This is a genomic window from Algicola sagamiensis DSM 14643, assembly GCF_000374485.1.
GTDB classification, from domain to species: Bacteria; Pseudomonadota; Gammaproteobacteria; order Enterobacterales; family Alteromonadaceae; genus Algicola; species Algicola sagamiensis.
The window spans coordinates 649537-706715 of record NZ_KB894491.1 but is presented as its reverse complement, the minus strand read 5'-3'; the positions used below and the strand labels follow the sequence as shown (position 1 = coordinate 706715).

The window sequence follows — 57179 nt, the reverse complement described above, 5'->3', positions numbered from 1 at the left end:
GTGGATAGATCGAATTCGAGTAACCGTATTAATGATCGCAATCATCATCACTTCAACCGCCAAATTTCATTTAATCCTCTGTTTAATAACAGCACTTTGTTTTAAATTGATAGAAATCATATCCAAATTTTTGATATTCAAACGAGTAAGCTTCTTTATTCAAAAGAAGTAAATAAGATTGATTGGAATATAGAACATGATATTCAACACTATGTAAGGGTTGATTCCGCGCTATATATAAAATTGAAGTGTGGCGCGATTTATAAAATAGCCCCGAATGCTCAAGGGCAATATCAAGAGCAGGCTTTTGCAATTCATCAGCCAACAGCTGGTTATCATTCCGTCAGAGGTATTGCCTTCAATGAGCGATATTTCATTTCAAAGAATGCAGGGGAAATCATTGTATTTGATCACGAAGGTAATAGAGTTTCGAGATTTGTAACAAGTGAAAGTTCGCAAAATATCTATTTTGACTCTATGAGTCAAACCTTATGGCTTGACTATGAAATTCTTCAATTATCCTCTGAAGGGATCTTATCCCGTATTGATGGAAAGGGAACTGACATTGATCAGGAAGCTCGTGCTAAAATTTTAAGCTCAGATGCGAACATGAATCCTTGGACTGGTGACATTTATACTGACAATGGGGTTTATAAAAGAATTAAAAATGATAATGAAGGCGAATTACCAAGCTATCAAAAGCTTGCTGTGCCTGAATATTACTCGGTCAGTCTACATGGCCTTATTTTTACTAAAAAGAATGTTTTCTCATACGACCCTTCTAATAAAACTTTATCTAAATTAGATCCGAATACTAATGATTTTGAGTGGAATAGAAAAAATATCGATTTACCCGCTGAATTAATGGTTCTTGGAAATCAACTTTGGGGTTGGCAAGTAAGCCAGCACCAGTTTTTTGGTTTTGATTTAGACTCGAATGATTGGGATAAAGATGGGGTAAGGAATCAGTATGATCGTTTTCCCTTTGACCCAAGTCGGTATATGAGCAGTACCCGAAATGACACTTATCAAGTATCTGCTAGTTACGGGAATGATGATGATAATGATGGCATTATCAATAGCGAAGACCTATATCCAAAGCACAAAGATAGACAGCCGATACATTCATCTCCCTCAGAATATTCACCTAGGCAGCAAAAGTCATTGATACATAATGGAGTTTTCTATCGGATAGGTTCTGAACATCATGGTAGATTTAGTCATAAGATAGACCGCTTTGATTTAAAAGAAAAAGCAGCGCTACCATCTTGGGAACTAGATACAGTCCCATACTCATTGCAGATAGTTGACGACGAACTTTATGTATCCGTCGGCGATCGCATTGTAAAACGATCATTGTTGAAAGATGATTCGTCTTTTGAATTTGTTTATGCCCCCCCAATGGTCATCATTATTCAAAGCCAATTCAGTACTTTGAGATATTTGATAATTTGATGCTTGTGGATGGCTATACAGTTAACTTAGGAAGCTGGCATACGATTCAAGTCGTCTCTGACAAACACTTATATCAACCGGAAACTGGGAGAACGTTATTTTTTGATAGGTATCCGATTAAAGGAACAAAAATTAACTGTGACGGTACTGTCTTTGACTACAACAATCGAGACAATAACGCCAAAGAGATTTCTCTAGAAGAACAATATTCTGATTATTCTTATCATGATCAATACTTTCAAATAGTGGTAAAAGAAAATCGAGAAAACTTTACAACGTGTATTTCAGGGAGAGAGTGGTACCATCATGATCATCAACGACCTCGTTTTCATTGGAATTCAGGTCAAGATCAGCTAGAAACTATATTGAGTAGTGATTATGTTTTATATCCAGATCCTCGTCAACAGCGTGCGGCACGATTGATTTTAGAAGACTTAGAGTCTTTCTTTGTTAGTCCTGATCGTAATTACCTCATATCCAAATCTGGTATTGTCTATCGTGCAGACGACTTTTCTACGAGAGCATTTTTGGGAGATGACATTGAGAATATCATTTTTGGAAAAGACTACTTTTTAGCTCAGTTCAAAGGTGCTCCTCGTTACCAGTTATTCAACTCTAATTTTGAGCAAGTTCAGGGTGGCTTTTGTAGTTCAGATGGGCATTGTATGTCTGAGGTGGACGCTAGGGATGTTAGCACTGCATTTGATCATGGAAAAGTTGTACAAGTTCGTCAATATGGGGATCAGGTTGAGGTTTTTGAATTTGAATTAAAAGAAGTAGCTCAACCCATAGATTACTACGTGAGAGAATCGGAAGAAAACCCTGCGGATGATGAATACAAAAGGCAGACTCTTCAAATACAGAATGATCAAGGTAATGCTTTGTATTTTCGAAATCATGAACAATACGGTATTGAAGGAATTAACTTCTGGAATAGTACATCGAATAAGCAAACGAGTATCTATTTTGACTATCCCGTTTATTATTCTGAGCGCCAACAAGCGATATATACTGTATTGAAATCTGGCGTGTTGGTTCGCTTTACGATGGAGTCGCTTCGTAGTGGAAACTACCATGAGGTCTTAGTTCCATTTGGACAAATCGATTCAAACTCATTTACAAAAGAGTCAGTGACTTATGAGGAAGAGAAAATTCTGATTCGTTTGAAAGATAGACAGATTCAGTATGATCTGTTCTCTGGAAAAACATCAATTTTAAAACGATAAACTCTTTATCTACTCAAACCCCGGCTAGCCGGGGTTTTTCTTTGCATCAGTCAGCTCACTATTGCTTCTTTTTATTTCGATTTGCCATGAAGATGAAGAAATAATAAATTCCCACATGGCCGAGAATAAAAATGATGGATATGAGGATTGCTTCGACAACATACGGCATCTAGAAACCTTTTTATCCGAGAATGATAATATGAACACGCTACTTCTATTGTAGCTCAATCTACACGAGCTTCCGAATCTCCTTGCGGGATCAACCCATCCATATAAGTATCCATGAGCTGTTTGTAGCGACCGTTTTTTGGAGTTGCTTGATGCCCTTGTTAAAAATCTTGACTAGCATTGGGCTTTCATCTCTTCGTTTACTGAAAACCATATGAGCAGTTGTTGAGTACCAAGGTTTTGGGTGGTGTGTGACTTTTGCCCGGTCTGCTCTAGGGAGAAATGTGTTGATGATGTACTGGCCCACGTGGATATTGGCGATAATGATTTCGACCCGTTTATTGACGAGTCTTGGAAAGTTCTGTTGGTCATCAGGGACGCGGGAGACATGGAAGAATTTGCCAGTCTCCAGCAAATGAAAAGCATCTCCGTAGAAGTAACCGATACACGCCCCAACCGTTTTATTTTTGAGGTCTTCAACGGTATTCCAATACAGCGGTGTTTCCTTTAAATAGAAATAATGATCCGTATTGGTGATCACGGCATCCGTATAATGCACTTTTTCTGCGCGCTCACTATTGTAGGACCAAGTTGCAGAAGCATGGACTGATCCTCTAACAGCGGATTGAAATGCTCTGGCCCAGGGAAGAAATTCAAATTCGACTTTTATGTTCTGGAGTGCGTAGGCTTCTTTGATGACTTGCATGGCTAAGCCTTTTTCTGGGAGTGCTTCTCCAGAAAACGTTGCCCATTCACCTGTTGCAATGCTCACAGTTTGTTCTGCATGGACAACAGTTGCAGTGGAAGCGAGAAAATAGAGTAGGGGGAAGATGGGGACGACTCTCAACATAAGTCTATTACAATGCTTTGCAGATTAGAAAGAGCATGGTTGAGGTTGACTCATTTATCAACTATATCTTGCGGGTTTTCAACCTGCCAAATTTGTGGTGATGAAAAAGCATAGCGCCAAAGTAAGAAGTAATAGAAAATAATCATGAAGAATATGCAAAATAGATAAAGATATTCAATCGGGTTTTCTACATAATAGCCTGTACTGGTATCAAAAATATCATGCACATGGTCGAGGAAGTCGAAGATAAAGATAATTCGCCAGAAGTATTGGTGCAAACATCGAATTCCGAAGGTATAAAAGTAAACGCCAACAAGTCCGATATATTGAAGAAAATCTGTGAAAAACTGAGAGGATGTATATTTCCCGGCCATAAAGTCAGCAATATCCACGTTTAGACTTATGACCGTTAAAGGAACGAGAAAGAAAAGCAGCCATAAACGTGCAGGCTGGCGATCTTTGACTTCAAAAATCTTCATCTGGCTATCAGTTTTGTGATGACCTTGAACTGATTTTAGATGATAGGTTTTCAGTCCCTATTTTTTAATTTTCGATAAAAAGTCACATGAGAATGATGTATTTTGGGCCAACTCGTCCAAAAAAGGAGCGAACGATGATTTCCTTCGAAAAAACTGTTGACATAGAACGGTCCTCTGCATAGAATGCGCTCCGCAATTCAGCGAAGCTTACATGTAAGAAATCGATGAAATTGCGGGGCTATAGCTCAGCTGGGAGAGCGCTTGCATGGCATGCAAGAGGTCACCGGTTCGATCCCGGTTAGCTCCACCAGGTTAATTTTGTAGTAAGAATTATATCAGCGTCCCCTTCGTCTAGAGGCCTAGGACTCCGCCCTTTCACGGCGGCAACAGGGGTTCGAATCCCCTAGGGGACGCCACTTCTTACCATTGCATAGGCCATGCAAGTTAAATCAACCTACAATCATTTGTCCTTGTCCCCTTCGTCTAGAGGCCTAGGACTCCGCCCTTTCACGGCGGCAACAGGGGTTCGAATCCCCTAGGGGACGCCATACTTTATGTGGGTATCCGACAAATGATTAAAATGCAAAACAACGCGCTGCGTCCCCTTCGTCTAGAGGCCTAGGACTCCGCCCTTTCACGGCGGCAACAGGGGTTCGAATCCCCTAGGGGACGCCACTTCTTCTTCGAAGACGCGTTATACTTTAGTTTTGCATGATGATGACGTATACAGCGTCCCCTTCGTCTAGAGGCCTAGGACTCCGCCCTTTCACGGCGGCAACAGGGGTTCGAATCCCCTAGGGGACGCCACTTCTCTTGTAGAAGTACATAATCATCAAGATATATCGAGACGCATTATCAGCGTCCCCTTCGTCTAGAGGCCTAGGACTCCGCCCTTTCACGGCGGCAACAGGGGTTCGAATCCCCTAGGGGACGCCACTTCTCTTGAAGAAGTATGTGTCATCAAGATATATCAAAGACGCCTTATCAGCGTCCCCTTCGTCTAGAGGCCTAGGACTCCGCCCTTTCACGGCGGCAACAGGGGTTCGAATCCCCTAGGGGACGCCATTTCTTTTTCTAGAATTGTGTGTCATCAAGCGATTCAAAATATCATTCTCTTCTCAATAAAATTTCCTTCACACTAGTCAGTGAATTTCTTTTTTATCTTCTGCATTTTTTAAATTTATCCATCGGGCTTTGGCTGGGAATGATTGCGTATTGCTGTATCGTTGAAAGCAGAATAACTCAGACCATGAGCTGAAAATCATGGCCTGAATAATTTTTTGCAAGGGTTATTGGAATACTTGCTTCAACTGACTCTGGCGGCGGAACTTCGTTTTTCCATGCTTTGCAAACACGACTCGCAAGGTATGCGTATCAAATTCATAACTATTCGTCACCCCTGCACCATGGTAGCCAGTGACTTGGATTTGTGAATAGCCTTTTTTCTTCAACACATCTGCCATTTGTCGTGCGAGCGGATGCGTTTTCCTTTTCGATCCGATTATGAGGTTTGGGAGGATCCGTTGCTTCCACTTCGTATTGCCTTTCATGGAATGTGCAAGTGTGCTGGCTTTAAAGGTTGTGATTTGACAGGTATCTGCACTCCAACAGGAGGTGATCCGAATATCTTGAAAATCTTTTGATAGACCGCCACTTTCAAATGTTCTCACTAAGTCTTCAGTGCTTTTTGCACCAAAAGGTTTGGTCGACACGCGGTTTTCGCCAGGGGCACCATGGCCTTGAACATACAGTTTACTGCGTTCATCTAAACGGCTCAGTATCTTTGTCTTTTTGTTATCCAAGATATGCGCGAGTGTCCAGTCGTATGACTGGACAATTCGATAATGTTTGATGAATGCTTGCGTGTTTTCAAAAGAGCTATCTGTCAGGATCTGCTGAATCTCAAGATCAGTGAATGTGGCACCATTACTAGGTTGAATGCCTTTAAAGTCGGCGGTATATTGCAGGTATTCTGTTGCAGCAAAGTGGATTTGGTTTTGCTCTAGCCTGGACCACTTTTGAAAGCTCTCCAGCATTTTGTCACGATAGGCGCTGCTTTCTACAATGACTTCGTAAGGGGATTTTCCTCTTAAAATACGAGAAGCATTATCGCTGACAAGCATATTCACAATATCTTCAGTCGCAAATGGTGCAAAGTAATAACCTGCTTTAGCTGATGTAGCTGTCTCAAGGGCTGAATTTGTCAGCCGCCAATGGTCACCGTTTGTGAATTGATACTTCCAGTTTTGATTCATCGTTTCAACAGCATACCCTGGATAGAAGGTGGCTTCTGTCAACGACTCAGAACCATCACGAATCAATGAAATATAACGCCCATCTTCTAATTGAAGTGCAAATTGATTTTGAACAGGACGGCCTTGGGGATCCAGATATTGGAATAACTTTTCAGAGCCATCAACGGCTTCTCCCACATGTTGTGACGGAGAATGAACTTGATATTTATGTATCAACCTCTGGGTGATATGTTGAGCGCGGATCCGTACACTTTGAATCTTTTGCGCAGCTTGAGTTATTTCATCCGATTGCTTGCCAATACCACGCAAAACGACACTCAGGTTTTCTCCATGTCGCTTTAATAAAGCTACACCAACTTTATTGGCTCCTTTTTGAAGGAGGTGGCCACTCCCAATAGCCAAGTCAATATTGGAAGCATCCCTAATCAACTTCACTATGGATTTTGCGGCGCCTTTTCCGATGGCTTGCGTTGCTTTAGAAAGACCAACGAGTCCCTTTTTGACGGCTCCTTTGCGAAGTGCACTGACCGTGCCCCAAATGATTTTGGATGCAGCCCCAGCACCTTTTGCTGCTGGACCAGCACTTGGAACGATAGATATAGCATCACCAACAAGGTTAGTAAAAATCGCCATTTGGTCTGCGTAGGCATCATTGCTAGCATTGATGATCGATTCAACCGTCCCATAGCCAGGGATCATGCCAAGGACAACGCTTTCAACAATTTGTGTTGTTGTTAAGTCTTGATAAGTGCTTTTACTTTTTACAAATTGCTGTTTGAGGTAAAGCCGATACAAAGTCGCAGAGGTGTCACGCGAGGAGGCATTACAAATCAATTCATCCATATCATATCGGGCACCTTCGATTTCTGGGTGATGGGGAAGTTTGCATGGACCAAGAACTAATGTATCCGCATACTTTTGATATTCAGCGTTGTCGGGGTTTAAACTGAGCGCTGTGCCATCCCACAATGAGACAGATTTAGTTTGTACATTGACTTTAAACGCAACGCCATTATTGGTGAGTTCACCCGGTTCAAACCCAATGTAAGTTGGTTTATCCATATCCCAGATGATCTGTCTTAGAGAATAGAAACGCTGAACCGTGTCCCATCGATAGTATTTTTTCTGATCGTAATCGTTTAATGCTGATTCACCCAAGGTTTCGAAAATATTGAGTCGAATGGTTCTTAAGTCATTTTCAGTGATTTTGTCAGCGAGTGTGTTGTATGCATTGCTCCATAAATCGTTGAGTTTAATTTCCCCTTTGTCGTTGGTGTATTGGTTTTGGCTCACATTAAGAATACGAAAGATCGATTTTGGTTTTGGAAACAGGTTGGTGATTGGCAAAAGTATCTTAAAAAAGATGGATGGTTTCTTTTCAATTTCAAGTTGCTTGCCTTTTACTGTTGCTTGACCTGCTTCTAAAAACTGATTGAGAAGGCTCTTGCGAGCTTGTTCTGTTTTTAACTGCTGCAAAACGCCTAGATTTTGCAGGATCTCCTTCGCTAGGTCTTTTCGTGATGGAATGAGTAGTTGTCCTTCTGCGTTATATAACGCGGAGATTTCGGATTGTGTATACCAATCAGCCAAGTCACGATGGAGCGTGTAGAATGTTGTACGATATGATGCTTGCTCAATTTGAGATTGTATTTTTTCCTGCATCAATGCAAAGAGAGTCGCCGCTTGCTCCTTTGGAGAGGGAGATGTCGCTTTTTTCTCTTCATGGTTTTTTTGCAAATCGTGGAAAGTTGCCAAGTAAACCTCAGGTGTATATTGGGATAAATCCGTATCTGTGGATAGTAAGAACCGTTTTGCGATGGTTGCCTGGGCATGATAAATCGAGCCATAGAGAAAGTTATTATCTAATCCGAGTTCATTAAATGCCAACTGGGTGGCATAGACAGTGATATCATTCGCCTGTCCGAATATCTGACGCGCCATCTCTTGTCGGCTCATCCCTGATGCATTGGTTAAATAGGTAAAACCATGGGCGGTTTGCCGTTGAATGGATTGCCCGTCAGAAAAGAGTGCTTCTGCAACTGAGTTTTCAAGTGCATCAGGAAAGTGTATTTCTATCAATAACCATGCGGCAAGCTTTAAAGGCGTGATCAACTGTTTTGAGCCATCATCGAATTCAATCGTTACGGGTTGGAGCTTATCGTAGTCATACAAAAGTGATCCACCGTCCATTGCTGAGCGGTTTGGTGTGAGCTGTGCAATGTGTGTTTGTAACGCAATACTTGCCTGAATATGTGCATGACTACCATAGGGGTAGTGGGTATCAAGCCCAATACCGAGAAAGGCTGCTTCGAGCATTGCTTCTGCAAATTCTATGGGAAATTCTTGGTAATAAAGTTCAGCGATTTCGCGGAGAGTTTTCCCAATCACGGGCTTTTCCTGTTGCTCAGTGAGCAATCCAACTGTAGGACGATAGCCAAGACGCTCGAGGACAATTTGATCCGTCAGTGTTTCACTTGGGATGAATGTTCCATTTTCATACAATGTGCCGAGTAATTGGCCGGTTTTTGGGTCGTTTTCTTGGTAAAGGATGGTTGATTCTGCGGTGGCTACTCGACAAATCGTGAGTAGAATAAAATAAATGACAATCCAGAGTGTTATTCTTTTTATCTTCGCAGTTGTGCTTTTGATATGAGTTGTGTAGGCCAACATTTTATTTCTCTATTTTATTTAAGGCATAGAGCTATACATAGTCCTCGCACTTAAGTTCCAGGATTTACAATAGATTTACGCAAACCCATGTCATCTGGGTTCATTTTGAGCAAAGAAACGAATATTGAGTCGACAGGTAAAAGGGGATCTGATAGCTTTTGTCGCTGTAGTGGTTCCTTATCAATTGTAACCATTCGGGGTCAACATACCCACCAACTACAATCAATTTTTCTTCATTAAATCAGTACGGAAGTTTATGAGTCATCCAATATTTCTCGCTCTTGCCTGTATTGTTGCCTGGAGCTTTCTTGCGGTTGTTGCCAAGTTGGCACAATCAAATCTTGATCACTTTCAATTTCTATTTTGGTCAAATGTTTTGTCGTCCATCGTTGTAGGTATTTGCTACTTTCTTTTTACTCCCAAAACGTCTGAACGAGTAAAACCCACATTCGCACAGTTAGGTTTTACAGCTTTGCTCGGGTTTCTCGGTTGCTTCCTATATTACTTGTTGCTGTATTACGGCTATGCAACAGCCTCAGGGGTTGAAGTCTTGATCGTGCAATATTCTTGGCCAGCACTGATTGCATTATTTGCAGTGATGTTACTTGGCGAGCGGATGTGCAAAAGAAAAGGTCTGAGCGTCTTTCTTGGGTTTCTTGCCATGCTTGTTGTGGTTACGAAAGGAGATTGGTCTCAGTTTTCACTAGATAATCAGCAGCCGTTACTTGTAGTTTTAATCGGTGCAGCTTCATTTGCGTTGTTTTCTGTGCTCTCAAAGAAAGAAACGCTGCCACCAATGCAAAGTACAACGTTGTACTTTGTTTGGGCCAGCATCTATTCATTCATAGCGATGTGTATATGGAGTGAATTTGTGTTGCCGGATACCAGATCTTTATTTGTATTGTGTGTGAATGGTGCGCTGATTAACGGGCTATCCTACATTCTATGGATCATCGCGCTCAGTAAAACAGATGCGTCTCGATTAGCGCCTTTGGTTTATTTAAGTCCAGTACTTGCTGTGATTTGGCTCGTCCTGTTTTTGGACGAACCGTTTTACTCCATTTATATTGTTGGCATTAGCCTTTCCATTGCTTCTGGTTTATTGACGATTGGTATTCGGGAGCAGCCAAAAGTTACATCGCAAAGAGCTTCTCAATCTCTTTCTTCATAAACTTTTGGATCACGGGTTGTGCTTTTTTATTCGGATGAATGCCGTCCTGTTGCATCAGGTCGGCATTTTGTGCAACCCCATCCATAAAAAATGGAATGAGTGGAACAGAAAATTCTTTTGCCAGTGCTGGATATATGTCTTCAAATAGTCGAAGGTAGCGATTACCATAATTTCTTGGAAGGCGAATTTGAACAAGGGCAGCTTTGACTTTCTCTTTTCTGAGCATGAGCAGAATATTGCGTAGATTTTTTCTTGGAATAGATGGATTAAATCCACGTAAGCCATCATTGCCGCCAAGTTCAATCAGCACCCAGTCAGGTTTATGTGTTGAGATAATCCCTTGGAGTCTGAGAAGACCGCCACGTGTTGTTTCACCACTGACACTGGCATTAATAATTTTGTAAGGCTTATTGTCAAGCGCAAAAGATTGCTGCAACAGATGCGGCCAACTTTCCTTTTCCAATAAGCCATATCCGGCACTTAAGCTGTCGCCTAAGATGACAATGGTCTGTGCGGATGAACGCTCTTTTGCAAAAGCAGTCTGACTCAGAGCTACGATAAAGATAAGAAATAGGGGCAAAAATACGCGTATGAAGGAATTAGCAATCATTGAAGTGTGTAACCTCTCAAAAAATGTCGTTGTGAACGATGAAACGCTTTCAATACTTAATAACATCAACCTGAATGTCAAGCGAGGGGAGACAATCGCGATTGTTGGTGCGTCCGGTTCTGGTAAATCAACCTTGTTAGGGATTATGGCTGGGTTGGATAAACCTTCAGAAGGGGATGTCAAGCTTGGTGGTGTTGGTTTGAAAAACCTCAATGAGGAACAACGGGCCAATTTGAGAAAAGACATGATTGGTTTCATTTTTCAGTCATTCCTCCTTGTGCCGAGTTTAACTGCGCTAGAAAACGTGATGTTACCTGCAGAGCTGAAAGGCGAAAAAAATGCCAAGCAATTGGCGCAGCAGTGGTTAGAAAAAGTCGGACTTGCCAATCGTGCAGATCATTACCCGAATCAGCTCTCAGGGGGAGAACAACAACGGGTTGCCATTGCAAGAGCATTTATCACACATCCAGAAGTCTTGTTTGCTGATGAACCTTCTGCAAATTTGGATACCCACACTGGCCATATTATTGAATCCCTTTTATTTGAACTCAATCGAGAAAATGGAACCACGTTGATTCTGGTCACCCATGATGAGGAGCTGGCAGAAAAATGCGATCGCATGATCACTTTACATGGTGGGGAAATCATTGCACCGGAGGCCCGGCATGCTGATGTTGTTTAATATCGCTTTACGTCTGTTTTTAAGGGAGCTGCGACGAGGGGAGCTGACGATTATCGCAGGGGCTGTTTTTCTCGCTGTCTTTTCTGTGTATACGTTAAGCTCCGTTGCAGATCGGATCTCAGGTGCTTTAGAAGTACGCAGTGCATCCTTTTTAGCCGCAGATCGTTTGCTCTTTAGTGCACATCCACTCGATAAGAAATGGCTGAAGGAAGCGGAGAAACAAGGCTTAGCGCATGCTGAAGTTTTATATTTTCGTTCCATGGTTTTCTCAAATGGGGGGTTGCAGCTGGCCCGGGTCAAAGCGGTTTCTGAGAAATACCCCCTTCGTGGTGAATTAATCATTTCTGACCAAACAGGGAGCCGACAAGCGAATGCTCCTGAGCCTGGCACGATTTGGGTGGAACCAAGATTATTATCCCTCCTACAAATCAAGTTAGGTGATAAGATTGAAATTGGTGATGCCCAACTTCAAGTCTCAGCGATATTGGAAAAAGAGCCAGATGGTTCATTGTCTGTGTTTGCCAGTGCGCCCCGAGTGATCATGCGTGATTTGGATGTGGCGAAAACAAATGTGATCCAACCAGGGAGTCGCTTAAGTTATAACTTCTTATTTGCTGGGGAGACGTCCCAATTATTGTCTTTTGGAAAGTGGTTAAAACCACAGCTGAAAGAAAATCAACAATGGCGTTCTGTCAAAGATAGCGAGAGCTTTTTATCTGAGTCTGTTTTGCGTGCGGAGCGATTTTTGATTTTATCGGGTCTACTGGGGATTGTGCTTGCTGCGACTGCTGTGGCTGTTGCTGCACAACGTTATTGCAAACGCCATGGAAGTACCGTTGCGATAATTAAAACCTTGGGTGCGAATGTGCAGCAGGTTCGATTCATATTCCTCATGCATTTACTCTTCGTTTCTGTATTTTCTATCTCACTTGGGGTGATATGTGGTTGGTTTCTTCAAGGTTGGGTTGGAGAATTGATCCAGAACTTCTTGGTTGTTGAATTACCAGAAGTGGACTGGAAGCCAACCTTATTGGCACTGATGACAGGGATCATCTGTGCGTTATTGTTCTCATTGCGCCCTTTATTACAGCTATTTCAAATTCAGCCAATTCTAGTGCTGCGCAAATCAGAAGATGAAACGGGACAGATTGATGTGATTCATGTGAGTGTATCGTTGATCACGATTTTTCTGCTGATGCTGATTTATTCTGGTGATTTACTGTTTACGCTCGCAGTGTATGGCGCTGGGCTTGTGCTTGTTGCGCTATTGGGGGGAATGAGCTGGGTTTTATTCAAACTAGGCAAAAGCCAAACATTTTCCACAGCATCTCCTTGGCATCTCGCCTTGGCATCAATTCGGCGCCGTGCAAAGTCATCGGCACTTCAGTTTATTAGTTTTGCGATGGCGATCAATCTTGTGCTCGTCATATTCGTTCTACAATACCGCTTAATTGCTGATTGGCAAGCACAATTACCAGAACAAGCACCGAATTACTTCCTCGCCAATGTCGCAGAAGAAGAAAAATCATCGGTGAAAGCATGGATTGAGTCACAAGGATATGAAAGTCCACCATTTTATCCTGTTGTTCGCGGCCGATTAACCGGCATTAATGGCCAAAAAGTCGTGGATGAACCCACCAAAGAAAAGCGAGAGCAGAAAAAGCGGGAAGGTGCCAGAGTTGGGGTGGGGCGGGAACTGAATCTGACTTGGTCGGATACCATGATCCCCCACAATGAAGTTATCGAAGGCCAGTGGTGGCAGCCTGGTTTGACCCACCAGGTATCTGTTGAAAAAAATGTGGCGAAACGTTTGGACGTTCAGCTTGGGGATCGTTTAGAGTTCTTGATCGGGGATCAACGAATCGAAGCGGAAATATCGAACATTCGCTTTGTCGACTGGAACCGAATGCAGCCGAATTTTTACATGGTCTTAAGCCCTGATTTGCTCAAAGACTTTGCGGCGACCTACCTGACTTCATTCCATTTATCGGCAGAAAAGAAGTCAGTGCTTACTTATCTCTATACTGAATATCCGTCAGTAACTTTGATTGATGTAGACCAATTAGTCCATGAACTGAGACAGGTGATTGATCATGTCTCGATTGCAATTCAATTTGTATTTATTATCGTTGTGATAGCAGCAGGCCTTGTGCTGTTAGCACAAATACAAGCATCGTTCGAAGAACGAAAAGCAACGTTGGTGATCCTTAGAACATTGGGTGCACAAGCAAGTTTATTACGTAGAAGTGTTGTTTTAGAGTTTATGTTAATCGGCGCAGCAGCGGGTGGTGTCGCTTCATTTTCAGCAGAGTTGTCCCTCTTTCTATTGCAAAACTTCATTTTTAATATTCAGCCGATGTTTCATCCGATGATTTGGTTGATAGGACCAACGACAGGGATGACTATTGTGGGCCTCTTAGGCTATCTAGCGACACATCGACTCACCATCAATAATGTCGCCCTCGAAATGCGCAAAGTATTCAGTTGAGGCTGAAAAAGCCTCACTCTTTGTTGCTCGTCGTTCATTTGGAAGGCACCAAACTTCTCTCCTCGCGCCGCGATTGAGGCTTTTTCAGCGGTGCTTTCAAGAGGGAGTCACTCTTTGTTGCTCGTTGTTTATTTGGAAGGCACCAAACTTCTCTCCTCGCGCCGCGATTGAGGCTTTTTCAGCGGTGCTTTCAAGAAGGGAGTCACTCTTTGTTGCTCGTTGTTTATTTGGAAGGCACCAAACTTCTCTCCTCGCGCCGCGATTGAGGCTTTTTCAGCGGCGCTTTCAAGAAGGGAGTTACTCTTTGTTGCTCGTTGTTTATTTGGAAGGCACCAAACTTCTCTCCTCGCGCCGCGATTGAGGCTTTTTCAGCGGCGCTTTCAAGAAGGGAGTTACTCTTTGTTGCTCGTTGTTTATTTGGAAGGCACCAAACTTCTCTCCTCGCGCCGCGATTGAGGCTTTTTTTGCGGCGCTTTCTTAGGCGTTCATAAGAAAAAAGATTGAAGTGCGTACCTAAAAGGTATGTTCATGTTGAGAATGAATCAAAAAGTGCGATAAGTAATCAATTTTTACGATGAATGAACTGGTAATTTTTTTACGAATTATATAGATGATGATTATTTTATTAATTGCTATAAAAATCAATTAGATGGATGTTTAAATTGTTGGTTTAGTGCAAAAAAAGTTCATGCTTTACTCTTTTTAACAGGTCAGTCCAGTTGGTTTTTTCATGAATTTTTCTTTACACCACCGCCATCTTCAGTAGTATCATCGGCCTACTTTTGTATTGGTAACAATTTTTTGCCTTTACTCTCGGCTCGTTCAACGAGTCAATACAATAATTCGCTTTTAAGAGCACAAAAGATGTAAAGAGGTTTTTGTGAGTTCAAAGCTATCAAGTTTGAAGGGCAACATTGGCTTCCAAGTCATGATTGCAATGGTACTAGGGACAGCAGTTGGCGCTTTTATGGGTCAAGATGCTGCCATGTTTGCGATCCTTGGAGATATTTTTATTAATGCAGTGAAAATGCTGGTTGTGCCAATTGTCGCACTATCCATTATTGCAGGTGCTGCCAACCTCGGGAGTACACCTTCTGCAGGTAAGATTAGTATCGGAACTTTTGGGTTCTTTTTAGGCACATCAACACTCGCTGTTTTATTCTCAATTGCACTGTGTGATATTTTTCAACCGGGTATCGGACTAGATCTCACAGGTGTGAAAGGCATGTTCTCCAATGAATATGCGGATAAAGGTGGTGTGCCTGGTGTTGCTGCAACCATTGTGGGTATGATCCCAACCAATATCTTCCAGTCATTAACCAGTTCAAATATTATTCAGATCCTTGTTTTCTGTTTGTTCTTTGGTGTTGCGCTTTCCAAAGTTGATCAACAACGTGCAAAACCGCTTCTTGATGGATTGAATACATTGATTGATGCATTGGTTTGGATGATCAACAAAGTGATGTGCATTGCGCCCATTGGTGTCTTCGGCTTAATGGCTAACGCAATTGGTAACTTTGGCTTTGACCTCCTTGAAAATGTCATGTTGTTATTTGCGGTTTACGCAGGTGCAATTATCATTTACGGCTTGGTATTTTTCCCAATTCTGGTTCATTTCTTCTCCAATATTTCTGGAAAAGAATTCCTAAATGTAATGAAGAAACCACAAGCAGTTGCGTTATCTACATCTTCTTCTATGGCTACATTGCCTGTAACGATGGAAACGTGTGAAAACGAGCTCAAGGTTTCTAAAGCAACATCTTCATTCGTATTACCACTTGGTGCGACCATCAATATGAGTGGTACTGCAATTTATTATGGCTGTGTTGCGGTGTTTTTCGCTCAAGTATTTGGTGTTGATTTGGATGCCTCTGCATATATGGCGATCATTCTCGCTTCAACGCTTGGTGCAATTGGTCAGGCAGGTGTCCCAGGACCAACATTCTTAGTTGTTGCAGTCTTGATGTCTTCTGGTATTCCAATTGAAGGCTTACCGCTGCTATTTGCATTGGATCGTTTGTTTGACATGCTTAGAACGGCATTGAACATCACAGGTGATGCAGCATGTGCGGTGATCATGGAAAAGTATCATCCTAAATGTGCACAAGAGTATGCGGATAAAAGTGTACAACTGAATACGTAAAATAATATATAGGAGCCTGACAAGGCTCCTATTCACTTTCTCGTTTTTTAATCGCTTGATTCCAAAGCCCAATAAATCCGTTCTGTTCTCGTCTTGACAGTATCTCCCATAGAATAAGTTCGTTTTCTACAAATTTATCATCATTAATCGTTGGAATTGTCTTTTGGATGTTTTCTGATGAACGGCCAAGGTGATTCACGACTGGTTGTTGGCCAAGATGTTGATGGTAAAAAAGTTGTACTTCTTCACTGAGTGTGTAATTGATCCATTCTTCAGCAATCATTTTTTTGATTGGATCATTGGCTAAGCTATATCCAATCAGCCAGTGATCGACCCAGCCAGTCGCACCTTCTTTTGGTGCCGCAAATGCCCATTCTTCACCTTGTTCTTTCAATGCGTTTAATGCAAACCCCCAAACAACACCGTATTTGAGACCACGAAGATCATCCGGTTTATCCACACCAACCCATAGAGATTTTGCAAATTTTGCCATGGCATTTGTTCGCTCGCGGAGCAGCTTATTTTGCATAATCAGGTCATAATTGAAAATTTCATTTCTAACATACCCTAAAGACAACGCGACTGCGTAAATGTTTGCTTCATGGTAATCTGCACTGACCGTAAATTGGTATTTGTTTCGCCTATCCCAAAGGACTTTCCAGCTATCTGGGGGCTTCTTTACAAGGCTTTTGTTATAAACAAGCCCGTAGTAACCATAAACAATGGGAATACCATAGACTTTTTCATCTTGCCCCACAAAACGATTGAGTTTAAGCGCTGGGATCAATTTTTGGTAATTTGGTACATGCTTGAGGTCGATTGGGAGAACAATATTGGACTGGATCATCGGCCATCGATGAGATTTAGGGATATTGTGCGCGGGGCTGATGATATCTGCTTTTCGAGAACGGATACCGTCAAAAAACTCTTGTGGGTCAGAGACATCTTGGACGCTAATACGAACGCGTAAATTGTGTTTTTTCTCGACGATAGATTGAAAGCTTTGGATATGTTTTCTCACCGCGTATCCTTCCCAACATAAGATGTTGAGTTCGATACTCTGAGTCATGAAGCTAGCAACTAAACTGAATATGAGACTACTGTAACGAATTGAATAAGCGTAGGCCATTACTTGCTCCTTGGTTTAAGGTGAAGTAGCATTCGCCAAGCCATCTCCAAGTTGAGGGTATTGAAATTGATACCCTGAATCAATGAGTCGCTTTGGTGTGACATTTTGACCATACAAAAATAGTTCGGACATTTCTCCAAAGAGCGTTTTCAAAACGAATGCGGGCATTTTCATGAAATTTGGCCGATTTAATGTATCGGCAAGGATTTGACTGAATTCTTGATTCGAAACAGCACCTGGCGCCGTAAAATTAAATATTCCTTCCAGTGATTGATTTTCAACAAGGTGTAAAATCCCCCCCACAACATCATCAATATGGATCCACGACATGTATTGCTTTCCATTGCCCATCGGTCCACCAAGACAGAGATAATATGCAGGAAGCATTTTGGCGAGTGCCCCTCCTTTGGGGCCAATAACAATACCAAATCGTGTGATACAGGTTCTGACATTAAAGTCTTTCGCTTGTAATGCGATTTCTTCCCAGCGTTTACAGACTTTATGCGAGAACTCATCATGAATATTGGTAAATGTCTCATCAATGGGCAGTTCATTTTGTCTACCATAGAAACCAATCGCTGAGGCATTGATCAGGAGTTGGGGTCTAACTTTTGCATCTGCAATTGCGTCAATGAGCATCTCGGTCATTTCCCATCGACTATCACAAATTTCTTTTTTTTGCTGCTCACTCCATCGTTTATTCGCAATTGGTTCACCAGCGAGATTGATGACAACACCAATATTATCAAAGTTAATATCAACGACAGAATCCACATAGGTTACATTTGGGGAGCGTGGGAACTTCTGGGGATCTTTTCGGGTGAGTACGGTGACTTTATGATCCAGCTCTAACGCTTTGATCAAGTGTTTACCAATAAATCCAGTACCACCAGTCAATAAGAAATGTTTCATAGGGTTCATAATGCAGAAAGGTTTATTCAAAGGATAGGAGAAAATCTTCAGATAATGATCATTCAAACAATGGGCCGATGAGGCCCTTATTTTATTTCTGGACAGAGAGGGTCATTGAAACAGAATCAGCAAACCGTAAAGCATGCGGCTTATCGACTTCCACTTCGGCTGATTGAACCCAAGCATGCTCAGAAGCAATAGATAGGATCTCCGATGTCAGGTATTCGAGAAGGGAGAATCGCTCAGACTCAACACGTTGAATGATTTTTTTGGTGATAGTACGGTAGTTTAGCGCATCATCCATTTTATCAGAATGGAGTGCTTGTTCTGCGTCATAATTGATCCGGACATTGACAATAATATCCTGTTTATTTTTGATTTCTTCGTCCTTTATTCCAATATAGGTACGAAGGCGTAAGTTTTTGATATTAATGCTGGCTTGGCTTATCTTCATAGTTTTACAATAGGGCCTTCTCTTATTTTTACATAGAAATCAATCATCTTTTGGCTCAACGAGGGGCGTATGCGACTGAATATAGAACACACCGCAACAAGTCGGTTGCTGATCATTCTCGCAAGTATTGTCATTCTACTGGCAGGAATTAAAACAGCAAGTAGTATTCTTGTTCCTTTTTTATTATCTATTTTCATTGCAATCTCATGTAATCCTGCGATTAAGATGCTGATGAACTGGCGGATCTCAAGGGGGATTTCAATCACATTAGTGATGATTGTCATTATCCTCTTTGGCATGTGGCTGGCTCAGCTCGTTGGAAATTCTTTAAACGACTTTACCGCCTCGATTCCTGAATACCGACAAACACTCAAAACCCAGTTTGTCAGTCTGACTCAGTTTCTTGAAAAATATAACATTCATATCGACTTTACTCAGCTTTCTCAATACTTTGATCCGGGTGAAGCAATGAGTTTGGCTGCCACGATGCTGAGTAACTTTAGTTCAGTGATGGCGAATGTATTTTTTATTCTTCTGACTGTGATCTTTATGTTATTGGAGTCAGGTGGAATGCGTCAGAAGGTGCATGTTGCTTTGGCTGATCCGGATATGAAAATGATGCATATCGATAAATTCTTGGAGTCTGTGAATAGCTACCTGGCAATTAAAACGGTTGTGAGTATTGTGACAGGCGGGATTGTGAGTTTGATGCTCTGGATCTTGGATATCGATTATTTCCTGCTGTGGGGTGTTGTGGCTTTCTTATTTAATTACGTGCCGAACATTGGCTCGATTGTGGCTGCTGTGCCAGCCGTACTCCTTGGGCTCGTTTTGCATGGTCCGCTGATTGCAGGTATCACTGCTGCTGGCTATATCGCGATTAATACAGTTGTTGGCAATGTCGTTGAACCGAAGCTCATGGGGCGTGGCTTAGGTTTATCGACATTAGTTGTCTTCCTATCCCTTGTATTTTGGGGGTGGCTATTGGGTACTGTGGGCATGTTGCTTTCTGTACCACTCACAATGATTGTCAAAATTGCCTTAGAAGCCAGTGAAGAGACCCGGTGGATTGGTGTATTGCTCTCTGGTGATGCACAAGAGCCAAAAATTGCAGAGGAAGCTGTGGAAGGACAGTAAACTATTAGAGAAACATGATAGGTGCTATCGCAGCACCTATTGTTTAACTCATGGAAAGCGACTGGTACTGAAAAAGGAAACGATTAAATCCGCTTTAATAAGCTCAACTGATTTTCCAAAACGTAAATGGCGCATTCTTTGAATGCGATTGCACCAGAGCGTGTATCCGGTAGGGCGCGAAGGTAAAGCCAGCGACAGCTGGACTCCATGTAGGAACCAAAGTCGGTCTGGCTTTGTTTGAACATATTGAGTGCGCTTGTACTTCCAGACTCTTTGGATGCTTCTTCCAGTTTAAAAGTCACGTCTTTATTCCAACGCTCAATGATATCTTGAACAAGGTTGATCTTTTCGTCTAAGCAACGGAGGTAATTAACAGTGACTTTTGAACGTGTTTTGCATTCTTCGATATAAATACTGGTATTTGAGGCTGTGGCTTGAAAGCTAAAGAAATAGATACACAAAACCAGTGTTTGAATGAATACAACTGGTTTGAAAGTATGTGTCACCTTAGTTTTGGTGAACTTATCTTTGTTGATCATAAAGTAATCTCAAACTGTGCGCCTTGGAGAGACTCGGAAGCACTCACATGTATGTTTCCATTATAGGAGTGTACGAGGTCATGAACAATAGAAAGTCCAACACCATGTCCTTCTTCATAGGTGTCTAGGCGTTTGCCACGTTCAAACAAGCGTTGAACCTTATCTGAGCTTACACCAGGGCCATCGTCTTCAACAATAATCACGAGTTTGTTGTTTTGTTTAGCGGATACTCGCACTTGTGATTTGCAGGCTTTACATGCGTTATCAATCAGGTTGCCCAGAATTTCCATCAAATCACTATCATCTCCACGGAACAGCGTCTTTTCTGGAATATCGACTTGCAAATCAATGCCTTTATCACGGTAAATTTTATCCATGGCGTTGGTAATTTTTCGTGTAATTGGCTCAACTTCAACATTTTTTCGCCAGACCTCAAAGCCGCCACTTCCAGCGCGCTTCAGCTGGTGTTCAATAATCGATTGAATACGGTCAATCGGTTCTTGCATTGCTGGTTCGTTACAGTGTTCTGAAGTTTTTAAAACGGCTAACGGCGTTTTCAAAGCGTGTGCCATGTCACTTAGATAATCACGGTAGCGCTTTTTCTGGCGTTCGATACTGGCGAGAAGAAGATTAAGATCGTCTCTTAATCGGTCCAACTCGATTGGAAATGCACCTTCGATATGACTTCTCTTTCCTTGTTCTACTTCTTTGATATTTTGATCGAGAGTTTTTAATGGCCTAAGCAGCCATATCAGCCAAATAATTAACTGAATAAAGATCAAGCCAACCAAGATCCCGAGCCATAAGAGCAAAGTTTTTCTAAATTTTTGTTCTCTTGGACGGAGTTTGTCTTGATCCAAATAGAGATGAACAGCAAGCGGAACCCAACCATTTTTCGTTTCGAACTCGAGCTGGTAAGAGTATACGTATCCTGCAAAGCCTTCATCGAGGATGGGCTTGAACTGTGCTTCACCTTGCTTTTTTACTTCAGGTGCAAAAGGTAATGTAATCTCTAATGCAGAAGTTGAGCGCCAGACCGTGATCCCTGTTTTACTGGTGATTGTGGCATAGACACCGGAATTGAGCTGATTGAGTTTGGGGATCGTGAGCTGCTCCGGCATCCTTAATCCGCCATCTTGATATTCGAGGTCAAACTCATCAACATTATTTGGGACATCTTTATATTCAATCCCAGCAATGATGTCAAAGCTATAGACTTCGAGCTGTTCCTGGACTGATTCCAGTAATTGCTTGTGGAAGGCACTATCGATGGCAATATAGAGCAGCGGGAGAATTAAACAGACTAAAGACGAGACCATAAAGATCAGCCTCGACTTTAGTGAAATAGGGTAGTTATTCATGAAACTTCTAGTGCGAGTCTGTAGCCTCTGCCCCGGAGCGTTTGGATTGGTTTTAATGTACCATCAGGGTCGATTTTCTTACGTAAACGCCCTACGAATACTTCAATCACATTACTATCCAGTTCAAAGTCCTGATCGTAAATATGTTCCGTAAGCTCAGTTTTTGAAATTACTTTTTCTGGGTTGAGTAATAAATATTCAATGACTTTGTATTCGTAAGCGGTGAGATCGAGTGCCTTACCATTGACTCGGACTTGTTGAGTCCTCGTGTTGATCGTGATTGGGCCAGCTGAGATTTCTGGTGTATCCTGCCCAACGGAGCGGCGGATCAATGCATTACATCTCGCTAAAAGTTCTTCGGTATGAAATGGCTTTGTTAAATAGTCATCTGCACCCGCATCAAGACCTTCTACTTTCTCCTGCCAGCGATCACGAGCTGTCAATATGAGGATTGGTGTATTGATCCCTTCAGCCCTTGCTTTGCGGATCAATTGAATACCATCAAGTTTGGGAAGACCTAAGTCAACAATGACAAGGTCACTTGGGTACTCCAGCGTGTGGAATAATCCATCTTCACCATTGTCGACAGCATCAACACTGTAACCATTTTCTTCAAGCGCTTTTGTCGTGTTTTCACGAAGCGCATGCTCGTCTTCAATGAATATAATACGCATTATTCATCCTTCTGAATTGCGCCAGTTTTCTTATCCACAAATAATGTAATGACTCGTCCATCTTTCTGTATAATACGAATACGAAAGCCATCACCTGTTGATTGAACTCTGACGATTTTACCTGGATATGCTTGGGATACTTTCTTGACTGCTTCAGTTTTATCAATATCAGCCAGAACTGCACCAGAATAAAAAGTTACGAGCAGGATAAACAAACGTATAAGACTATTTGCTTTCACTAACATAAAATTCACCGACGTTATTTAACCCTGCTATTTTAAATCCCAAGGGACCTCTCACGCAAACCAAATTTTACCAAGTTGGTTCAACGCTGACGCGGATTTTAATTCGTTTACCTGGATGATTTGGCGTAAACGTTTTGTAAATCCGACCATTATAACTATAAGACACATCGTAGCCATCGATGTGAGTTACATGTTCAACTTGATGATGAGTCGTATAGCAATCGTGGTCTGTAACCGTTCGACTTGATTCACGGCCGACATCATGACCAATTGCACCACCGAGTGCTGCACCTGCGACCATACCGACACGTTTATTCGATTTGTTATGACCAATAGCATGACCAATTGCGCCACCAATAATTGCCCCCACGACAGTACTGGTTCCAGAGTTATGGGAGCTGACAGTACGATGTGTTGTGTAGCAAGAAGTCTGTGGCCTTGAAATCTGCCTTGATTGATAGACAGGCTCTGCTGAAACAACATAACCATAATCATAGCTGACCGTGTTATCGTATCTTGCCATGGCGGAAGCCGTAAACATCGAGCAGACGGTTAAAATAGAAACTGCTGTGGCTTTCATTGTTCTACCTCCTTATTACGATAACTTGAGCATAGATCGGAGTCACTGAATGGAAGCTGAATCGTCGTTAGATTTCATGAGAAATTTTTTTGATCCCACTTTTTTACTCCCTTGACTTTGAATACAGCTGCTTTTGATCACACCTGCCATTGATTACATATGTTGGAGTCGCTTGGCCTGTGAGGCTTCTGCGACCTGATAATCCGGATCGGTGAGTGGATTGACGCAATGGGTTGTAATTGCATGACGTTTTGAACGTTGATAAACATGAATTTCAAGTTGGTATGGGGAGAGTAATTGCCACAAATCTTTTTCTATTTTTTGTGGGCATATGCGCTGCCGTACATAATTGATCGTTTGTTCTTCATTCATCGTTAAGCTTGGCACTTGAATGTACGTATCGATTGCACCAGCGCGACCAGGGAAGACCTCGGTCAATTGCCAATCATAACTGCGAAAAAGATATCGATAGTGTTTTGTGACTTCATTGACGATGTGATCTGGAGCGCGTATTCCTGAAAGTTGGCGAACCGCTTCATCCTTACTGCAAGCTACAAGGAAGAGGGTGACAACAACGGAACAGGCGAATAACTTCATTCGATACCTTGGCTATACCAGTACACGCTTAAATGGGGTGATTTTCACGTTGGCATAAACGCCTGCATGGACATACGGATCATCATCCGCCCAAGACTTTGCTGCCTCCAAGGTGGGAAAGTCTGCAACAATAAGCGATCCGGTAAAACCCATCTCACCTGGGTTTTCTGAATCAATAGCGGGAAAAGGCCCCGCAGCAAACAAGCGTCCCTCGGCTTTTAGCGCCTCAAGGCGTTTGAGGTGCTCTGGACGTGCTTGCAGGCGTAATTCTTGACTGTTTTCGACATCAGTGCCGTAAATACAATACCACATGACTTCCTCGACATGATTTTATGGATTAGCGCACTTAAGGCCTTTATTCTATCGTCAATTCCAAGCATTGAATAGGATTAAATTGTTGTTTCATTGTTGCTTATCAAGGAGGTTGTTTTTAGGTTGTAATGTATGAGTTATATTATATTCAATCATTCGGGATTGCTGGGTGAGGTATTTGATATTTAGATTTGATCACTTCATCTCTGAGGCGATAAAAAGAGACTTGTAAAGCACTGAGTGCTGCTTGACGATAGAGGAAGTGGGGTAGCGAGCCATTTGGCCTTGCATAGCCTTGATATTCTATCCTGCTCTGCCCTTCATTATCTTTAGAAACATGCCAGGCTGCTTTGACGTCGGTCATCAGGATCCTATCTTGGGATAAGACTTCTGGGTGTTGAATGTCCTTGATATGCATCGTTATTCGGGATGCTTTCTTTTCTTGGCGGATCTCAGAATAAGTGACCATCTCTCGCGGGGAAACAGGCCAAAACCCTGTAAATTTTGTATGCACAATTTTTTCTTCTGGAGAAATATCTTTGATGATCATAACTTGCTCTACGTTATGCATCCAATTTGGGACATTCACAATGTCTTCAAGGAGATTAAATAGAGCACTCGGAGAAACTTGAACAGATGTGAGCGCCTTAAATTCGGTCAAATCTTCAGCTATGTCTCGATAGTAAATAGAAACAAGCTCATCAGATTCAAAGGTTTGCCATTCTTCAGCCATGCAATTCAGTCCAAAAAACACCAGGCAATAACAGATAACTTTTTTCATCGAGTCGTCATCGATATGATTTTAAAAGCAGTACTCTATCGAAAATGGGCAAGAGTTCAACCCCTTGCCCGAAGGCCAACATACCTTAAACATATAGACAGAGAAAGCGCTGAAAAAATCTCACTCTTATTTTGCTCATCGTTCATTTGGAATGACCAAAGGTCTCGCCTCGCGTGATGATTGATGTTTTTCAGCGATCATTGCATGTTTGCGTCTTCTAATTTCGGGGAAGCCAAACCCGTTGCATTTCTGCATAGTCGCTTGCTTTACCACAGCGGTTGAACGAACGGCCACTGACATAGACATATTGCCCACTATGTAAACCTGAGACCTCAAGCTGTGTATTTTCTGTTGAACCAATGCTCACCCAAGCTTTTTGTCCCCAATCATAACGTATCATGTCGTAGCGAACGGCATGCTGTTTCGCATTCCAACTTAAGACAAATCCGCTCGATGTGACCTGACTGAATGTTAGTCCGTCAGGTTTATTGGGTACTGTGCAACCTGGGTTATCTGGATCATCGGGGTCGCCTGGATCGCCATCATCATTGCCATGAATAATCGTCCATGATTTCGTTCTTTTGAGCACCTGGTTGTTGTCTTGAATCACACTTGGTGTTGTGTCTTTGGCGATTAACTTGAGTTGATATCGACCTTCATTCATTCTTGTGCCATCAAAAGTGTAATCCAGTGATTGACTAACGATGCTCCCATCTAATTCCCAATAGGCGGTGACTGTTTGATCGGATGGTTGGAGCAGTTTTGAAGAAAATCGAATCGATCGGCCTTTTTCAAGTGTAATGGCTTTCGCTTCGGGCGTAACTTGATCAATCGGAGAGGTGTATTTGTAAATTCGACGAATGATTTGTTCAGTATTCACGGCATAAAAAGGCTGAGCGAGTGTACGCATCATGGAGTTTTCGGTTGGGCGAAACATGCCTTGTTTGCAGTATTTTGCGCCCTCAAAAGAATCGACGTTGTCGGCATGATCAAACCAATGGGACCATTTTTGACCAGACCTTTGATTCGTCACATTTGCTTCGCTCGCGGGCCCAGCATTGCACGTGCCATAATCATATTCATCTGCCAGCAATGCAAATGTATGGCCGACTTCATGCAATGCTAAGTCAACTGCGGAAGAATGGAGAGACATGGTAGCAACGGCACCGCCCGCCCCGCCGTATTTTGTAGTATTCACGACAACCACAATGACATCATGCTCTTCTTCATTGAGTTTTTGCCCCACATATTGTTGAACTTTACGGGTTTCAACACAAAGTAGGCGGTCGATTCCGTAACATCCGAAATGTGCGCCAAATGCTGTATCAATGGGGGAACCATTACCTGCGCCTGATTGGTTACTAATTGATTTTACCCCCCACACATTAAAGTGCTTTTGGTAAGTGCTAAGCGGTGGTGCACGAAAAAAACCTTCAATAATCCCAGATAAGTCTTCTTCAAATCGTTTTATCTCAGAAGTCGTGTAACCTTCGGCGACAAAGACAAGATCGACACGATTCTCCGAGTGTCCATTATCAATGACTTTGATCACATCAGAGGAAGGAAAAGGGCCACCTACTACAGGGTCTGGATGAATCGGAAATGCTTTTAAGAATAACCATGTTGCCGAGTTTTCATCGACTTGCGGTAAGAAGACAAGCACTTTTTTGACGTTTGTTTGATGTTTGAGTGAGATATTTAGTAAAGCTTTTTCTTGCAGAAAATCATTTGTCTCTTCTATTTCGCCTGTTTCTGGATGGAAGGACTCAGCACGAATGGCAAGCGGGTTCGTGATTTGCTCAATACCAATCAGGCGGTCTTGTTCATCCAATTTAAGAATGGTCAACATGTGGATAGAGCTAGGTTGACCAAACTCAGCGAGGATCTGTGGTGTTAATTTCTCATACTTTATTCGGTTTGGTGTTGGCGCATCAAGCGCATTGGTTTCAATCTCAAAAGTCACAGCAAAGGTCATATAAGAGAAGAATAAAGTACTGCAAAATAAAAGAAAATGGATCAAGGGTTTCATTATTTGCTCCTTATATCTTCGCGGTACATCCTTTCGAACACTCGTTAAATAACGACAATGTCTACAAGCGATCATAGGACATTAAGTTGATTTTGTGTTAATAAAATGATCTTATCAAAGGTATTGAACAGTTTTTTTGTAAAGAATTGTCAGTGTAATTTGGCGGTCGCGGGGGACTCTCTGCTTGAGGCGAACTGTTCTATTTTTTTCTTTATCAATTAATTTTCTCTGATTTCAGCAAGTAAATCGATGTGTTTTGATTTAAATTTGACGAGAGACCAATAAGCAGAAAAAAAACAAATACAGCAATGAAAATACTGCCCTTAAACATGCCATCACTGTGTTTACCTTTGAGCCGAATGCTTTTAGAACCCTGTTTAATTTTCCAATAAATCGTCTCTGTGATTTGTCTATCTCCAAGTGGTAAATTGGACGTGACTTTACTCTTTGCTAAATCAAAACGATTCATCATGGCATTGCCACTTGGATGTGTTGTGATCACCAAAAATGAAGTCCCTCTATCTTCAACACAATCTAGCTGTATCGAATCAGTAGTAAAGCAGTGCGTGGGAAGTTTCATTGTCTGGTCAATCGTCATCCGCAAAGTGGGTCAGCACATTGAGCAAATAATGGAATAGGCCAATAATGTCCATAAATAGCTCTAATGCACTGATAGCAGGCGTCATGTCAGGATCCCAGCGATGCACAATCTGACTCGTGTCATAGAGTATCCAACACAAGAAAACGATGACACCAAAGATACTGAGACCAAGTTCTAACATAGGGAAATCAAAAATAAAAGAGATGAGAAATCCAACAAGGAGGATCCAGAAGGAAGCAAACAAGAATCCCCATAACCATTGAAAATTTTGTTTTGAAATCAAGACATACGCAGTGAGCGAAACGAACATGACCGTTGTTAAAATACCAGCTTGAATAAAGATTTGGCCAAGCCCAATATCAGTATAGACTTTGCCAAGTAGACCAAGTGTCATCCCAGTGATCACGGTAAACAAGGGTAAAACCAAGGTAATCGGGTTTCGCCAACCAAACCAGCCACATGCAATCCAAATGACAGCATCTGCAATTAATACGGGCATAAACAGTGCTTCTGGGAATGTATAGTAAGCAAACATGCCTGTAACCATCATCGCAATAATACACATGCTCAAGTAGCTATACGTTTTTGGGATATAACTATCATCAGGAACAAGCTCATGCTCAGAAGTGGGGGTCGAGTAGTCAGTCATTTGGATTACTTGAATAGCAATAACATCTATAACTATTAAGTATAGCGGGCAGGTCATGTCTTCCTAGATTTATTTGATTCTTATTGATTGTAAGTCACCGCTGAGTGCTCAGCGATGATTTGTGTGGAATATTGATGGAGAATACATGATGGGTTAAAACCATTTTGCACCCGGATCTTCCGGCCAAAATGACCCTGGGAGTGCAAATCCAAGTCCTTTACCTTTGTAGTTTGGAAAACGGCGCTTCATTTCGTTTACGACTTCAACTACGCTCGTTGCTGCTTTATTTGTAGGCAGCTTTTGAGTACCTTTAATCAGTGCTTGTGCAGTTGATAAATAATGTACATTTTTATCTACAAGCATTGGAATATCTTCACTAAAGCCATTGTGACCAACAAATACATAATCATAGTCAGCATATTTTTGTTTCAAATGTTTGATGGCAGAAATCCAGTTATCAAGCTCATCAGTTTCATCAAGCGGTGTGTATTCACGGATATAGTTGTATGCATCAACATACAATAAGTCACCAACAAATAACCCTTTTGCACTATCTATGGCAATATAACTATTATGATCAGCCTCAGCATGATCGATAGTATGAAAATCATAAATTAATCCATATAAATTTGCGCTGCCTTGGATATCAGTCACTTTTATATTGGTCAATTTTTGAAACTTTTTATTTTGGTTCAGTGATTTTGCTACAGAGGTTTGTGCATAAATAGATTGGATACCCAGAATTGCATTTAAATTTCCATAGTGGTCGGAATGATCATGAGTAATGATCACACTCACGGGTTTGCCAATTGATGTTAAGTAGGTATGGATATTCTTCCCAAACGCCGGGTTTTTCCCTGTACCCGTATCAATTAAAATACTGCCTGCTGCGCTTTCAACAATGGTTGCTGTATACGCGCCACTATCTTTTAATACATGGAACCGGAAGTGATCACCTGTAATGACCTTCACATCGCCAGTGTTCACAATACTCTGGTGCGGTGGTGTTGCAAACTGAACCGTTCGAATGTTTGCAAAGTTCAATTGTGAGAATGTTGCGATAAACAGAAACAATATAATTCGAAAGATAGGCATGAGTTTCTCCTCTGGTTTGCCGATAATATTTCGTTGATGTGAAGACTAAGGAGGAAATGTGCAAAGATAGCGGACGAAATGTGGAAGAAATGTGAAACAGGCAAAATCAACGCAATATTTATTTGCGGTTGAGTTTGGGTGGCGGTTACCATGGGGTATGCGTGATTTAACTAAAGATGTTCAGACATCAAACTTCTTTTTGAGTATTCGTTGGAAGCTATACATTTTTGTTGTTGTGATCGCAAGTTGTGTTGCTTTGAGCATCTATGGCTTGATGCAATGGAGCTTCGATCGTGGTTTTTTGAGTTATCTCAACCAGCGGGATAATGCTCAGCTTGAAAAGTTAGTCCCAGAACTATCCCATTTCTACCAGAAACACCAAAGTTGGCAGCTATTCGTTGAACAACCTTTGATGTGGACTCAGGTTGTCATGAAATCATTACCATTAAATCAATACGTGAGGAAACGTTCTCAATACGACACGCATACTCAAGAATTGACACATCGAATCCAGCTTTTTGATACACAAAAAAAGCAACTTATCGGTTTAACGCTTGATGAAAAAACACCACATTTTCGTCCAATACAAGTGGGGGAAGAAGTCGTTGGCTATGTTGGGCTGATTCGTCGAGAAGCGTTGACAGAGTATAACGATATTGCGTTTGCCAAGTCTCAGCAACACTTCTTATTCATTGTGACAGGAATTGTTATCCTTGGAATGGCATCATTGGCTTTACCACTTGCAAGTTCGCTTGTGAGGCCCATTCAACGTCTTCGCTTTGCTATGGCGCAGTTAGCGAAAAACCAACCCCAAGAGCCACTGCCGAGTCAACAAAAAGATGAACTTGGGCTGCTTGCAAGCGATTTTAATCGATTACGAACATTATTAAGTCAACAAGAGCAGCTTCGGAAACAGTGGCTTGCAGATATTGCTCATGAATTACGCACACCTATCAGTGTTCTTCAGGCTGAGTTAGAAGCGATTGAAGATGGTATCCGTCCGCTCACTCATGAACGCATTCATTCTTTAAAGTCAGATTTGGATCGATTAACCCATGTGGTAAAGGATCTACATCATTTAGCACTTGAAGATATTGGCGCACAACACTATCAATTCTCTTCATATGATATTGTTCTACTGATTCGTTCATCGATTGAACGATATCAGCAGCAATTTATACAACAAAAAATAAAAGTAACATTGGATAACAAGCTTGATGGCAAAGCTTGGGTTCAACTTGACCAAGATCGCATTCACCAGCTTCTAACCAACCTACTGTCGAACTCAATGAAATACACGGACCATGATGGTCAATTATGTGTCACGTTGAGTCGAAATCAACAATGGCTTGAGATTGCTTGGGAAGACTCAGCACCATCTGTGCCAGAAGCATCCCTAACTTTATTATTTGAAAGGTTATATCGCGTAGATAGTTCCCGGCAAAGAACGACAGGAGGATCAGGGCTTGGATTATCAATAGTGAAAGCGATTGTCGAGCGTCATGGTGGTTCTATTCATGCAGAACACTCTCAGTTAGGAGGCTTAAAATTACGGATCCGACTTCCAATGGAGACTGAATGAAACAACAAGTTTTGATCGTTGAAGATGAAGTAAAACTCGCCCAACTTTTGGCTGATTACATCGAACATGCAGGTTTTCAATCAGAAATGATACATGAAGGAAATCACGTTGTTGCGTGGGTCAAAGAAAATGAGCCAGCGATGATTTTACTTGATTTAATGATCCCTGGGATGGATGGTTTAGAAATTTGTAAAGCGATCCGCCAGTTTTCTCAAGTCCCTATTATGATTGTGACTGCACGTGTCGAAGAAATTGATCGTCTTCTCGGGCTGGAGCTAGGTGCAGATGATTATGTCTGTAAACCTTATAGCCCTCGAGAGGTCGTCGCGCGGGTCAAAGCAATCCTACGCCGTTTGCAACCTGTGCCTGAGGTCGCTCAACCAAATCAAATATTTCAACTGTACCCTGAAACCTTCAAAGTTCGATTTTGTGAACAATATGTCCCACTCACAGCAATCGAATTTAAACTGTTGCATGTCATGGCCTCTCAACCTGATCGTGTCTTCAATCGTCAGCAATTAATGGAAGCAATCTATGATGACCACCGAATTGTCAATGATCGTACAGTCGATAGCCATATCAAGAAAATACGTAAAAAATTAGAGTGTATTCATGATGAATATGAAGTGATCCAGTCTATTTATGGCGCTGGTTACTGCTTCAGGGAACCAACATTGATTTGAGCTGATGAAAGGCTCACGGAAGGTGAGCCTTTGAAATAAATGCCTTAAGAATGGATCAGACGAGCGCGAATGGTACCCTCGATTTGCTTGAGTTCTTGAAGGGCGAGGACGCTATCATCTGTATCGACATCAATGACAACATAACCGATGGATTCGGTGGTTTGCAGGTACTGAGCTGCAATGTTGATATTTTGCTCCGCAAAAGCCATGTTGATCTTGGTCAGAATACCAGGCACGTTTTGGTGGATGTGCAGAAGGCGACTGCAATTGGTATGTTCAGGTAGTGATACTTCAGGAAAGTTGACCGCTGAGAGTGTAGAGCCGTTATCACTGTATTTCACGAGCTTGCCAGCGACTTCAACCCCGATATTTTCTTGTGCTTCCTGCGTCGAGCCACCGATATGTGGGGTCAGGATCACATTATCCATACCTTGCAAAGGAGACACGAACGCTTCGTCGTTGCCTTTTGGTTCTACTGGGAACACATCGATCGCAGCACCGCGGATACGACCTGCTTTTAACGCATCAGCTAAAGCATCAATGTTGACAACATGGCCACGTGACGCATTAATCAAAATTGAATTTGGCTTCATGACATCCAGCTGGGCTTCGTCAATCATCATATGCGTTGCTTTGGTTTCTGGCACATGCAGTGAGATGACATCTGCGTATTTTAATAACTCCGTCAAGCTGCGCATTGGGCTTGCATTGCCCAAGGGAAGTTTGTTTTCGATATCAAAATAAACGACGTTCATTCCGATTGTTTCCGCTAAAATACCAAGCTGTGTCCCGATATGACCGTAGCCGATGATCCCAAGCGTTTTGCCTCGTGCTTCTACCGAGCCAACCGCAGTTTTTAACCAGCCACCTTGATGGGCTGCTTTGTTTTTTTCTGGAATATTTCGTAAGAGCAGTAGAATTTCACCAAGAACAAGTTCTGCGACGGAGCGCGTATTCGAAAAGGGGGCATTGAAGACGGGGATACCGAGTGCTTCCGTTGACTTCAAATCAACTTGGTTTGTACCGATACAAAAACAGCCAACCGCTGCGAGTTTATTGGCATGCTTTAAAACGTCTTTTGTGATTTGTGTTCGGGAACGGATCCCAAGGAAGTGAACATCCCGAAGTTTCTCTGACAGCGCTTCGTCACTTAAGGATGTCTTGAGGTATTCAATTTGCGTATATCCGTTTGCTTTTAACGTCTCCATCGCACTGGCGTGTACACCTTCAAGAAGGAGAATTTTGATTTTGTCCTTGGGTAGAGATTGCTTGGTCATCTATCTGACTCTCTTGTTGTGATGAATTATCTTTTTTGTGGGCCGTTCATTGTGCCGATGATTACTTCGTCTGCGCCACGTGCTGCGAATAGACCATTTGTCACAACACCAACAATGGCATTGAGTTTTTTTTCTAATGAAATGGCATCTGTAATATGCATGCCGACAACGTCTAAGATCACATTGCCGTTATCTGTGACAACACCTTGACGGTAGACTGGATCACCACCTAGTTTGACGATTTCTCTCGCGACGTATGAGCGCGCCATTGGGATCACTTCGATTGGAAGAGGAAATGCGCCTAATGAATCGACGAGCTTAGTTTCATCGACAATACAGATAAACTTTTTTGCGACAGCTGCGACGATTTTCTCGCGGGTGAGTGCTGCGCCTCCGCCTTTGATCATATGATTGTGAGGGTTGATTTCGTCAGCGCCATCGACATAAATATCCAGGACACTGACCGAGTTTAAATCAAAGACTTCAATCCCAAGTGCTTGGAGTTTTTCTGTGGAGGCTTCTGAGCTGGAAACGGCACCTGCAATATCGTCTTTGATTGTTCCGAGAGCGTCGATAAAGTGATTGACGGTAGAGCCTGTGCCCACACCGACAATAGAACCTGGGGTTACATATTCGAGTGCAGCCCAGGCGGCTGCTTTTTTCATTTCGTCTTGAGTCATCGTGTCAACCGAACCGATGGAAAGGAGGGGGACAGTATAATATCAATCGGTTTTCGTATCTATTGCTTTCCCATGAAAAGAGCGGGTTGGCGTTATGATTTTTTGCATTGGAATATCCCAACTATCGACGTTGAGGTTGGGGACTTCCTGACAGTCATGAGCAAGCCCAATTAAAGGGGGGTGTTGATGGGCAAAAGTTCGGTCATAAAACCCTCCGCCCATTCCCATTCTGTGCCCGCTGATATCAAATCCAACAAGTGGTGCCAAGACGAGTTCGATATGTTGAACAGGAATGATTTGTGAACAATCAAGCGCTGGCTCGGAGATCCCGTAACGGTTAACTGTCATTGGGGTTTTGGGATGATATCGCTGAAAAATTAAATGACCTTTACAAAACGGGTGCAAGATAGGGAGGCACACGATTTTATGTTGATCCCAGCATGTCTTTAAAAATGCCTGCGGATCGATTTCTCCGTCATTGGCAAGATATGCCGCGATCGTTGTTGCCGCGTGTAGCTCAGGAAGACACTCAAGCTGCTTGGCAAGATTGAAAGCGGCAGATTGTTGCTCTTGAGTATTCATTGCATTCCGTCTTGCTCTTAATGTTTGGCGTAGTTGATGTTTATTGTTCGACATAGACTGATTCGACATAGATTGATTGGACATAGATTGATTGGACATAAACTGCGATCCCTTTGTTTTTGACAAATCATTTCAAATTTTTCATATGTTTTCACCCAAAAAATTCTAAAAGTTGGTGAGAAGATTGCATGTAGAAGCGCAATGTCGATCAGAATATTCCGTGGATCAGATTTAAGATCTCGGATTTTTAGTCGATACTTTTAAAGTGACTGGAAAAAAGGTTGATTTTTGGCTATGGCATCATTACTGGATATCGGAATATCAGGCTTACGTGCTAGCGCACGGTTATTACAAACGACATCGACGAATATCTCGAATCTCAATACGACGGGATATGTGCGACAGCGCACGAATTATGTCACACAATTTGATGGTACGGTTGGTCGTGGAACGACATCACGTGTGCTGGATGAATTCGCACAGCGACAAGTTGTGCGTGATACGTCAAATTTTAAATTTCACGAATCTTATCTGCAAGAAGCATCTCGTCTTGACGTCTTGTTTTCTGATGCTGGCAGTAGCTTGAATACTCAGCTTGATAATTTATTTAAAGAACTCCAGTCCGCAACGAATAACCCATCAGTACTAGCCAACCGCCAATTGGTCATTGGACAAATGGAATCACTCGTCAACCGATTCGATGCTTTTTCCGATCTAGTTCTACAACAAGAAGAATCCGTCAATGGTCAACTTGATATTCATGCACAGGAAGCGAATGATCTCATTCAAGAAATCGCTGAATTAAATAATAAAATTGCTGGGCAAACGGCGACTCAGAGTGGCGATATGCCGAACACCACTTTAGATCAACGCGATGAAGCGATCCGAAAACTCTCCGAGCTACTAGACATTCAAGTACTTGAATCTTCTAAAGGTGAAAAGTTGATCTTTATGGCCTCCGGTGAAGCGCTTGTGATGGAAGAAAATGAATTCAATTTGCTTGTAGCAAACGGTGATCCTGACCCCAGAATTAAATCGATTCAATTACAATACACAAAAAATAACAATGTCACGACAGAGTTAGATATAGATGATGTCGGTGGTAAAATCGGTGGTATTCTGAGCTTTCGGCAGACGGTATTAGAGCCGACTCAAAATAAACTCGGTCAACTTGGTCTTGCTTTGGCAGATGCCTTTAATACCCAAAATCGTCTCGGGATGGACTTGGATGGAGAGATCGGTGGGGACTTATTTACGATCCCGAGTTTTGGTGCGCAGGGTTTTCAAGCCAATACGGCGTCTGCGGGGACAATTACTGCGACAGTTCAAGCAGGCAGTGGTACAAATTTAACGCCAAATAACTTTTTGATCACGATGACATCAGCAACGACGTTCAACATGGAAGCGATTGATGAAAAAGGCAATGTCATTGCAGGGTCAACAGTTGCTGGTACCGTTGGGACGCCCTTAAATCAATATGGTTTAACCATCACGACGACAGCGCCGCTGGCAAATGGAAATCGATATGTCTTGAAGCCTGCATTTCAGGCTGCTGCTTCCATGCAACTTGCAACAACACGCCCAGAGGACCTTGCACTTGCTTCACCGATTCGGACAGAAAAGGTCAGTACGAACACAGGTAGTGCTGATATATCTCCTGGTACTGTGACCAATACGGGCGCTGGTTCGAACTTTAACGCTCCAGGTAGTTTGACGGTCGATCCGGTATATGTGCGTTATGATGGCGGAAACCAATTTTCCATCTTTAATGGTGATCCTAATGCAGGGGGTGTTTTAATTGGTACAACCCCGGCGCTGACAAACTTCAATAATATCTTGTCGAATGTTCCAGCAACTGCAAACTATGGTTATGACTTTAATATCTCTGGGACACCAGATACGAATGATCTATTTACCGTGAGATACAATACGGGCGGATTCAATGACAACCGGAATGGTTTGGAGCTGGTTGGCATGCAGGAAAAAGATTTAATGAAACGCAATGCCGTTGCTGCAACTGGTGCTGACAACGGACTCACGATGCATGAGTCTTATTCATCAACCGTCAGTTTTGTGGGTCAAAAAACAGCTTCAGCAAGAACGAATGAAGCTGCATTTGGTGCAATTTTGTCTCAGGCAGAAGCAAGATATGAGTCTGTTTCTGGCGTTAACCAAGACGAAGAAGCGGCAGATTTAATTAAGTTCCAGCAGACATATTCAGCAGCGGCTCAAGTGATCTCTACAGCGCGAACAGTATTTGATACCTTGCTGGCGGCAGCAAGATAATTTTGAGGTGTATTTATGCGTTTATCAACAAAGCAGATATTTAATTTAAATGTCCAAGAAGGGATCCTGAACTCGCAGAACCGCTTAAACACAGCAACGGAGCGCATGATCAAACAAACGCGCTTACTGACTCCTGCCGATTCACCTGCGGATGCTGCGCTTGCACTGCGTTATACAGAGAACATTCAAAAAGTTGATCAGTTTCAACAAAATGGCATCCAGTTAAAAAATGCGCTGCAAAATGAAGAGTCGGTGATCCAGAACATCAAGACAACACTCTTCAATGCAAGAACGAAAGCAGTTCAGGCTGGGAATGGTGCAAATTCAGATAAAGACAGAGCAAGTATTGCACAAGAGTTGCGCAGTATTCGAGATCAACTCTTTGATTTGATGAACTCGAAAGATTCTAATGGCGACTTCATTTTCTCTGGATTTCAGTCCAATAAACAGCCTTTTGTATTAAATGGTGCAACTGGAAAATATGAATACAAAGGCGATGAAGGGCAAAAGGAGTTGAAAGTTTCCTCATCGGTCACACTTGCCAGTAATGACAGTGGTAAGGAAGTCTTTGAAGAAGTTGCTTCTCGGTTAAAAACGGCAAATACAACGTTTACTGGAGGGATTACGGGCGGCTCAGTGTTTGTGGCAGAGCAAGGGGTTTTTGATGATTATCATAAAGCGAACTTTGATAAAACCACGGCAACCAATAATGATTTTCGGATCGTACTGACTGCACCGAATAATTACGATATTTTGAAAGGCGGTGTTTCTCAGACAACGGGAACGTTTAACTTTGATGAACCAATCGACTTTCAAGGACTGGAAATTACACCGACAGCAGGTGCAGTGCCAGGTGAAATTCGTTTTAGTTTTTCAACGCCCGGTAAACAAAATATTCTCGATACGATGGAAGAGTTGATTGTTCGGCTGGAAAGTGAAGTGGGGCAAACACTGGCACTCAAAGATGAATTGTCTGATGCGATGGTGCAAATTGACAATACGCTCGATAGCGTGATGGCAACGCAATCCTCGATTGGAGGTCGAATGAATGTTGCGGATGGTATTTTTGCAGCAAACGCTGAGCTCAATATTACGAACCAGGTTGCCAGAGCGAATGTTGCGGAGATCGACTTTAATGAGGCAATGACGGATATTGTGAAGGAGCAGACGGCTTTAACCGCAGCGCAACAAGCTTTTGCAAGACTATCTGGTTTGAGCTTATTCAACTTCCTGTAATGATAAATACTCGTTGATTGATCAGCATGATCTGCCTATTTTTTACGGTGGATCATGTTCAGATAAATCGTGGTGTGCTTCCCAAATACTGTCATAGGCAAGAATATAAAGCCATAAACCCAAAAAGTAGGCCCAATCCAAGAAAATTAACCCTTAGTATTTCAACAATTGAGCAATTCCAGAAAAGTCATGTTTATAAAAGCCGCCTGATGCATAAAACTCCCAATTTACTGCCGTTTGTTCGAGAAAGTTAACTGACAAAAAAATCAGTCTAAAAATAACAATGAAATGTGCATGCACTGCAGGTGTATGCCAGAAAACCATACATACCGATTAAATATTCGCAACTGAGGGTCGTCATCTCGGGAGAGTACAGGCTAGGCTTTGTGGGTTATTGGGATGTCTCAAGGAAGCATATGAAATGAAAAGGCGGCTTGGGCAAGCCGCCTTTTGATGCGCATCTAGTAGAATTTGGTGATAGCGAGGAGGCTATTATGTTCTACTATTCTGTTGATGCCTACTTACCGGACCCTATCTTAAAAGACAAAAAGTCACGTTGGGTTATCGGGCAAATAACCTATGTAAGTAGTCACATTTGGGTTTGCACTTATCGTGCCAGAAGATGAAATGTATGTTTAATTATCTTCTATTTATGTATCGTTCACAGCAGCAATTTCTTTAAAAGAATTCTTAAAAAATAAAATAAAATGACTTATTCAACTCAAAAATCACTCTTTTATCTGTGATGTCAATCCTACATATCGTCCTTAAGTTTGAATATTTCACCAGTTAAAAAAATTCTGCATCTTTTCGATACCCAGCGTTACATAAATAATGAAAGTAGCAATGACCAATGATGAAGGTGAAGAAAATGAAAAACGAGATCACATGTCCAATTGATGATGCTTCTGTTGTTTCACAAGTCAATGGCTACAAAGCGCGAGAGCGTGATGTCATTTCAACTTACGAACACCGACGGTCAGTATTGAACATTGCAATAGAAGATGGGGATGTTGCCTATCAACAACTCAGCGATCTAAACAAGATCATTTATGACTCTACCGGATTTCAGGACTTTGTCCTCAAGGTGACAGCGTTGACTAGCCTGGATCCAAAGTACCATCAATAATCCATAGAGACTGCGCTGATAAAAGCAAAAAGCACAGGAAGCTCCTTGTGCTTTTTAATCTTCAATTCATACCTCGATTAGCTTTGTGAACTCATGGCTAACTTGATACCAAAGTATCCAAATAAACTACCAGCAAGGCGATTGAGCCACAGTTTCACTTTTTGACTTTGTCCTACCTTTGATTTGAGCTTGAGTGTGCTGAAAGCAAGAATATGACTCCAAATGATGGCATTGATATTGAAGACTAGGCCAAGTATCAGGAAAGCGAGCGGTTTATTTTCTGCATGAACGTCAATAAATTGAGGGACGAATGCTAGGAAAAATAAGGCAACTTTCGGATTGAGAACATTGGTTAAAAATCCTTGATAAAACACTTTTTTCAATGAACTGTTCATCACTATTTGTTCATGAGAAGCTGGGGAGTTTTTTGCCAGGATCATCGTTAGACCCATATAAATCAAGTAACAACATCCCACGATTTTAATGATGGTAAACGCAGTTGCGGAGGTTGCTAAAATTGCAGATAGGCCAAATGCAGCGGCAAAAATATGGACGAGGGTACCCGTACCAATACCAAAAGCTGCCGTCGAACCGCCACGAAATCCGTTTTTAGCCGTACTGCCAATGACAAACAGGGAGTCAGGCCCGGGTATGAGATTCAACATAATGCCTGAGAAGACGAACAACCAAAAGTCTTGAATACCGTACATTTTTACCTCCTACTGAAACGCAGACTTTATCTGGAAGAAAACCTGAAGTCAAAAATACTGGCGTGATTTTTGCCAAGTCAACTGGAAAGCACATGATGTCAAAATTATTTTGGCCCACAGCTTGCATAAGTAGACTTAAGTCAATGATAAAGAGGTCAACACGATGGCAATCAGTTTTCAGAAAGCGTTTGGGATCCATCAGCATGCCTTGTTAGTGAGAGCTGATCGTTCTGAGGTGCTGGCAAATAATATTGCGAATACGGATACGCCAGGTTTTAAGGCCAAAGATTTGGACTTCAAAAAAGCTTTGGAAAATGCGAAGTCCAATCAAGGATTTCACCTTGAAAAAACCCATGAGCGACATATTTCCGTTGAATTGAAAAAGCATGACAGTGCTGTGATGTACCGGGTGCCAAACCAGCCTGATACTGGTGATGGAAATACGGTGGATTTACAAGTTGAACGCAGTAAATTCACGCAAAATGCACTTGAGTATCGTGCAAGCATGACTTTGTTAAATGGCAAAATTAAAGGGATGAAAAAAGCCCTTGCAGGTGGTGGAGGTCGCTAATCATGAGTTTATATCGCGTTTTTGATATCGCAGGTACGGGCATGAGTGCACAGAGTGTTCGCCTCAATACGACGGCAAGTAATGTTGCAAATGCCGATAGTGTCAGTAGTAGTGTTGAGACAACCTACAGAGCAAGACATCCAGTTTTTGCCGCAGAGTTGTCAAAAGCTGCCGCACATCAAGAATCTGCGGGTGTGAGGGTTGTAGGTATTGTTGAAAGTGAAAAGCCCTTGACGCCAGAATATGCACCAAATCACCCGATGGCAGATGATAATGGGTTTATTTATAAATCCAATGTGAACGTCATCGAAGAAATGACCAACATGGTTTCTGCAAATCGTAGCTACCAGACGAATGTACGCGTCGCGGATATGGCGAAGCAGATGTTGAACCAAACGCTCCGTCTTGGACAAAGTTAAGGAGTGATGATATGACGAATGTAACAGATCCGAAAGGGAACTACTCCGATCAAATACGTTGGCAGGGTGAAGGTATTCCTAAAGAAAAGCCGGGTGAGAAAAAATTAGGGCAGGAGCAATTCTTCCAATTACTCACTCAGCAGTTGGCTTATCAGGACCCAACGAACCCAGTGAATAATGAGCAGATGATTGCGCAGATGACCAACTTCTCCATTGCGGAAGGGATCACGGGGCTGAATCAAAACTTTGATGCTTTTGCGACGACGATGAAGTCAAGTATGGCACTTCAAGCTTCATCTCTTGTCGGTAAAAAAGTATTGCTTCCACCAAGTGAATACACCATCAAGACTTCGCCCGAAGATACGACAGAAGGTGTGATTTTCTTACCAGAAACGACACAAGAGTTGAAATTAAACATTATGGAAGGGGATGAAGTGATCCAACGGATTGACTTGGGTGACTTTTCGAAAGGGAAAGTTCCTTTCTCTTGGGATGGAACCAATTTTGATGGTGAGCAGGTACCTGCAGGGAGATATACACTCGTTGCTACTGGACTGGTAAACGGCGAAGGACAAGCTTTTTCGACATCGATGCATTCAACGATTAATAGTGTGAGTTTTTTAAATACAGATAAAGGCGTCACGTTAAATGTCAATCGATATGGTGCAATGCAGTTGGATGACGTCATTGAGGTTTTAGAGTAGTGCGAGTGACGGTTTCTAAATTTGAGGTGATAGGAGAGGTAAACGATGAGTTTTAATATTGCTTTGACTGGTTTGGCCGCAGCACAAAAGGACTTGGATACAACGGCGAACAATATCGCGAATGTCAATACAACCGGATTTAAAGAGTCCCGTGCAGAGTTTGCAGATGTGTATGCGGCCTCTGTATTCAGTGCTGGTAAAACTAAAGTTGGGGATGGAGCGATTACCTCTGCTGTTGCACAGCAGTTTACCCAAGGATCGTTGAAATTCACATCAAACTCGCTCGATCTGGCGATCACGGGGGACGGTTTTTTTGCAACCACGCCTACAATATCATCGAAAGAACACTCATTTACCCGAGCCGGGGCTTTCAAGCTTAATAAGAATAATTTCATTGTGGACAATAATGGAAACTTTCTCCAAGGGTTTCAAGTGGATGCGACCACTGGAGATGTGAGCTCGATTTCTTTGGATACGACGATCCCGATCCAGATACCTGACTCAGCAGGTGCGCCTCGCGCCACCCAAAATGCATTTATTACGATGAATTTAAAATCAGATGAAAATGTCCCAGGTGTTGTTCCTGTGAATCCATCAGACAGCGCAACTTATAATTTCAAAACGTCTGTGAATGTATTTGATAGTTTGGGGGGATCGCATTTGGTTGATGTTGTGTTTGTGAAAGATGCGACGGCACGACGCTGGAATGTCTATGCAGCCCTTGATGGGCAGGCAATTAGTGGTACTGCTGGTGACTTTTCAACGCCAACAGTACAATTGAATTTTAATGCCGATGGGACAATGAATACAGCAGCGTCACCCAATCTTGTGCTTCCTCAGGCAAACTTAAATGCGCTCATTGCAGCAACAGGTGCGCAATTTACGTCAGATGTGACGATTAACTGGCGAGATCAGGCTGGGACGAAACTTCCCACACAATATGAGTCGAAATTTGAACTGACAAATGCCGAACAGGATGGGACAACGGTTGGCCGTTTGACCGGTGTAGATGTCAATACAGAAGGAAAAATCGTTGCATCTTATAGTAATGGTGATACGACTTTCTTAGGTCAAGTAGCGATGGCACGATTTGCCAATCCACAAGGGTTGACACAAGTCGGTAATACTTCTTGGAAAGAAAGTTTATCATCAGGTGAGGCATTGGCGGGAGAAGCCAACTCTGGGACATTTGGCGCAGTGAACTCTTCTTCACTCGAACAATCAAATGTGAACCTCACGAATGAGTTGGTCAATCTGATTTCTGCCCAAAGAAACTTCCAAGCGAACTCTCGTGCATTGGAAGTAAACAGTACAATCCAACAAACCATCCTACAGATTCGATAACCACTTCGTACGAGTGATTCGAATATCAAGAAGCCGGAAATACCGGCTTTTTTTCTCTTTGAATCAATCATTCAGCTGTTGGCACTAATGTTGCATTAATTGGGTATGTCATGTGTTTGGCACATGAAAAGCAATTGAAGAGAGACCATCATGGATAAGCTGATTTATATCTCGATGACTGGGGCAAAAAACAATATGAATTCGATTGCGGTGCGAGCCAATAATCTGGCGAATACCCAGACCACCGCATTTAAGGCTGATTTTGAACAAGCGCGTTCACAACAAGCGTTTGGAGAAGGGTTGCCAACACGTGTTTTTGCTCAGACAGAACGCCCGGGTCAAAACTTTGACGGCGGGGCAATCATCACGACAGAGCGTGAATTGGATATTGCCGTTGATGGACAAGGCTGGATTGGCGTCCTTGCTCCAAATGGTCAGGAAGGGTATACCCGAGACGGAAATTTAAAGATTAATGAAAACGGGCTGCTCGAAACCGGGGATGGATTTCCTGTCATTGGTGATGATGGCCCGATTGCGATCCCACTCCCTGTCCAGAAAATTGAGATTGGACGCGACGGGATCATTTCGGTATTACCTGAGGGGGCGCCTCCGAATGCTTTAGAAGAAGTTGGTCGGATCAAACTGGTCAACCCTGAACTGAAAAACTTTCATCGGTTGAATGATGGATTGTTTTACGCCAAAGATGGCCAGCCGATAGAAGCAGATGCGAATGTTCGGATCTCCAGCGGCATGTTGGAATCCAGCAATGTCAGTGTGGTGGAAGAAATGACACATATGATCAGCTTGCAGCGTCAATTTGAGATGCAGGTCAAGATGATCAAAAGCGCAGAAGAAATCGATTCTCAACATACGCAAACGATGAGACTTATCTAATCGTGGGAGGTAAATGATGCACGCAGCGTTATGGATCAGTAAGACTGGGCTTGATGCTCAGCAAAAAGATATTTCGGTGATCTCGAATAACCTCGCGAACGCGAGCACGGTGGGCTATAAGAAGAGCCGTGCCGTCTTTGAAGATTTACTGTATCAGAATATCAATCAACCGGGGGGACAGTCATCGCAGGAAACGGAGTTGCCCAATGGCTTAATGATTGGTGCTGGTGCGAAAGTGGTTGCGACCCAGAAGAACTTCACACAGGGCAATCTGATCACGACAGAAAAGAGCCTGGATGTGATGATCCAGGGACATGGTTTTTTCGAAATCCAACTGCCTGATGGGACCGCGGCTTATACCCGAAATGGTCAGTTTACAATGAATGATCAGGGGCAAATTGTAACATCTGGTTCTGGTTATCTTCTTCAACCCGAAATTACGATACCTGTAGACAGTCAGCAAATTACAATTGCGGAAGATGGTCAGGTTTCAGTGAGGCAGCAGGGGGCTGCTGATCAGGCGAATGTCGGCCAAATTTTATCGACAAATTTTATTAACCCGGCAGGCCTTGAACCCATTGGTCAAAACTTATTTATCCAAACGGGAGCTTCTGGTGATCCGCAGCAAGGGACACCTGGTCTGGAAGGGTTTGGCAAAATGGTCCAGGGCGCATTGGAAACGTCCAATGTGAACGTGACAGAAGAGTTGGTCAATCTGATTGAAAGTCAGCGAGTTTACGAAACAAACTCAAAAGTGATTTCTTCTGTTGATCAAATGCTGAACTTTGCGATACAGCAATTCTAGAAGGGGTGATCTTATGCAGTGGTGTCAAGAAAGAAATCGATTCTGGCGCATTATCATCTTTATCCTGGTTGTGGTTGGATTATCTGGTTGTGCATCCAGTCGTTATGAGCCGATGCCGGATGACCCTTTCTACGCCCCTGTCCTCCCTGAGGAGAACTCGCAGGCAAGGGATGATAATGGTTCTCTTTATCAGGCGAGCGTTTCTTCAGGCTTATATACCGATACGAAGGCAAGACGTGTTGGAGATATCATCACAGTGATGCTTCAAGAAAGCACGTCAGCTTCCAAGTCTGCAAAGACCGAGACGGATAAAGAAAGTAAAGCAACCATTAATCCAGTCACTGGTTTTGGTGCACAACCGATTGCTTTTAAAGAGCAAGCCATTCAACTTGGGATGAATGCAACGAATGAGTTTTCTGGAGAAAGCAAAGCAGACCAGAGTAATAACTTGAATGGCAGTATCTCTGTGCATGTGCTTCGTGTACTCAAAAATGGCAATCTGATCATTCGTGGTGAAAAATGGCTTACGCTGAATAATGGAGATGAGTACATCCGTTTGACGGGAATGATCCGCTCTGATGATATTGATGCCAGCAACACAATCCAATCGAGTAAAGTGGCCAATGCACGGATTGAATATAGTGGCAAGGGCGCGCTGGCGAAAGGGCAGGAACAAGGTTGGCTCTCGAAGTTTTTCTCGAATGTACTTTGGCCATTTTAGGAGTTGTCTCATGAAAAAGCTATGGGTTGTTTTCTTGATTTTCATGAGCACACAAACCTTTGGCGCTCGGATCAAGGATATTGCTTCTGTTGAGGGGGTTCGGACAAACCAGCTCGTTGGATATGGCCTGGTTGTTGGGCTTCCAGGAACAGGTGAGCAAACGCCATTTACTGAACAGAGCTTTCGCTCTATGCTGGCAAACTTTGGGATCGGGTTGCCTTCCAATACCAAACCAAAGATCAAGAATGTGGCGGCGGTCGCGATCCATGCGGAGTTGCCACCATTTGTAAAGCCAGGACAGAAGTTAGATATCACCGTTTCATCCATTGGTAGTGCTTCGAGTTTAAATGGCGGTACTTTACTGCAAACTTTCTTGAAAGGATTGGATGGGAATGTTTATGCGGTTGCACAAGGAAATTTAATCGCGAGCGGGTTTGGTGCACAGGGTATGGATGGTTCCAAAATTACCGTCAATACACCAACGGTTGGACGGATCCCGAACGGGGCAATTGTCGAACGCTCAGTCCCGCTCCCTTTTGCAAAAGGGGATTACATCACATTTAACCTCAACCGACCTGACTTCACGACAGCCAAGCGTTTATCCGATACGATCAACAAATTCTTAGGTCCAAATTCTGCCTATGCATTGGATGCAGCTTCAGTGCGCGTCACAGCGCCAAGGGATACCAGTCAACGAGTTTCATACTTGTCGACATTGGAAAACTTAACATTCGATCCAGCCAATCATGCCGCGAAAATTATCATCAACTCCAGAACAGGAACGATTGTCATTGGAAAAGATGTCAAACTACTACCTGCGGCAATCACCCATGGTGGACTCACGGTGACAATTGCTGAAAATGAGGAAGTTGATCAGCCTGAACCTTTGGCTGATGGTGAAACCGTTGTCACAAATCAAAGTATCATTGATGTGGCCAGAGACGATACGCGCATGTTTGTGTTCAACCCTGGTGTGACTTTAGATGAATTGGTTCGAGCGATTAATGAGGTAGGCGCGGCGCCAGGGGATTTGATGGCTATCTTGGAAGCACTCAAAGAAGCGGGTGCAATCCACGGTGAGCTGGTGGTGATTTAGAGGTGAACCATGACACGAATCGAACAACCTGCAAGTTATCATGATCTTCAAGGGCTAGAACAACTTCGTGCTGAGGGCTTGCGAGGAAAAGATAAAGATGCAGCATTGATGAAGGCGGCGAAGCAGTTCGAATCCATCTTTTTCTCGATGTTGCTCAAAAGCATGCGCCAAGCAAACGAAGCATTTGAAGACGAAGGGCCGTTCAATAGCCGTAGTGTGAAGTTTTATCGGGATATGTTCGATCAGCAGCTTGCCGTTGAAATGGCGCAAACCGGTGCAATGGGGCTTGCGGATATCATTTATCGCCAACTGGGTGGGAAAGCCCAGGGGTATACACCAGCACAAGTGATCCGCTCAGATGGTGATTTACAAGCGCTCATGCAACGCCAGAAAAAGCCTGAGTCATCTTCACTTCCTGCTCCGATTCAACCTGCAGCAATACAATCTTCAAAACCGGAGCAGGTTGAAAACTATGTTGAAGTACGAGAAAAAGTACAAATGAAAGCTGATGCCACAGGGAATGAGCGTCAAGCGCACTTCAATAACCCAGCTTCATTTGTTCAGGCACTTATTCCACTGGCTGAAAAAGCAGCGAAAAAGTTGGGTGTCTCACCTCACGCATTAGTGGCGCAGGCGGCATTGGAAACCGGTTGGGGTCAAAAAGTGATCCCGGGAAAAAATGGTCAGAGCTCGAATAACCTTTTCAACATTAAAGCGGATCGTGCTTGGCAAGGTGAAAAAGCAACGGTTTCAACACTGGAGTTTCGAGATGGCATTGGTAGAAAAGAAAAGGCCAACTTCCGTTCTTACTCATCTATCGAAGACAGTTTTGATGATTATGTTGCATTTTTACAGGGCAAAGATCGGTATCAAGAAGCACTGAAACAAGGGAAAAATAGCGAAAAGTATTTCGAAGCGCTACAAAAAGCAGGTTATGCAACGGATCCGAACTATGCGAATAAACTGAAAAATGTCCTTAAAAATAAAGCGTTCGCGATTGCAAAAGATTTCTTTGGCCAAACCTTAAAATAATCCATATCAAGTCAATTGAAAGACGCTAAAATTAATTTTAACACCTTGATCAATGCGAAGTGGGAATACAATGGAGCTTTTTCATTTTTTTCAAGAAGGTCACCTACGCGGGATCAAACTTGGGAGTCTGGAAACTGACGTTTATCGCGTATTTACGTCCTGTGAAATTGATAAGTTACCGATGGATGATATTGGTGACTTGTACACTTTGGTTATCAAACCCGCCGAGTTTCATATCTTTGAAGGCGTGGTGACGAACATTATTATTCAACCTGGATATGCGAATCCAAAAGAACCGCTGTTTTTATCTGGTGATGTTTTTGCAACCGACAATCATCTGACAAAACCAGAAGCGATGAAAATGATGGATGATGTTGGTATTAAAAACTGGGCGATCCCCTCCATGACCGAAGGGGTGAAGCTGTTGATGACAGAAGGACACGCGTCATTGGAATTTCTCCCAAATAAGGATGAATTTCACCTTGAACGGATCCATCTGGCCTAAAATACGGCTGGAAAAAGAAATACAATCAAACTGAACCAGGTGGGATAGACCGGAAGGTAACCAGCTATCCACTGTTGGATCTTTGCATGCTCTCCTTTTCCTAAAAACACATCAAGATAATATTTGGCAGTCCCTGCAACATGAACGAAAATCACGAGATTCATTCCAATAATCGCCAGACGGTTTGGGGTGAGTCCATAAGTCATTAAGCGATAGGAAATTGCAGCGATTGCGGTTGCATTCATCATCACAGTGACGATCAACAGCAACGCATTCATCATGGATTGCCATTCGCTGGGTTCATCTTTGTCACTCAACGAAAAAATCACAATGCCCATTACACAGATGAGTAAAATGTTAAACATGATAAGCAAGTCGCGCTGCTCAAAGATGTTATTCCCAAAAAATAGAACAGAGACGAGGTAAAACAGGCCCGCAATAAAAAATAGTGGCGCAAAAATCTTAGACAAAATACCAATGAGATTTGAACGTTCAGTCATCATTTGATCAATGATCATGATGGCGAATAGTGGGGCAGAGATGATCCCCCAAACGACAACATTATCTAAATACCACTCTTGTAACCCATGCTTCCCATTAAAAAGAGCCATGCAAATTGCAGTGAAAACAACGCCACCAAGCAGAATCAAAAATGTGACGATGAGGGCTTCTCCAAGAAATCGAAGATATGCGATTCTTGCAGAGCAAATGCGCCATCTGTGTCCTAGGTAGGCAACCAACAGGCAGGAAGAGAACAGAAACGGGGCCAGATGAATAAGAGAGAGGATGCTGGCGTCATTAGGTTGATGATCATAAAGCATTATGGTCAAGCCAAGGCAACTCACCAGGGCATACCCAAGTATGAAGGTTAATTTCGCGCTGACTGGACGTACGACGAGAAAGTAACTCGTCAACATGGATAAGACAAGAACAGGGGTAAACTGCCATTGGATATCAGCGGCATGTGATAAATCAAGCAATTGAGGTAAGCGAAATAAAAATGTAGCCAGCAGTGAACAGAGAACGACCCAAATTAAAGGCTTCTTCATATTTGATGGCCGAGTGGATACTGGTATTTCTGGGTGAAATAGCCTTGCTTGCCATGCTCTAAGTAATAAATTCTCTGGTTGGGCCTGATAAGCGGAAGAAAATTCGTCCTTAAAATTTTGTGGGGACTGACGGTAGAGTGCTTCTACAGCTTCCGGGTGATCAATCGTTTCGAGGATATGCTCGGACCGAATTCTAGTTGACACAAAATAACTCCAAGATTGACTCTGAAACTGTTATGACTTCTGTGAATGGAATTTGTTCAGCTGTGGATCCCAAATTGTTGGCGATGCAAAAGCATACAGGAAAAAAATAAAATAGTAACAATGGACAAATGTTAGGTAGAGAAAGGCCTCCACAAAGTCTTGCGCAGTATAAAGCTGTGGTGTTTGTAACGCGGTATAAATTTTAAAGACATTGTATGAAAAGTCGATGCACCAAAATATGCGCCATATAATGGGGGTCAATGCACGAATACCAAACAAAAAGCAGTAAACCCCAAATAACCCACTGTAAAAAATGACAAAGAAAAACCAATCCGTCAGAGTCAGTTCTCCTTTGAACGCGCTTTGTAGATCAAAAGAAAGTACATAAATCGTCATCGGGATCATCGCAATCAACCAAACCAATCGAATGGGTCGAAAATCTGTCATGGCAATTGATGATCCCATCATGCGCATTAAGCTCTCTCTATTTGGGGATTTGAAACCACAATATTGGCTTTTGAATGACCGTACTTTTTATTCTTCGTCTTCTTCTGTTTGACACCAGGCCTCAATGAGTTCATCTGGCCAGAACTCACATGGGATCATTGCACAGATAATTTGCTCCCCTGGCAGGTATGCGACGGGATAAAACGGATAACTTAAGATACCGTTTGGCAGGCAGCGGCGTTGATAATAGATCGTTGTCATGGTGATTGCGTCACCATCTGTGATCCGCTGAGGTAAATCAAGGCGCATTTGACGTCCGTACTCATTCTCTAGTGAATAAGCAAACGCTTTGATTTCTGGGTCATCAATGAGTTCAGAGTCCCCTTTGATATCGTAAAGATTGTGCGCGAGGTGAGCCATTTTGTGTAAGTCGGCGGGCTTTTCTTCATCCGTCCAGATCAGGATATTGCTAGGACAATTTGTACCGCCTTTTTCGTACATATTTCGATTTGCTTGAACGGTACATGCCCAGCCAAGCTTGCCGTTTTTGAAGATGTTTTTCCAGCTGTCTATCATCAGTTTAATTTCGGGATCATTTTTCCAGTCCCAGTCAGGTTTCTTAGGGCGATAATAGGCCCACCAATCAAGAAATCCAAATTTTCGAGGGGCAGGGCCACCCATTTTTTTTTCTATTTGATCCAACATAGAATACCTCAAACATCAAACTGAAAATGATATAAAGCAATCAGCCATCATGACGTGAATCGCGAAATGGCATCATTGTATAAACTGCATATACATAAACCGAGATTGTAACAGAAAATTTAAAATCTTATCAAAACCAGCTAGCTGCATTGAATGCTTGCAAGATTGAGTACTTGTATGAGTGAATGCTTGAAGTGTGAATATGTTCGGAGTCATGGCCAAATTGAAGGCATAATCTGTCGCGTCTGGTATTGCTCAGGGTATTCCCTACATGTTTGTAAGAAGTGTTCCAAAAAAGCTTCATTCTTTCTGTATTGCTGAATTTCCATCCGGCTCATTTGAATGCTGACTTCATATTCAATAGGCCCTTGACGAGTCATGAAGGTCAGGATCCATTGTCCTTCAAGCTCGAATAATACATGTGACCAAGGAACTTCTTGAATGATTTTCATTGCTGTTGATTGACCGATTTCACTGCTATGGGTAAGGCTGTTTCTACATACGCGCCTTGTGGGATTGGGTTGACGACAGCCTCAAGCTTTCCTGTTGGAAGCCGTCCACCTGGGATCCACAATGTATTTGCGCCCGATTCGTTTCCCGAAGGTAGTCGCAGATGAAACTGACTAGGTTGAGGAATATCGATTCTGACAAATGGTTTACCTTGCCAGGTTCCTGCGGGGATCCCGAGTTCTTCTTCAATCAGTGCAAGATCGCCCTGAGTTTTTTTAAGTAGATTGTCTATGTCTGATTTTGTTGAAACGAACTGCCCATCTGGACGCCCTACAGGGTTGCGTCCCCAGCGATCAAGTGCAGCCTTGGAAACAAGATATGAAGCACCTGCTTGAAAGTAGCTGAGGTGTATTCTGATATAGCTTTGCGGAAGATAAGTGCTTGGGGCTGGGCGCTCGCCGTGTGGAATGGCTTGAATTTCTTGGACTTGAGTTTGAGTTAGGGGAAAGGAACCTTGCGTTGATTGAGCGAAACCCGTTTGCTCTTTAGGCCCCAGGCTACAGGCACCCAAAGTCAGAAGAAGCAAGCTCAACAGCATGTAAGTGCGCAATGTAATCGCTTTCATTATTTATTTCCTGTGATGGATTAAAGTTTCCATTTTAGGCTCAAGTTTGTTGCGCGTCATATTTCAAGATGCATTATGCTTGATGAGTCTGTGTGATGAAGGAAGTTGAAATGACAACACATGAAACAATTAGTTATGTTGAATTTGCAGCAAAAGATCTATCCGCAACGAAAGTTTTTTTTCAAACGACATTTGGCTGGAAATTCGAAGATTACGGGCCGGAATATACGGCTTTTCATGAATCTGGATTAGCTGGTGGGTTTTATCAGGCTTCGTTGTGTGCGCAAGCAGATAAAGGGAGTGCACTCATTGTTCTTTACAGCCATGATCTGGAAGCGACTTTGCAAAAGGTACTTGATGGAGGGGGAGCATTAAAAAAGGAAATATTCTCTTTTCCTGGTGGGCGGCGGTTTCACTTTATTGAGCCAAGTGGTAACGAATTAGCGGTTTGGTCTGATCGTTAGAAATGGTGGAAGTCTCATCAAGTCTGCCGACCTGCGATGCCGCCACAGAAATGTATTGGTCAGCCAAAATTGTTAATTTTGTAAATGTACTTTAAACAAAAAAGGGCGGGACGCGGGATTTTTTCGATGGAATCAGTTGTGTTCCACGCCCGGCTTTTTTAAACTATGCCGCCATAATGAATGAATATTAGTTTTTATCACGTGCATCAAGAGAACTTTCACATACCTGTTAAGGTCTATTACGAGGATACGGATATTGCCGGGATTGTTTATCATGCAAACTATCTCAAGTATTTTGAACGTGCCCGAACGGAATGGCTACGAGCGCAGGGATTTGATCAAAGTCGACTTTTTGAGGCACAGACAGGCTTTGCCGTTCGTGCCATGCAGATTGATTTTATATCAGCCGCAACGCTGGATGATCAATTAACGGTTTATTGTCAGCTCACGAAATTAAAAGGCGCGAGTATGCTTTTTGAACAGTTGATTATTGATCAAGATAAAAAAGAATTATGTAAGGCAGAAGTTTTAGTTGCTTGTATTCATACAAAAGAATTAAAACCAATGCCAATTCCTAGAGAAATAAAAGAGGTTATTCAACGTGCCAGCAGCTGAGCTCTCCTTTTTCGATTTATTTTGGCAAGCTAGTCTACTCGTCAAGCTTGTCATGTTGATGTTACTCGGAATGTCAGTTCTCTCTTGGACGCTGATTTTTCAGAAGTATCGTTTATTGACGGATGCACAAGAAGCAGCAAGAAAGTTTGAAGATAAATTCTGGTCAGGTGGTGACTTAAGTAAGCTTTATTCTGAGTTGAATGCGAGAACGCAATCCCAAGGTGGCATGGAGTCGCTGTTTAAATCAGGCTTTAAAGAGTTCTCTCGCCATAAGCAGCAAAAACGAATGGACACAACGACGGTGATGGAAGGAACGCATCGAGCAATGCGAGTCACTTTATCCCGTGAAGTCGATGATTTAGAAACCCATTTATCCATGCTGGCCACTATTGGTTCAATTAGCCCATATATTGGTTTATTTGGCACAGTTTGGGGGATCATGAATTCATTCATCGCACTTGGCGCAGTCCAGCAGGCAACATTATCTATGGTTGCTCCGGGGATTGCAGAAGCATTGATTGCTACAGCGATGGGACTTTTCGCTGCGATACCAGCAGTCATTGCATTTAACCGTTTTTCTCATCAGGTGGAGAAGCTGGAAAATATGTATGTGAATTTCACAGAAGAGTTTTCCAATATCATTCACCGTCAAGCGATGGCCTATAAAGGGGATTAAAATGGGCCCGATAGTTCGTAAACGCCGCAAGCCTGTCGCTGAAATCAATGTTGTCCCCTACATTGACGTCATGTTGGTTTTGCTCATTATTTTTATGGTGACAGCGCCAATCATCACGCAAGGTGTGAAAGTGGATCTTCCCCAAGCATCTGCAAAAGCATTGGATAAAGACAGTCAAACACCGCTCATTGCTTCGGTAGATGCAGATGGGAATTATTATTTGGATGTTGGTGATAACAAGAATGAAGTGTTGACAGCCGGACAGCTAGCCGTAATGGTAAAAGCGCAGCTGACGGTGAACCCCAAAACTCCTGTTATTGTAAAAGGCGATCGGAATGTGTCTTATGACCAAGTCATTCAATTGATGGTGACTTTACAAAAGGCAGGTGCACCAACTGTTGGATTGATGACAGACTCGAAAGATAAATGAAGGCATTTGGACAGAATATTGTGAGCAGTTATCTGACACCATTAGGACAATCGGTTGGCGTACATGTCGTCATTCTCATCTTTCTGATCGTGAGTATTGATTTTTCACTTCCAGAACAAGAAGAGAAGCCGCTAGCGGCACCGGTCATTGAAGCTGTTACCATTGATCAGGCAGCGCTTGAGCAGCAAATTAAGCAACTAAAATCGGCTCAATTGAGAGAGAAATCAGCAGAAGAGAAACGGATTAAGCGGCTTGAAGAACGTGCCAAAAAAGCGAAAGCGGATGAGAAGAAGTTAAAGGAAAAACTCAAAAAGCTAGAGCAGGACAAAAAGCGCAAACAGGAAGAAAAGAAAAAAGCAGAAGTTGCAGCGAAGAAAGCGAAAGAAAAACAGCGTCAAGAAAAGGAAAAAGCGAAGAAAGCCGAGCAAGCCCGCTTGAAGAAGGAAAAAGAACGCAAAAAAGCTGAAGAAGCTGCGAAAAAGGCAAAGAAAAAAGCCGAGGAAGCTGCGAAAAAACGAAAATTAGAAGAAGAAAAGGCACGCAAAGCAAAAGCAGAGCGTGAGCGAAAAGCGAAAGAAGAGAAGGAGCGCAAGGCGAAAGAAGCACGAGAACGCAAAGCGAGACAGGAACAAGAAAAACTACTTCAGGAGCAACTTGCAGCAGAACAGGCCGCGAGACGCTCAGCGCGAAGAAAAGTTGTGTTGACGGAAGCTGAAAAGTATAAAGCGCTCATTCAAGCAAAGTTTGAGCAGTATTTCATCAGTGATGAATCAACGATGCGAAATAAAACCTGTCGAGTGAATATAAGTATTGCATTCAACGGTCTTGTCACAAGAGTTCGCTCGATGGGTGGAGATAAAATTGTGTGTGATGCGGCAGAACGTGCAGCATATAAAGCAGGCTCGATGCCAGTTCCTAAAGATAGAGATGTTTATGAAGAAATTAAAGACGTCACTTTTGTCGTCCAACCGGAGTTTTAAAGACTGATGAAAAAGACCATCACTTGCTGTTTGACTCTCATCACATTGTTGTGGAGTTCACTGTCGCAGGCAACTTTGGAAATTGTGATCACGGAAGGCGTGGACACTGCACGGCCAATTGCAATTGTTCCTTTTCATTACGAAGGTGTTCGTAAAATATCAACGCGTGTTTCCCAAGTGGTGAGTAGTGACCTTCGCCGTAGTGGTAAGTTTAATCCAATTGCACAAGTCAATATGCCCCAACGCCCATATACCCTTGATGGGATTGATTACAGCGCTTGGGCTGCTGATGGCGTTGAAGCGATTGTAATTGGTCGCATCAAAGATTATGGTCCAAATCGTTTTATTGTGAATTTCTCACTCGTTGATGTACTTCGTGGGCAGATCACGGGTGGTGGTGCGCAAATCCTTGCAGATGGCAAATTGACCAAAAGCCGAGACCATATTCTTGAGTCAAGAGAGTTGGTCATAAGTGCGACACAGTTTCGTAAATTTGGACACCGTATTAGTGACATCGTGTATGAGCGCCTAACAGGCGAAAGAGGTGCATTTTTAACGAAGATCGCCTATGTTTCTGTGCGTGATGATCAAGAATATCCATACCAGTTGATTGTGGCAGATTATGATGGTGCGGATGAAAAAGTACTGTTACGTTCGAAAGAGCCGCTGATGAGTCCGGACTGGTCTCCAGATGGCTCAAAGCTCGCTTACGTGACGTTTGAGAACAGACAATCACAAATTGTGACACAAGATATATACAGCGGTCGTCGGGAGATTTTAACATCATTTAAAGGTGTCAATGGTGCGCCAAGATGGTCTCCTAACGGCCAGTATATGGCAATGGCTTTGTCGAAAGATGGGAACTCAGAAATCTATGTGATGAACCTGAAGACGAGAAGCCTGCGCCGCATTACCAGGAATCGCTCCATCGACACGGAACCGTCCTGGTCCCCAGACGGGAAAAAGGTAATATTTAGCTCTGAACGGGGTGGTAAACCGCAATTATATAGCGTAAATTTAATTACCGGGAAAAAGCGTCGCTTAACTTTTGAGGGCGAAATGAATTTAGGGGGTTCATTTACACCGGATGGGGATAATCTCGTCATGGTGAATCGAACCCGAGGGAAATACCATATTGCACGACAAGAGCTTGTCTCAGGATCTCTTTCAGTGCTAACACGTACCCAGCTGGATGAGTCGCCGAGCATTGCACCAAACGGTTCAATGATCATTTATAGCACAATCCATCAAGGGAAAAAGGTGTTGGCATTGGTTTCTATGGATGGGCGCTTTAAAGCGCGATTACCCGCTTCAACGGGGCAAGTGAAGTCTCCAGCATGGTCACCCTATTTATAGAATTAACTAGTTTTAAACTTATTAACATAAGGAATTTTAAGGATGCAATTAAATAAAGTTCTTAAAGGGCTAGTCATTGCCCTACCTGTGCTAACGCTTGCTGCTTGTAGTTCTACACGTGATACTTCTGACGTGAAAACAGACTCAGAAACCACGACGAAAACAGAGCAGGTTGTTGATACAAGCCAGGACAGCGGTGTTGAAGTGGGTACGGTAACTTCTGACGATACAGCGTTGAAGGGATCAGAAACCGCAAATGAACTTGATGCATTACGTCGTCAGCACATCGTCTACTTCGATTTTGACAAATCAAGTGTACGTAGCGAGTTTGCAGAAATCTTAAATGCACATGCAGCTTTCCTCGTGAAAAACCCATCGGTTAAAGTACTTGTTGAAGGACACGCGGATGAGCGTGGTACACCTGAGTACAACATCGCATTGGGTGAGCGTCGTGCGAAAGCAGTTTCTAAGTACTTAAAAACACTCGGTGTGCTTGACGGTCAAATCTCTGTTGTGAGCTACGGTGAAGAAAAACCAATGGTCAAAGGCCACACAGAAGATGCGTTTAGCAAGAACCGCCGTGCAGTTCTTGTCTACTAAGGTCGCCAATTTTAACAATGAAGTTAAACACGCTCCTATTCGCATCCTTGATAGGGGGAAGCGTCGCAGCTTATGCTGCGACACCTGCCCCCGTTAAAGAGGTTACATCCTCAAATAATCCAACCCCCGCCACTAGTCTTGAAAAGCGTCTTCAAACCTTGGAAGTGATGCTCAAAGCAAGAAATCGTGCGCAGATTGATATGCAAAGACAAGTGGAAGAACTTCAGGATGAACTGAATGAACTCAGGGGATTAAACGAACTTCATAACCATCGAATCGAACAGCTTCTGCAACGCCAGCGAGAGCTTTATCAAGAGCTTGATCGTGTGGCTTCTCAGCGACAATCCGCACCAGCGACACCTGCTGCGCCTGTAACGACACCGACAATCACGAGTGACTCTCAGGCGGTTTACACAGCGAACGTGAGTGAGAATGATGCATATGAGCATGCAGTCAACCTGATCCTGAAAGAAAAACAATATGATCGGGCAATTCCGGAGTTTGAGCGTTTTATTCAAAACTTCCCGGATTCTGTTTATATCCCAAATGCGCACTATTGGATCGGTCAGTTACTCTTCAATGATGGAAAATACACAAAAGCAAAAGAGCATTTTTCGCAAGTCGTGAAATTTTTTCCGGATTCACCGAAGCGGAGTGATGCGATGTTTAAGCTTGGGACCGTCTTTTTGAAATTGAACCAAAAAGCAGAAGCAAAACGTGTCTTTGATAAGGTAATCAAAGAATATCCATCCTCGACGTCTGCAAAGCTGGCACGCTCCAGGTTGGATGGGCTATAGGGACATGCTTAGGGCTAGGATCTTGAGTCCTGACCCCTTTTGTGATGGTGTTTTGTGCCTTTCGCTGCCTTTTTAGGCATTTAATGCGCAAAATGTAAAAATATATGATTTTTCTATTGCATTCGCGCCATAGATAAGTAATATAAGCGCCCGCAGCGGGTCATTAGCTCAGTTGGTAGAGCAGTGGACTTTTAATCCATTGGTCGATGGTTCGAGTCCATCATGACCCACCA

58 protein-coding genes, 8 tRNA genes and 1 pseudogene (1 of these 67 running past the window's edge) are annotated in these 57179 nt (G+C 42.7%); 39 read left to right on the top strand and 28 right to left on the bottom strand.

Going from position 1 to position 57179, the window contains the following annotated elements:
- The 3 genes from C505_RS0103300 to C505_RS0103290 all read left to right on the top strand — a co-directional run.
- Positions 1 to 105, top strand: the end of a protein-coding gene (locus C505_RS0103300; protein ID WP_018691164.1) for a hypothetical protein. It extends 159 nt beyond the left edge of the window; the window shows 105 of its 264 coding nt (coding positions 160–264); its start codon lies off the left edge, out of view; it ends in the stop codon at positions 103 to 105.
- Positions 106 to 243: 138 nt separating this feature from the next.
- A complete protein-coding gene (locus tag C505_RS0103295) occupies positions 244 to 1455 on the top strand; it encodes a hypothetical protein (protein WP_018691163.1) in 1212 nt (403 codons plus the stop codon).
- Entirely contained in the window at positions 1455 to 2681 is a 1227-nt protein-coding gene (locus tag C505_RS0103290; protein ID WP_018691162.1) for a hypothetical protein, read from the top strand. Before C505_RS0103295 ends, C505_RS0103290 begins: the two co-directional genes overlap by 1 nt.
- A gap of 259 nt (positions 2682 to 2940) precedes the next feature.
- On the opposite strand, the gene C505_RS0103280 is transcribed toward C505_RS0103290, so the two are convergent.
- Positions 2941 to 3699: a substrate-binding periplasmic protein gene (locus C505_RS0103280; RefSeq protein WP_018691160.1), complete on the bottom strand. Its 759-nt coding sequence runs from the start codon at positions 3697 to 3699 to the stop codon at positions 2941 to 2943.
- A gap of 50 nt (positions 3700 to 3749) precedes the next feature.
- A complete protein-coding gene (locus C505_RS0103275) occupies positions 3750 to 4178 on the bottom strand; it encodes a hypothetical protein (RefSeq protein ID WP_018691159.1) in 429 nt (142 codons plus the stop codon).
- A 234-nt stretch (positions 4179 to 4412) separates the two neighbouring features.
- Here C505_RS0103275 and C505_RS0103270 point away from each other — a divergent pair.
- The 7 genes from C505_RS0103270 to C505_RS0103240 all read left to right on the top strand — a co-directional run bounded on the left by C505_RS0103270 (position 4413) and on the right by C505_RS0103240 (position 5243).
- Positions 4413 to 4488, top strand: a tRNA-Ala gene (locus C505_RS0103270).
- A 30-nt stretch (positions 4489 to 4518) separates the two neighbouring features.
- Positions 4519 to 4594, top strand: a tRNA-Glu gene (locus C505_RS0103265).
- 56 nt (positions 4595 to 4650) lie between these two features.
- A tRNA-Glu gene (locus tag C505_RS0103260) sits at positions 4651 to 4726 on the top strand.
- Positions 4727 to 4777: 51 nt separating this feature from the next.
- Positions 4778 to 4853: transfer RNA gene (locus tag C505_RS0103255), tRNA-Glu, on the top strand.
- Positions 4854 to 4909: 56 nt separating this feature from the next.
- A tRNA-Glu gene (locus tag C505_RS0103250) sits at positions 4910 to 4985 on the top strand.
- Between the two features lie 53 nt (positions 4986 to 5038).
- Positions 5039 to 5114: transfer RNA gene (locus C505_RS0103245), tRNA-Glu, on the top strand.
- A 53-nt stretch (positions 5115 to 5167) separates the two neighbouring features.
- Positions 5168 to 5243: transfer RNA gene (locus C505_RS0103240), tRNA-Glu, on the top strand.
- A gap of 224 nt (positions 5244 to 5467) precedes the next feature.
- Here the strand turns inward: C505_RS0103240 and C505_RS0103235 are convergent.
- Entirely contained in the window at positions 5468 to 9103 is a 3636-nt protein-coding gene (locus tag C505_RS0103235) for a hypothetical protein (protein WP_018691158.1), read from the bottom strand.
- A 256-nt stretch (positions 9104 to 9359) separates the two neighbouring features.
- Here C505_RS0103235 and C505_RS0103230 point away from each other — a divergent pair, with 256 nt between their 5' ends.
- The gene (locus tag C505_RS0103230; RefSeq protein WP_018691157.1) at positions 9360 to 10274 is read left to right on the top strand and encodes a DMT family transporter; all 915 of its coding nucleotides are present in this window, start codon (positions 9360 to 9362) and stop codon (positions 10272 to 10274) included.
- Here the strand turns inward: C505_RS0103230 and C505_RS0103225 are convergent.
- Positions 10237 to 10854: an arylesterase gene (locus tag C505_RS0103225; protein ID WP_245556324.1), complete on the bottom strand. Its 618-nt coding sequence runs from the start codon at positions 10852 to 10854 to the stop codon at positions 10237 to 10239. The two genes, C505_RS0103230 and C505_RS0103225, sit on opposite strands and share 38 nt — an antisense overlap.
- 10 nt (positions 10855 to 10864) lie before the next feature.
- Here C505_RS0103225 and C505_RS0103220 point away from each other — a divergent pair, with 10 nt between their 5' ends.
- From C505_RS0103220 to C505_RS0103210, 3 genes are all read left to right on the top strand, one after another.
- On the top strand, positions 10865 to 11566 hold the full coding sequence (locus C505_RS0103220; RefSeq protein ID WP_018691155.1) for an ABC transporter ATP-binding protein: 702 nt from the start codon (positions 10865 to 10867) through the stop codon (positions 11564 to 11566).
- A complete protein-coding gene (locus tag C505_RS21270; RefSeq protein WP_018691154.1) occupies positions 11550 to 14054 on the top strand; it encodes an ABC transporter permease in 2505 nt (834 codons plus the stop codon). Before C505_RS0103220 ends, C505_RS21270 begins: the two co-directional genes overlap by 17 nt.
- A 928-nt stretch (positions 14055 to 14982) precedes the next feature.
- On the top strand, positions 14983 to 16197 hold the full coding sequence (locus C505_RS0103210) for a dicarboxylate/amino acid:cation symporter (protein ID WP_051090575.1): 1215 nt from the start codon (positions 14983 to 14985) through the stop codon (positions 16195 to 16197).
- A 28-nt stretch (positions 16198 to 16225) separates the two neighbouring features.
- Here the strand turns inward: C505_RS0103210 and C505_RS0103205 are convergent, their stop codons facing one another.
- From C505_RS0103205 to folX, 3 genes are all read right to left on the bottom strand, one after another.
- Complete coding sequence (locus C505_RS0103205) at positions 16226 to 17326, bottom strand: ABC transporter substrate-binding protein (protein WP_018691152.1); 1101 nt, start codon at positions 17324 to 17326, stop codon at positions 16226 to 16228.
- Between the two features lie 15 nt (positions 17327 to 17341).
- On the bottom strand, positions 17342 to 18238 hold the full coding sequence (locus tag C505_RS0103200; protein WP_018691151.1) for a TIGR01777 family oxidoreductase: 897 nt from the start codon (positions 18236 to 18238) through the stop codon (positions 17342 to 17344).
- 91 nt (positions 18239 to 18329) lie between these two features.
- A complete protein-coding gene (gene folX, locus C505_RS0103195) occupies positions 18330 to 18692 on the bottom strand; it encodes a dihydroneopterin triphosphate 2'-epimerase (protein WP_018691150.1) in 363 nt (120 codons plus the stop codon).
- A 69-nt stretch (positions 18693 to 18761) separates the two neighbouring features.
- On the opposite strand from folX, the gene C505_RS0103190 reads away from it, so the two are divergent.
- A complete protein-coding gene (locus tag C505_RS0103190) occupies positions 18762 to 19829 on the top strand; it encodes an AI-2E family transporter (protein WP_018691149.1) in 1068 nt (355 codons plus the stop codon).
- An 83-nt stretch (positions 19830 to 19912) separates the two neighbouring features.
- Here C505_RS0103190 and C505_RS23420 read toward each other — a convergent pair whose 3' ends face one another.
- The 12 genes from C505_RS23420 to C505_RS0103130 form a co-directional block, all read right to left on the bottom strand.
- Positions 19913 to 20368 carry a lysozyme inhibitor LprI family protein gene (locus tag C505_RS23420; protein ID WP_018691148.1) on the bottom strand — a complete coding sequence of 152 codons (456 nt, stop codon included), beginning with the start codon at positions 20366 to 20368 and terminating at the stop codon, positions 19913 to 19915.
- Positions 20365 to 21687, bottom strand: a complete 1323-nt coding sequence (locus C505_RS0103180) for an ATP-binding protein (RefSeq protein ID WP_169336992.1) — start codon at positions 21685 to 21687, stop codon at positions 20365 to 20367. The genes C505_RS23420 and C505_RS0103180 overlap by 4 nt, the downstream gene beginning before the upstream one ends.
- Before the next feature lie 38 nt (positions 21688 to 21725).
- Positions 21726 to 22403 (bottom strand): response regulator transcription factor, encoded by a 678-nt coding sequence (locus C505_RS0103175; RefSeq protein WP_018691146.1) that lies wholly within the window; start codon positions 22401 to 22403, stop codon positions 21726 to 21728.
- Positions 22403 to 22648, bottom strand: a complete 246-nt coding sequence (locus C505_RS21260; protein ID WP_018691145.1) for a PepSY domain-containing protein — start codon at positions 22646 to 22648, stop codon at positions 22403 to 22405. The genes C505_RS0103175 and C505_RS21260 overlap by 1 nt, the downstream gene beginning before the upstream one ends.
- 67 nt (positions 22649 to 22715) lie before the next feature.
- On the bottom strand, positions 22716 to 23228 hold the full coding sequence (locus C505_RS0103165) for a glycine zipper 2TM domain-containing protein (RefSeq protein WP_018691144.1): 513 nt from the start codon (positions 23226 to 23228) through the stop codon (positions 22716 to 22718).
- 153 nt (positions 23229 to 23381) lie between these two features.
- Positions 23382 to 23825, bottom strand: a complete 444-nt coding sequence (locus C505_RS0103160; RefSeq protein ID WP_018691143.1) for a hypothetical protein — start codon at positions 23823 to 23825, stop codon at positions 23382 to 23384.
- Positions 23826 to 23837: 12 nt separating this feature from the next.
- The gene (locus C505_RS0103155) at positions 23838 to 24137 is read right to left on the bottom strand and encodes a YciI family protein (RefSeq protein ID WP_018691142.1); all 300 of its coding nucleotides are present in this window, start codon (positions 24135 to 24137) and stop codon (positions 23838 to 23840) included.
- Between the two features lie 148 nt (positions 24138 to 24285).
- Entirely contained in the window at positions 24286 to 24870 is a 585-nt protein-coding gene (locus tag C505_RS0103150; protein ID WP_018691141.1) for an START domain-containing protein, read from the bottom strand.
- Positions 24871 to 25135: 265 nt separating this feature from the next.
- Positions 25136 to 26947: a M64 family metallopeptidase gene (locus C505_RS23415; protein ID WP_018691140.1), complete on the bottom strand. Its 1812-nt coding sequence runs from the start codon at positions 26945 to 26947 to the stop codon at positions 25136 to 25138.
- Positions 26948 to 27161: 214 nt separating this feature from the next.
- Positions 27162 to 27527, bottom strand: coding sequence for a hypothetical protein (locus tag C505_RS0103140; RefSeq protein ID WP_157368760.1), 366 nt, complete (start codon positions 27525 to 27527; stop codon positions 27162 to 27164).
- 7 nt (positions 27528 to 27534) lie between these two features.
- Positions 27535 to 28197, bottom strand: coding sequence for a Bax inhibitor-1/YccA family protein (locus C505_RS23410; RefSeq protein WP_018691138.1), 663 nt, complete (start codon positions 28195 to 28197; stop codon positions 27535 to 27537).
- A 153-nt stretch (positions 28198 to 28350) separates the two neighbouring features.
- Positions 28351 to 29292, bottom strand: a complete 942-nt coding sequence (locus C505_RS0103130; protein WP_018691137.1) for an MBL fold metallo-hydrolase — start codon at positions 29290 to 29292, stop codon at positions 28351 to 28353.
- A 91-nt stretch (positions 29293 to 29383) separates the two neighbouring features.
- On the opposite strand from C505_RS0103130, the gene C505_RS0103125 reads away from it, so the two are divergent.
- Positions 29384 to 30874 carry an ATP-binding protein gene (locus C505_RS0103125; RefSeq protein ID WP_018691136.1) on the top strand — a complete coding sequence of 497 codons (1491 nt, stop codon included), beginning with the start codon at positions 29384 to 29386 and terminating at the stop codon, positions 30872 to 30874.
- Positions 30871 to 31557, top strand: coding sequence for a response regulator (locus C505_RS0103120; RefSeq protein WP_018691135.1), 687 nt, complete (start codon positions 30871 to 30873; stop codon positions 31555 to 31557). Before C505_RS0103125 ends, C505_RS0103120 begins: the two co-directional genes overlap by 4 nt.
- A gap of 44 nt (positions 31558 to 31601) precedes the next feature.
- Here the strand turns inward: C505_RS0103120 and serA are convergent, their stop codons facing one another.
- From serA to C505_RS0103105, 3 genes are read right to left on the bottom strand one after another with little or no spacing between them, the layout of a single operon-like run.
- Complete coding sequence (serA, locus tag C505_RS0103115) at positions 31602 to 32834, bottom strand: phosphoglycerate dehydrogenase (RefSeq protein WP_018691134.1); 1233 nt, start codon at positions 32832 to 32834, stop codon at positions 31602 to 31604.
- A gap of 26 nt (positions 32835 to 32860) precedes the next feature.
- Complete coding sequence (rpiA, locus tag C505_RS0103110) at positions 32861 to 33514, bottom strand: ribose-5-phosphate isomerase RpiA (RefSeq protein ID WP_018691133.1); 654 nt, start codon at positions 33512 to 33514, stop codon at positions 32861 to 32863.
- A 42-nt stretch (positions 33515 to 33556) separates the two neighbouring features.
- Entirely contained in the window at positions 33557 to 34195 is a 639-nt protein-coding gene (locus tag C505_RS0103105) for a 5-formyltetrahydrofolate cyclo-ligase (protein ID WP_245556323.1), read from the bottom strand.
- 195 nt (positions 34196 to 34390) lie between these two features.
- Between C505_RS0103105 and flgK the strand changes: the two genes are divergently transcribed.
- The 3 genes from flgK (at position 34391) to C505_RS0103085 (ending at position 38747) form a co-directional block, all read left to right on the top strand.
- Entirely contained in the window at positions 34391 to 36382 is a 1992-nt protein-coding gene (gene flgK / locus C505_RS0103100) for a flagellar hook-associated protein FlgK (protein WP_018691131.1), read from the top strand.
- Positions 36383 to 36397: 15 nt separating this feature from the next.
- Positions 36398 to 37618, top strand: a complete 1221-nt coding sequence (gene flgL, locus C505_RS0103095; protein ID WP_018691130.1) for a flagellar hook-associated protein FlgL — start codon at positions 36398 to 36400, stop codon at positions 37616 to 37618.
- Positions 37619 to 38489: 871 nt separating this feature from the next.
- Entirely contained in the window at positions 38490 to 38747 is a 258-nt protein-coding gene (locus C505_RS0103085) for a hypothetical protein (RefSeq protein WP_157368758.1), read from the top strand.
- A gap of 77 nt (positions 38748 to 38824) precedes the next feature.
- Here the strand turns inward: C505_RS0103085 and C505_RS0103080 are convergent, their stop codons facing one another.
- Complete coding sequence (locus C505_RS0103080; protein WP_018691127.1) at positions 38825 to 39457, bottom strand: LysE family translocator; 633 nt, start codon at positions 39455 to 39457, stop codon at positions 38825 to 38827.
- Between the two features lie 163 nt (positions 39458 to 39620).
- On the opposite strand from C505_RS0103080, the gene flgB reads away from it, so the two are divergent.
- From flgB to C505_RS0103030, 10 genes and pseudogenes are all read left to right on the top strand, one after another.
- The gene (gene flgB / locus C505_RS0103075) at positions 39621 to 40028 is read left to right on the top strand and encodes a flagellar basal body rod protein FlgB (protein WP_018691126.1); all 408 of its coding nucleotides are present in this window, start codon (positions 39621 to 39623) and stop codon (positions 40026 to 40028) included.
- A gap of 2 nt (positions 40029 to 40030) precedes the next feature.
- Complete coding sequence (gene flgC / locus C505_RS0103070) at positions 40031 to 40447, top strand: flagellar basal body rod protein FlgC (protein WP_018691125.1); 417 nt, start codon at positions 40031 to 40033, stop codon at positions 40445 to 40447.
- Between the two features lie 11 nt (positions 40448 to 40458).
- Positions 40459 to 41151: a flagellar hook assembly protein FlgD gene (locus C505_RS0103065; protein WP_018691124.1), complete on the top strand. Its 693-nt coding sequence runs from the start codon at positions 40459 to 40461 to the stop codon at positions 41149 to 41151.
- A gap of 45 nt (positions 41152 to 41196) precedes the next feature.
- Positions 41197 to 42495, top strand: coding sequence for a flagellar hook protein FlgE (flgE, locus tag C505_RS0103060; RefSeq protein ID WP_018691123.1), 1299 nt, complete (start codon positions 41197 to 41199; stop codon positions 42493 to 42495).
- A 150-nt stretch (positions 42496 to 42645) separates the two neighbouring features.
- On the top strand, positions 42646 to 43389 hold the full coding sequence (locus tag C505_RS0103055; RefSeq protein ID WP_018691122.1) for a flagellar basal body rod protein FlgF: 744 nt from the start codon (positions 42646 to 42648) through the stop codon (positions 43387 to 43389).
- A gap of 16 nt (positions 43390 to 43405) precedes the next feature.
- Positions 43406 to 44194 (top strand): flagellar basal-body rod protein FlgG, encoded by a 789-nt coding sequence (gene flgG, locus C505_RS0103050; RefSeq protein ID WP_026317700.1) that lies wholly within the window; start codon positions 43406 to 43408, stop codon positions 44192 to 44194.
- Positions 44195 to 44207: 13 nt separating this feature from the next.
- Complete coding sequence (flgH, locus tag C505_RS0103045; RefSeq protein WP_018691120.1) at positions 44208 to 44915, top strand: flagellar basal body L-ring protein FlgH; 708 nt, start codon at positions 44208 to 44210, stop codon at positions 44913 to 44915.
- Positions 44916 to 44979: 64 nt separating this feature from the next.
- A pseudogene (locus C505_RS0103040) lies at positions 44980 to 46011 on the top strand (flagellar basal body P-ring protein FlgI); the annotation flags it as partial.
- Between the two features lie 9 nt (positions 46012 to 46020).
- Positions 46021 to 47043: a flagellar assembly peptidoglycan hydrolase FlgJ gene (gene flgJ / locus C505_RS0103035; protein WP_018691118.1), complete on the top strand. Its 1023-nt coding sequence runs from the start codon at positions 46021 to 46023 to the stop codon at positions 47041 to 47043.
- A gap of 70 nt (positions 47044 to 47113) precedes the next feature.
- Complete coding sequence (locus C505_RS0103030; protein ID WP_157368757.1) at positions 47114 to 47548, top strand: hypothetical protein; 435 nt, start codon at positions 47114 to 47116, stop codon at positions 47546 to 47548.
- On the opposite strand, the gene C505_RS0103025 is transcribed toward C505_RS0103030, so the two are convergent.
- The 5 genes from C505_RS0103025 to C505_RS21245 form a co-directional block, all read right to left on the bottom strand.
- The gene (locus C505_RS0103025) at positions 47545 to 48801 is read right to left on the bottom strand and encodes a DUF4153 domain-containing protein (RefSeq protein ID WP_018691116.1); all 1257 of its coding nucleotides are present in this window, start codon (positions 48799 to 48801) and stop codon (positions 47545 to 47547) included. The two genes, C505_RS0103030 and C505_RS0103025, sit on opposite strands and share 4 nt — an antisense overlap.
- A 30-nt stretch (positions 48802 to 48831) precedes the next feature.
- Positions 48832 to 49248, bottom strand: a complete 417-nt coding sequence (locus C505_RS0103020) for a hypothetical protein (protein ID WP_211215040.1) — start codon at positions 49246 to 49248, stop codon at positions 48832 to 48834.
- An 87-nt stretch (positions 49249 to 49335) separates the two neighbouring features.
- Positions 49336 to 49953 carry a hypothetical protein gene (locus C505_RS0103015; RefSeq protein ID WP_018691114.1) on the bottom strand — a complete coding sequence of 206 codons (618 nt, stop codon included), beginning with the start codon at positions 49951 to 49953 and terminating at the stop codon, positions 49336 to 49338.
- Positions 49954 to 50165: 212 nt separating this feature from the next.
- Positions 50166 to 50405 carry a hypothetical protein gene (locus tag C505_RS0103010; protein ID WP_018691113.1) on the bottom strand — a complete coding sequence of 80 codons (240 nt, stop codon included), beginning with the start codon at positions 50403 to 50405 and terminating at the stop codon, positions 50166 to 50168.
- Positions 50402 to 51028 (bottom strand): hypothetical protein, encoded by a 627-nt coding sequence (locus C505_RS21245; protein ID WP_018691112.1) that lies wholly within the window; start codon positions 51026 to 51028, stop codon positions 50402 to 50404. Before C505_RS21245 ends, C505_RS0103010 begins: the two co-directional genes overlap by 4 nt.
- Before the next feature lie 110 nt (positions 51029 to 51138).
- On the opposite strand from C505_RS21245, the gene C505_RS0103000 reads away from it, so the two are divergent.
- The 9 genes from C505_RS0103000 to C505_RS0102960 all read left to right on the top strand — a co-directional run bounded on the left by C505_RS0103000 (position 51139) and on the right by C505_RS0102960 (position 57179).
- Positions 51139 to 51492, top strand: coding sequence for a VOC family protein (locus tag C505_RS0103000; protein ID WP_026317697.1), 354 nt, complete (start codon positions 51139 to 51141; stop codon positions 51490 to 51492).
- 180 nt (positions 51493 to 51672) lie between these two features.
- Positions 51673 to 52107, top strand: coding sequence for a tol-pal system-associated acyl-CoA thioesterase (gene ybgC / locus C505_RS0102995; protein ID WP_051090569.1), 435 nt, complete (start codon positions 51673 to 51675; stop codon positions 52105 to 52107).
- Positions 52094 to 52783, top strand: a complete 690-nt coding sequence (gene tolQ, locus C505_RS0102990) for a protein TolQ (RefSeq protein ID WP_018691109.1) — start codon at positions 52094 to 52096, stop codon at positions 52781 to 52783. The genes ybgC and tolQ overlap by 14 nt, the downstream gene beginning before the upstream one ends.
- Position 52784: 1 nt before the next feature.
- Positions 52785 to 53213: a protein TolR gene (gene tolR, locus C505_RS0102985; RefSeq protein WP_018691108.1), complete on the top strand. Its 429-nt coding sequence runs from the start codon at positions 52785 to 52787 to the stop codon at positions 53211 to 53213.
- A 20-nt stretch (positions 53214 to 53233) separates the two neighbouring features.
- Positions 53234 to 54193 (top strand): cell envelope integrity protein TolA, encoded by a 960-nt coding sequence (tolA, locus tag C505_RS0102980; protein ID WP_026317696.1) that lies wholly within the window; start codon positions 53234 to 53236, stop codon positions 54191 to 54193.
- A gap of 6 nt (positions 54194 to 54199) precedes the next feature.
- Positions 54200 to 55549: a Tol-Pal system beta propeller repeat protein TolB gene (gene tolB, locus C505_RS0102975; protein ID WP_018691106.1), complete on the top strand. Its 1350-nt coding sequence runs from the start codon at positions 54200 to 54202 to the stop codon at positions 55547 to 55549.
- A gap of 42 nt (positions 55550 to 55591) precedes the next feature.
- Positions 55592 to 56149, top strand: coding sequence for a peptidoglycan-associated lipoprotein Pal (gene pal / locus C505_RS0102970; RefSeq protein WP_018691105.1), 558 nt, complete (start codon positions 55592 to 55594; stop codon positions 56147 to 56149).
- Between the two features lie 17 nt (positions 56150 to 56166).
- Positions 56167 to 56946 carry a tol-pal system protein YbgF gene (gene ybgF / locus C505_RS0102965; protein WP_018691104.1) on the top strand — a complete coding sequence of 260 codons (780 nt, stop codon included), beginning with the start codon at positions 56167 to 56169 and terminating at the stop codon, positions 56944 to 56946.
- Positions 56947 to 57103: 157 nt separating this feature from the next.
- Positions 57104 to 57179 (top strand) — tRNA-Lys (locus tag C505_RS0102960).

Coding starts and splice junctions, on each gene's coding strand:
- flgJ (WP_018691118.1), top strand. CDS start 46,021: ATGACACGAATCGAACAACCTGCAAGTTATCATGATCTTCAAGGGCTA.
- C505_RS0103030 (WP_157368757.1), top strand. CDS start 47,114: ATGGAGCTTTTTCATTTTTTTCAAGAAGGTCACCTACGCGGGATCAAA.
- tolB (WP_018691106.1), top strand. CDS start 54,200: ATGAAAAAGACCATCACTTGCTGTTTGACTCTCATCACATTGTTGTGG.
- C505_RS0103140 (WP_157368760.1), bottom strand. CDS start 27,527: ATGAAACTTCCCACGCACTGCTTTACTACTGATTCGATACAGCTAGAT.
- flgG (WP_026317700.1), top strand. CDS start 43,406: ATGCACGCAGCGTTATGGATCAGTAAGACTGGGCTTGATGCTCAGCAA.
- C505_RS0103105 (WP_245556323.1), bottom strand. CDS start 34,195: ATGTCCAATCAATCTATGTCCAATCAATCTATGTCGAATCAGTCTATG.
- C505_RS0103065 (WP_018691124.1), top strand. CDS start 40,459: ATGACGAATGTAACAGATCCGAAAGGGAACTACTCCGATCAAATACGT.
- tolR (WP_018691108.1), top strand. CDS start 52,785: ATGGGCCCGATAGTTCGTAAACGCCGCAAGCCTGTCGCTGAAATCAAT.
- C505_RS0103165 (WP_018691144.1), bottom strand. CDS start 23,228: ATGAAAGCCACAGCAGTTTCTATTTTAACCGTCTGCTCGATGTTTACG.
- flgK (WP_018691131.1), top strand. CDS start 34,391: ATGGCATCATTACTGGATATCGGAATATCAGGCTTACGTGCTAGCGCA.
- C505_RS0103010 (WP_018691113.1), bottom strand. CDS start 50,405: ATGAAAATCATTCAAGAAGTTCCTTGGTCACATGTATTATTCGAGCTT.
- C505_RS0103055 (WP_018691122.1), top strand. CDS start 42,646: ATGGATAAGCTGATTTATATCTCGATGACTGGGGCAAAAAACAATATG.
- ybgF (WP_018691104.1), top strand. CDS start 56,167: ATGAAGTTAAACACGCTCCTATTCGCATCCTTGATAGGGGGAAGCGTC.
- C505_RS23410 (WP_018691138.1), bottom strand. CDS start 28,197: ATGACTGACTACTCGACCCCCACTTCTGAGCATGAGCTTGTTCCTGAT.
- C505_RS21245 (WP_018691112.1), bottom strand. CDS start 51,028: ATGAAAGCGATTACATTGCGCACTTACATGCTGTTGAGCTTGCTTCTT.
- C505_RS23420 (WP_018691148.1), bottom strand. CDS start 20,368: ATGATCAACAAAGATAAGTTCACCAAAACTAAGGTGACACATACTTTC.
- C505_RS0103080 (WP_018691127.1), bottom strand. CDS start 39,457: ATGTACGGTATTCAAGACTTTTGGTTGTTCGTCTTCTCAGGCATTATG.
- C505_RS0103120 (WP_018691135.1), top strand. CDS start 30,871: ATGAAACAACAAGTTTTGATCGTTGAAGATGAAGTAAAACTCGCCCAA.
- C505_RS0103210 (WP_051090575.1), top strand. CDS start 14,983: ATGATTGCAATGGTACTAGGGACAGCAGTTGGCGCTTTTATGGGTCAA.
- C505_RS0103190 (WP_018691149.1), top strand. CDS start 18,762: ATGCGACTGAATATAGAACACACCGCAACAAGTCGGTTGCTGATCATT.
- C505_RS0103205 (WP_018691152.1), bottom strand. CDS start 17,326: ATGGCCTACGCTTATTCAATTCGTTACAGTAGTCTCATATTCAGTTTA.
- C505_RS0103155 (WP_018691142.1), bottom strand. CDS start 24,137: ATGTGGTATTGTATTTACGGCACTGATGTCGAAAACAGTCAAGAATTA.
- flgE (WP_018691123.1), top strand. CDS start 41,197: ATGAGTTTTAATATTGCTTTGACTGGTTTGGCCGCAGCACAAAAGGAC.
- ybgC (WP_051090569.1), top strand. CDS start 51,673: ATGAATATTAGTTTTTATCACGTGCATCAAGAGAACTTTCACATACCT.
- C505_RS0103280 (WP_018691160.1), bottom strand. CDS start 3,699: ATGTTGAGAGTCGTCCCCATCTTCCCCCTACTCTATTTTCTCGCTTCC.
- C505_RS0103180 (WP_169336992.1), bottom strand. CDS start 21,687: ATGGTCTCGTCTTTAGTCTGTTTAATTCTCCCGCTGCTCTATATTGCC.
- rpiA (WP_018691133.1), bottom strand. CDS start 33,514: ATGACTCAAGACGAAATGAAAAAAGCAGCCGCCTGGGCTGCACTCGAA.
- C505_RS0103085 (WP_157368758.1), top strand. CDS start 38,490: ATGAAAAACGAGATCACATGTCCAATTGATGATGCTTCTGTTGTTTCA.
- C505_RS0103200 (WP_018691151.1), bottom strand. CDS start 18,238: ATGAAACATTTCTTATTGACTGGTGGTACTGGATTTATTGGTAAACAC.
- C505_RS0103220 (WP_018691155.1), top strand. CDS start 10,865: ATGAAGGAATTAGCAATCATTGAAGTGTGTAACCTCTCAAAAAATGTC.
- C505_RS21260 (WP_018691145.1), bottom strand. CDS start 22,648: ATGTTAGTGAAAGCAAATAGTCTTATACGTTTGTTTATCCTGCTCGTA.
- C505_RS0103020 (WP_211215040.1), bottom strand. CDS start 49,248: ATGACAGATTTTCGACCCATTCGATTGGTTTGGTTGATTGCGATGATC.
- C505_RS21270 (WP_018691154.1), top strand. CDS start 11,550: ATGCTGATGTTGTTTAATATCGCTTTACGTCTGTTTTTAAGGGAGCTG.
- flgB (WP_018691126.1), top strand. CDS start 39,621: ATGGCAATCAGTTTTCAGAAAGCGTTTGGGATCCATCAGCATGCCTTG.
- C505_RS0103235 (WP_018691158.1), bottom strand. CDS start 9,103: ATGTTGGCCTACACAACTCATATCAAAAGCACAACTGCGAAGATAAAA.
- folX (WP_018691150.1), bottom strand. CDS start 18,692: ATGAAGATAAGCCAAGCCAGCATTAATATCAAAAACTTACGCCTTCGT.
- flgC (WP_018691125.1), top strand. CDS start 40,031: ATGAGTTTATATCGCGTTTTTGATATCGCAGGTACGGGCATGAGTGCA.
- C505_RS0103150 (WP_018691141.1), bottom strand. CDS start 24,870: ATGGCTGAAGAATGGCAAACCTTTGAATCTGATGAGCTTGTTTCTATT.
- flgH (WP_018691120.1), top strand. CDS start 44,208: ATGCAGTGGTGTCAAGAAAGAAATCGATTCTGGCGCATTATCATCTTT.
- C505_RS0103275 (WP_018691159.1), bottom strand. CDS start 4,178: ATGAAGATTTTTGAAGTCAAAGATCGCCAGCCTGCACGTTTATGGCTG.
- C505_RS0103000 (WP_026317697.1), top strand. CDS start 51,139: ATGACAACACATGAAACAATTAGTTATGTTGAATTTGCAGCAAAAGAT.
- C505_RS0103175 (WP_018691146.1), bottom strand. CDS start 22,403: ATGCGTATTATATTCATTGAAGACGAGCATGCGCTTCGTGAAAACACG.
- pal (WP_018691105.1), top strand. CDS start 55,592: ATGCAATTAAATAAAGTTCTTAAAGGGCTAGTCATTGCCCTACCTGTG.
- C505_RS23415 (WP_018691140.1), bottom strand. CDS start 26,947: ATGAAACCCTTGATCCATTTTCTTTTATTTTGCAGTACTTTATTCTTC.
- serA (WP_018691134.1), bottom strand. CDS start 32,834: ATGACCAAGCAATCTCTACCCAAGGACAAAATCAAAATTCTCCTTCTT.
- C505_RS0103230 (WP_018691157.1), top strand. CDS start 9,360: ATGAGTCATCCAATATTTCTCGCTCTTGCCTGTATTGTTGCCTGGAGC.
- C505_RS0103130 (WP_018691137.1), bottom strand. CDS start 29,292: ATGCCTATCTTTCGAATTATATTGTTTCTGTTTATCGCAACATTCTCA.
- C505_RS0103015 (WP_018691114.1), bottom strand. CDS start 49,953: ATGTTGGATCAAATAGAAAAAAAAATGGGTGGCCCTGCCCCTCGAAAA.
- flgL (WP_018691130.1), top strand. CDS start 36,398: ATGCGTTTATCAACAAAGCAGATATTTAATTTAAATGTCCAAGAAGGG.
- C505_RS0103290 (WP_018691162.1), top strand. CDS start 1,455: ATGCTTGTGGATGGCTATACAGTTAACTTAGGAAGCTGGCATACGATT.
- C505_RS0103160 (WP_018691143.1), bottom strand. CDS start 23,825: ATGAAGTTATTCGCCTGTTCCGTTGTTGTCACCCTCTTCCTTGTAGCT.